The organism is Bacillus sp. ISL-41, assembly GCF_018613235.1.
In the GTDB taxonomy this organism is placed as follows: domain Bacteria; phylum Bacillota; class Bacilli; order Bacillales; family Cytobacillaceae; genus Mesobacillus.
On the sequence record NZ_JAGGQP010000012.1, the window covers coordinates 1 to 57,671 of the forward strand.

Here is a 57,671-nt window from a genome sequence, read left to right on the forward strand (position 1 = left end):
CCGACGCTTTAGTGTGTTAAATTACTTTATATTGTTTTTGTACGTATTCCATCGCCTGCCATAACGCTACATGCGAGGTTGTTACTGCCTGTGCTCCGGCACTCAGCGCACAATTCACTTCTTCTTTTGTGGTCACAAGACCTCCTGCGAGGATGGGTATGTCGATGTCATTGGATAGCTTTTTAATAAAGCCCGGAATGATTCCTGGCAGGATTTCCAGATAATCTGCGTTTGTTTTATGGGCGATATCATAGCTTTTCTCCAAAGCTTGAGAATCTAGCAAAAAGACTCGCTGAATGGTCAGAAGGCCTCGCCTTTTTGCTTTGGCAATTACGCTTGGTCTCGTCGAGATGATTCCATACGGCTTGATGTCCTGACAAATGTACTCTATTGAATATTCGTCGTTCTTGAGGCCCTGGATTAGGTCTGTATGGATTAAAACCTTCTTGCCATATTCCTTTGCAAGCTGTGAAATAGGCTTCAAATGAAGCAGGTCTGTATCAAGGTACACTCCACACTCGTAGCTGCTTTTCAAAAACAAATCATATTGGCGTTTATTCTTGGAAACTGGAATCAAACTTTGTCCATTAAAGCACATAATTCCACCCTTTATAAGTTTTTGATAAGCCAATCCATCGCTTCCTGTTCATCTCTGCCGTCCACGGTCACGCGAACCGTTTCCCCTTGTTTAATGACTGATGTCATCAAACTGATGATGCTTTTGGGATTTAGCCTTTTCCCTCCAGCTTGGAACTCCACATTGCTGGCGAACTCGTTGAGCCTTTTTACAAGCAATGCAGCAGGACGTGCATGAAGTCCCTTTTCAATTGAAATCGTAATATCTCTTTCTATCATAAAACTCTCCTCAGGCGATACGGCAGCGCTTTTACATTTTAAGTGCGCAACTCTTCCTACAAAATTGATTTTTCAAAGAGCTTTTTGACACTGCCTATCGCATCACTTTTTGAAGGCTCTTAGCTTCTTCGGCCGAAGCGATGACCTCATCTAGACTGCTGCCTATTCCTGACTGGATGACAGCGGCATACGCACCCTCGACCAGCGGCGCATCCGCAATTTTAATCTTTTTGACTTCATCTCCCATCATTTCCAGAGCCATTTCGGCATTGATCAACGCACTGCCTAAATCAAAAAGAATGGCAACACCCTTCTCAGAGTATACCGATTCAATAGCTTTCTTGATTTTGAATACATCCGTTCCAATTTCATTTACACTTGTTCCACCTGCTGTGGCAATCGGGACATTTTGCTGTATTTGATCCAGCAATTCCTCCAGTCCTTTGACAAGCTCATGACTATGGGAAATCAACACAATTCCAACGTTCTTCATGACCGGGCTCCTTGGCAGACTTTTGACAGTTCAATGAATAAGAAGGCGGATGAGGCTGCTCCAGGATCAATATGGCCGACAGAACGGGGACCCAAATAGGAGGCACGGCCTTTTTTAGCTTCGATTTGCTTCGTGCCTTCCATATTTTCCCGTGTTAACTGGATGAACCGGTCCCAATCTACATTTATTTCCTTTTGTAAAAATTCAACTGCAGGAATCCAGACATCCAGCATCGTTTTATCTCCTAAACTTGCTTTCCCTCTTAGCTTCAATCCCTCGAGAGACTCAGCTAAAGCTGCGGCAAGCTCTTCTGTGGAAGCGGAGGTTTTTTCTTTTAATGGTCCTGCTGCTTTTAAAAAAGCTGTCCCATAAAGCGGCCCGGAAGCTCCACCTATCTTTGACAGCAATACCATGCCCGCATCTTTGAAAAGAGAACCCAGGTCAGCATATTGGGCTGTTTCCAGCTTCTGACTCAGTTCTTTGAAGCCCCTGGCCATGTTTATGCCATGGTCACCATCGCCGATTGCCTGGTCAAGCTCGGTCAGATACATTTTTTGTTGCTGGTAGACTTCATTCAAATTCATCAGCCATAACTTTGCTTCTAGCACTCTGAATGACATAGCGTACTCTCCTTCTCGTTATTTCTTGAATGCAATGGTATCAGCTGCGGCATCAAGCAGTTCTGCCAGCTGCTGATCAAGACGCAGAAGTGTGATCGAACAGCCTGCCATCTCAAGCGATGTCATATATTCTCCGACAAATGTTTCACGGACTGAGATATTCATTTCATTCAATACAGCTGAGACTCGATTATTGACAATATAGAGTTCCATCAACGGGGTAGCTCCAAGTCCATTAATCATCACAGCCACTTCATCGTCTTCGTCAATCCCCAGCTGATTGACCACTTTATTTAAAAGAATATCCGTTACTTCATCAGCCGTTTTGATTTCGCCCCGTTCAATCCCTGGTTCCCCGTGGATGCCTGTTCCAATTTCTATTTCATTTTCAGCAAGCGTAAAACCCGGTTTCCCCGCAGCTGGGACCGTGCAAGGAGTCAATGCCATGCCTATCGAGCTCAAGTTGGTTATGACCTTGTTTGCAACCGCTGCCACTTCTTCCAATGAAGCACCCGTTTCCGCCAATGCTCCAGCAATTTTGTGGACGAAAATGGTCCCTGCTATGCCGCGCTTGCCGACTGTATATGTAGAATTTTCTACTGCGGCATCGTCATTGACGATCACTTTTTCAACTGAAATCCCTTCCGCCTCTGCAAGTTCAGCAGCCATTTCAAAATTCATCACATCTCCGGTATAATTCTTGATGACCAGCAGGACTCCTTTGCTACCATCGACTGCCTTGATCGCTTCAAAAACCTGATCAGGAGTTGGCGATGTGAAAACTTCCCCGGCCACCGCCCCGTCAAGCATTCCCTTGCCGACATATCCTCCATGGGCTGGCTCGTGGCCACTGCCGCCACCGCTGATGATGCCGACTTTTCCCTGGACGGGAGCGTCTGCCCTTACGACGACATTTGTTCCAGGAACCCGCTTTACTTTCTTTGGATTGGCAGCCACGAATCCGGCAACCATCTCCGAAACTACATTTTCAGGATGATTAATCAATTTTTTCATGCAAAACCCTCCTTTTTTTCAGCAGTATTTTTACAGCTCAGAAATCCTGCCCTCCACCTGTTTTTTCATACTGCCATAGCTTCGTGTTATTAAGTTGCAAGAAACATGCCAAAGCAGCTTACTGGTTTTGTCAGGAAAGACGGGCCTGATTTGGATACTTTCTATCAAGTATGTTGATAATTTTTCCCAAGCAAATGGTCAAGGTTATATTTTCTCAGTTTACTGGCAGCTGTCTTATGGGTGATTCCCAGCGCTTTTGCCAGCTGGTTGTAGCTTGGATAAAAACGGACTGCGTGTTCAAAGATTTGCTTCTCGTATGCTTCCAATGTCAACACTTCCTGATTGAAATCCAGTGCCATCGTTTTCCGGCTCTGATTCAATATGTATTCAGGCAAGTCCCGGCAGTAAAGTGTGTCATCAGTTGTCAGTGCAGCAGTTCGTTCAATAATATTCTGGAGCTCCCTGATGTTCCCCGGCCAGTGATAGCTTCCGAGCGCCTCCAGAAACCCTTTTTCATACAGCTTGATACTTTTTCCCATCTGACTGTTAAAATGGTTGCGAAAGTGATCAGCCAGGAGCGGAATATCTCCTTTTCGGTTCCTTAAAGGCGGCAGATGGACCGGGATTACATTCAAACGATAATAAAGGTCCTCTCTGAACTTCTTTTCATCCATCAATTTGGACAAGTCTTCATTTGTTGCCGCAATAATTCGCACATCCAGCTTAATGGTTTTATTTCCGCCCACTCTCTCAAATTCACGCTCCTGCAGAACCCTGAGCAGCTTTGCTTGTAAATCCATGTCAAGCGTCCCGATTTCATCAAGGAAGATCGTTCCTAAGTCAGCCAGTTCAAATTTTCCCTGGCGTGTTTTATCCGCACCTGTAAAAGAACCTTTCTCATGCCCGAATAATTCGCTCTCAATCAGATTCCGCGGAATGACTGCACAATTCACTCTTATGAATGGTTTGTTTTTTCGATTGCTGGATTCATGGATGGCACGCGCCACAAGCTCCTTTCCTGTTCCGCTTTCACCGGTGATCACTACAGTAGAAATCGTCCTGGAGACCTTGTTGGCAATGGTAAGACTTTCCATAAGCGCTCCACTTCGCCCGATAATACAAGAAAAAGATTCATCAAGCTGAAGGTGCTTGTAAAGCTCACCCTCAAGATATTTCGTACGTTCTTCCATTACCTCAAGCTTTTTCATTAACGACCTGACTTCATCAAATGGGCTTAAAGAAACGACGGCACCACGAAACTTGCTATCTATCAATATCGAATTTACTTTTACAATATAAGAGTCATTTTGAATCATTTTAATATCATTATAAAAAGCCGTTTTTCCAGCTGTCAGCTTTGACCACACTTTTTGGCCAATAAGCTTTTCAACGAACCTCTCCTTACACAAACCTTCCAAAAGCCTGTCCATCTGTTCATTCATATACATACAGCTGCCATCCCGGTCAGTAAGTGCTATGTAATCTGTGACAGAATCCAACACAAGATTTAGCTGTTCTTGAAGCTCCCGTTCTCTCCTCAGTTCCGAATTTATTTTTTCAAAATCAGAAATGTCCTGAAAAATAGCAACTGCACCAATGATTCTTCCATCGAGAAATATAGGGGCCCGGTTTGCGAGAATCGTATATTTTTTGAGTATTTGCTTTTCAGCAAATACTGTCTTCCCGGTTTGCAGGATTTCATGGAGCTTGTAGTGGGGAACGATTTCATCGGCTCTTCTATTCAACAGCTCAAAAGCTGGTATTCCTAAAAGCCTGACTGCCGCTTCATTTACGAAGGTAATCATATTTTTGCTGTTAACGACGATCATACCGTTAGGCATATTAGAGACAGCTTCCTGCATGATCACGGAGTTTTCCATCAGGAGCCTGTCCGTTTCAAGCTCCTTCCTGTCCTGCTGTACAGGTTCAGCAAAGAAGCTGGTAATTTCGTTTTTCAAATCAATGGGTAGATCGTCTTCAAACAGGAGTTTGATTTGCTCACCCTGATTCACTTTAAGGGAAACGAGCGAAAGCAGGTTGGTAACCCCGACGCGGCGGCCCTTATATTCAACAAAGAAGTTTTTCAGCGCAGAACCGTCCTTGAGCGCTCCTTGCAGCATGGCAATCAATGACGCCGCACTTCTGACATGCAATCCATTTTTTTGGTTCATTTGAATGACTAGTTCATACATACGACTGCCTCCTATTGCACCTATGAAAAAACCTCCTATTTAAGGAGGTTTTCATATAGAAGTTATATGCAATTTTACCACAAAATTTCCAACTTCTCACAAATTAACAAATCTGTCATCCTCTTTTAATCTATCTACTTAAACAACAGGAGTAGTGGCCATATTGATTTCCTTATCAAGCTCTGCTTCATATCTTTCTTTTTCAGCATCGGCCCAGTTAAATTGTTCGGCCATATAGCCGCTGACAGCTGCTCTCGTTTCATGTACGGAGGTGATATCAAACAGCAAGTCGCCAGTCCTCCTGAAATAGAAATCAACCGGCGTTGCAATGAGCTCGTGCTCGATGCCATAAACCATTTTAGCAAAGGTGACTAACGGGATGCTGAACTTCTCAGCTTCTGCTTTTTTCTGGCTGACAAGATCGAAGATGATAGCGGAATTTGATCCATAGAACGCAGCAATATGCTTCGCTTCCTCTTTGGAGAAGCCGGCCTTTACTCCCTGCTGTGCAGCTGCTTCGACAAACTGCGTGAACTTCTCTGAACCACCGAAGTCCCCTCCGGATATCGGCAAATGCATCGTCTGGCTTGGCTTCAGTTTCCGACCTTCCTCTGATTCAAACTTCCCGGCCACAAGGTCAACAATCGTTTCCGCCATCTTGCGATAACCCGTCAATTTGCCTCCGGCAATCGTAATTAAACCTGAATCAGATTCCCAAATTTCATCTTTACGGGAAATCTCGGAAGGTCCCTTGCCTTCTTCATGGATCAGCGGACGAATACCAGCCCAGCTTGACTCGACATCTTCAGGCTTCGCTTTCACCTCTGGGAACATGTAATTAATCGCATTGATCAAATAATCCATATCTGCCTGAGTCATTTTTGGGTCCGCTTTGTCCTCATCATAAAACGTATCTGTCGTCCCTACATACGCCTTGCCGTTGCGGGGAATCGCGAACACCATTCTTTTATCTGGTGTATCGAAATAGACTGCCTGCTTGAGCGGGAATCGGGACTGGTCGATCACGATGTGAACGCCTTTTGATAGAATCAGGCTCTTACCTTTCTTGGAGCCGTCTTTTTCACGGATGTTATCCACCCACGGACCAGTTGCATTGATGATTTTCTTCGCATAGACCTCGTATTTTTTCCCAGATAGTTGATCATTGACGATGACGCCCACAATCCTGCCATTTTCATAGAGAAGATTCTCGACCTTGGAATAGTTCAGAGCTGTTGCGCCTTTTTCAACCGCTGCCTTCATGACCTCGATTGTCAGGCGCGCATCATCGGTGCGGTACTCGACGTAATATCCGCCGCCCTTTAAACCTTCCTTTTTAATAAGCGGCTCTCTCCGCAATGTTTCATCCTTGGAAAACATCGTTCTCCGTTCGCTCTTTTTTACCCCTGCTAAAAAGTCATAGACGCGCAGGCCGATGGAAGTCGTGAAGCTGCCGAATGTTCCGCCTTTGTGGAACGGGAGCAGCATCCACTCAGGAGTCGTTACATGCGGCCCGTTTTCATATACAATCGCTCTTTCCTTACCGACTTCAGCTACTACCTTTACATCCAGTTGCTTTAAATAGCGCAAACCGCCATGCACAAGCTTGGTTGAACGGCTGGATGTACCGGCCGCAAAATCCTGCATTTCAAGAACGGCGGTACTTAATCCTCTGGTCGCAGCGTCCAAAGCAATTCCGGCGCCTGTAATACCGCCGCCAATCACAAGTAAATCAAATTTATTTCTTTTTAAATTGGAGATAATATCATTGCGTTTTGTATTCGTGAACATGGTGTTTTCCTCCCTTAGAACAGGAAAAGAGACCACGAAAAACATTACCTAATGGACGGTAATGCTTCGCGGTCTCTCCAGATCTCCTGCCGTTTTATTAACTTGTTATTATTGTATCAGATTCCTCTATGATATGATAATGTCTTATTTTTGAATTTTTTATTTAAAAGCCATAGCTGCCTTTACAGCTTTTTTCCAGCCGCCGTAAAGCTGGTCGCGGTCTTCATCGGACATCTTTGGTTCAAATGAACGGTCGATTGCCCACTGCGATGCGATCTCCTCCTGGCTTTCCCAGTAACCAACTGCAAGACCCGCAAGGTACGCTGCTCCCAAAGCAGTTGTTTCGTTGACAACCGGTCTTTCGACAGGGACATTCAGCACGTCACTCTGGAAGTTCATCAGGAAGTTGTTCATGACTGCACCGCCGTCAACGCGGAGAGTCTTCAGCTCGATTCCTGAATCGGCTTCCATAGCTGATAGAACATCCTTCGTCTGGTATGCAAGGGACTCAAGGGTTGCACGGACAAAATGCTCTTTGCTAGTTCCGCGTGTCAGACCGAATACCGCACCTCTGACGTCGCTGTCCCAATAAGGAGTTCCCAAACCGACGAACGCTGGAACAACATAGACACCATCAGTAGATTCAACTTTAGCTGCATAATCTTCGCTGTCTTTTGCATTCTTGAGCATCCTCATGCCGTCACGGAGCCATTGGACCGCAGACCCGGCAACGAAAATGCTTCCTTCAAGGGCATACTCAACCTTGCCGTTCAAGCCCCAGGCAAGTGTTGTCAAGAGACCATGCTCTGACTTAACCGCTTTTTCACCAGTGTTCATCAACATGAAGCAGCCTGTTCCATAAGTATTCTTCGCCATGCCTTCCTCAAAGCAAGCTTGCCCGAATAATGCTGCCTGCTGGTCACCTGCGGCACCTGCAATCGGAACTTCCTTGCCGAAGAAGTGGTAATCCACTGTGTTTGCATAGACCTCAGAAGAAGGTTTAACCTCAGGAAGCATAGATGCTGGTACTCCAAGAATATCAAGAAGCTCCTCATCCCACTTCAAGTCATATATATTGAACATAAGCGTGCGCGAAGCATTGCTATAATCCGTAACATGGGCACGCCCACCGGAAAGCTTCCAAATCAGCCATGTATCAATTGTACCGAACATAAGCTTTCCTTCGTCAGCTTTTTGTCTCGCGCCCTCAACATTGTCAAGGATCCACTTCACTTTTGTACCTGAAAAATAAGCATCAATGAGCAAACCAGTTTTATCGCGGAAAAGGTCATTGTAGCCTTTTTCCTTCAGTTCATCGCAAATACCGCTTGTTTGGCGTGATTGCCAGACAATTGCATTATAAACTGGAACACCCGTTTCTTTATCCCATACAACTGTCGTTTCACGCTGGTTCGTAATTCCTATTCCCGCTATTTGGTCCGGCTTAACATTTGATTCTGATAAAACACCTGCGATGACAGCCAATACAGAGCCCCAGATTTCATTCGCATCGTGCTCTACCCAGCCTGGCTTCGGAAAATGCTGAGTGAATTCCTTTTGCGATACGTGGACAACCTTTCCTGCCTTATCGAAAAGAATGGCCCTTGAACTTGTTGTACCCTGGTCTAAAGATAAAATGTACTTTTCCATTAAATTATTCCTCCCCTATTATATTTAACCGTTTTCATTTTTATCGATATATTATACGCCTACTTTAGATGGATCTATCTGCCCTGCTTGTTTTTTTCCTACTGTATAAGCTAATGCAAGAATTATTGCTACTATACCAACTACAACCCAAAAAGTCTCTGTGACTGCTCCCGTGAAAAGAGCTTTGTAAGCGACTGCTCCAAGTGATCCTCCTAACAGAGGTCCAACGACCGGAATCCATGAATAGCCCCAGTTTGATCCGCCTTTGCCCGGAATCGGCAGGACGAAGTGGGCAATTCTCGGCCCAAGATCACGTGCCGGGTTGATGGCATAACCTGTTGTACCGCCCAGTGACATACCAATTACAACAATCAATAATCCAACTGCAATCGGGTTTAATCCCTCTGTAAACTGATTTGCTCCGATAAACAATAATCCTAAAACAAGAATAAAAGTGCCAAAAACTTCACTGAATAAGTTAGAAAATGTGTTTGGAATTGCAGGTCCTGTTGAGAAAACGCCCAATTTTGTGCCCGGATCATCTGTTGCCTTCCAGTGAGGAAGATAATGCAAGAATACTAGTGTTGCTCCAATAAATGCACCAATCATCTGCGCCAGCATATAGCCTGGTACATCTGCCCATGGGAATGAGCCATCAATCGCAAGTGCCAGAGTAACCGCAGGGTTCAAGTGCGCCCCGCTTATTGAACCAACCGCAAAAACTCCCATTGTAACCGCAAGTCCCCACGCAATTGTAATGACAATCCAACCGGCATCCTTAGCATAAGAATTCTTTAGCGAAGAGCCAGCTCCAATCCCGGCACCGAAGACAATCAAAATCATCGTGCCAATTACTTCTCCCATAAATGCTGACATAAACAATTCCCCTTTCGTGTATATCATTAAGATGTATATACAACTAAGAAAGTGCAAAAAAAAGGAGATCCACACAGCATACCTAAAAAAGCATAGGTATTTCAGTGTGAATCTCCCAATCTCCGTCACATTCTTAACTTGTATCTAAAGTATACTTACGATTGAAAACGCTGTCAACAGGTTAATTTTATTATTTTGATTTTTACATTTTCAATAGGAGATTTGTGAATCATTGAGCAAAGTGTTTCCAGCATTCTTTCTTCGAAGTCGTGACAGCTTCGGCTCCAGCATCCAGAGCTTTTTCCACATCCTGAATACTTCTGATGAAACCCCCAGCTAACAGGGGAATCTTAACCCTTTCCTTCACCTCTCCTATTATCTGGGGTACAATGCCCGGGAGGACTTCAATAAAATCAGGCTTCGTTTTTTCAAGAAGTTTATAGCTTTTTTCAAGCGCATGGGAATCCAGTAGAAAAATCCTCTGAATCGCCAGGACATCTTTCTGCTTCGCTTTTAAAATCACATTGGACTTGGTCGAGATCAGCCCATATGGTTTATATTCCTGACAGATAAACTCCGCGGAATAATCATCGCTTTTAATTCCATGGATCATATCCATATGGTAAAGCATCTTCTTCCCATGTGCTTCCGCCATCGTACTAACATGCTTCAGCTGAGCAATATGCATTTCAAGAAAGACGCCAACTTCATATGGGCTTTCCAGGAACCGCTCAAAATCCTTCATGTTCGTGCATGCCGGGAGAATTTTTTGATTCATACATTTCATCCTTTTAAAATCGTTTATTTTCCATGATAAAGAGAAGAGTGAGCAGGGGGTGAGCAGGGGGACGGTTCTCCTGCTCACTTTTTTTGTGTCCGGGCGGTTAAATGTGAGCACAAGAACCGTCCCTCTGACAACATTTACTCCTCATCCTTTGTCCCAATACTAACCAGCAGGTTTGTGAAAAATGCTGCTCGTTCTGGGATTTGGCTGATGATGATGTGTTCGTTTCTTGCATGGATTCCGTCACCAATGATACCAAGGCCATCCAGGGTTGGGATTCCCATGTTGGCTGTGAGGTTTCCGTCACTTCCTCCTCCAACAGAAGCTTCTTTTAATTTGAAGCCTTCTTCTTTTGCTGCTTCTTTGGCGGTCTGGAATAGATCTTTTGTATCTTGGTTTCGTTCCATCGGCGGGCGAGAAATGCCCCCTCGAACGTCGATACTTGTTCCCTCTGTGAATGGTGTCAGTCCACAAATTACTTCATCAATGTTTTCTTGTTCTTCACTGGTTATCGCACGGACATCGATGCCAATCTCTGCATGATCAGCCACGACATTGAGCTTGCCTCCGCCTTTAACAAATCCAACATTGACTGTGGTTCCGGCCTCGTAATCTGTCAATGACTCTAAATAATCAATGACCTTGGCAGCCTCTTGAATAGCACTTGCTCCTTCATGATGGTTGTTGCCAGCGTGGGCAGCCTTGCCTGTAATATCAATATGATAACGCGCTGACCCTTTTCTAGCTGTTTTTAAGGCACCCGTCCGAACAACGGGTGGTTCCGTAACCAATGCATAATCACAATCCTTCGCTATCTCTTCAATAACATAGCGTGATGTCGGACTGCTCACCTCTTCATCACTGGTAAAAAGGAAAACAATTTTCTTTGAGAACGGGATGTTCAGTTCCTTAATGGCTCTTATTGCCCAAAGCGCTTGCACAAGGCCTCCCTTCATATCCAGGATGCCAGGCCCATATGCACAATCGCCTTCGATTTTAAACTCTAATTCTCCAGGCTCCCATACTGTATCAAAGTGGGAAAGGATTAAGATGGTTTCATCTCCTTCCCCGAATTCAAATTTCAAATGATTCCCGTACTTCTCTTCTTCCAACACTTCTGCCCGTTCGCCAAAGTAGCGATATAAAAGCTCCTGTATCCTCTCTCCACACTCGTCCACGAGTTTTTTATTTAAGGATGGAGAATCACTTTCGACCAGAAACTTGATATCATCTAAAATCTCCTGCAAATGGTCCTCCATAAACTGCCTTATGGAATCCATTAATATCACGCTGCTTTCTTAAATTTATTTGATAAATCCGCGTATTCGATTTTACTATTATAACATTTACATAGTGTGCAGGGGGACGGTTCTCGTGCTCACTTTTTTGGTGCCAGTGCACTGAAAGGTGAGCACAAGAACCGTCCCTGTGCTAACATTCTACCCCTCCCAAAAGTCCCAAAAGCCTTTTCTTTTGCATCGGACAGGAAATGTTTGTTAACATGACTAATGTACTGAATTATCAAATAATTGGAGGGGTTGGATGAAAAAAATAAAGATATTTGGCTTTTTAATGATGGCAGTGATGCTGGTTTTGGCTGCATGCGGATCGAATGATGCAGCAAACGGCAGCGGGGATGAAGACGGGAGCAAAACGTACACTGTTGGTACGGATACTACTTATCCTCCGTTTGAATTTGAAGAAAAGGGTGAGTATAAAGGAATTGATATCGATATCATCAATGCCATTGCGGAGGAAGAGGGCTTTGAAATTGAATTGAAGCCGATGGACTTCGGAGGCATCATCCCAGCGATTCTTGCTGATCAGCTGGACGTAGCCATTGCCGGCATGAGCATCACGGATGACCGAAAAGAAAAAGTTGACTTTTCAGATCCATACTTTGATGCGGGGTTAACACTTGTTGTTTCAGAAGATAACAACGACATTACCAGCGTTGATGACTTGAAAGGTAAAGTTGTCGCCGTTAAGAATGGTACAACAGGTGCTGACCATGCCGAGAAAATCAAAGATGAGGCTGGCATTAAAGAAGTTCGCCAATTCAATGACAGCCCATCCATGTTCCAGGAAGTGGCAAATGGGAACGCAGATGTATTGATTGAAGACTACCCGGTTATCGCCTATGCCATCAAAACAAGCGGCCTTGACCTAAAGACCGTTGGGGACCGCCTGAATGGCGACCAGTATGGCATCGCTGTAAAAAAAGGCGAGAACCAGGAACTGCTTGAAAAAATCAACAGCGGCCTTCAAAAAATCAGGGACAACGGCAAGTACGAGGAAATCTTGAACACTTATCTTGAAGAGTAAAATTTTTTTCAGCGCGCTCCCAGTAAGCGCGCTGTCTTTTTCTAATAAAGAAAGGAGCTAGAAAATGGAAATATTCCAGGAAGCCCTTCCCGTCTTATGGGCCGGGATAAAACTGACAGCCTATATAACACTTATCGGCTTGCTGTTTGGATTCATCATCGGTTTAATTACAGCACTTTTCCGCCTTTCTCCGATTCCGCCTTTACGGTGGATCGCCATTTGGTTCATTAACTTTGTACGCGGAACGCCTTTCCTCGTTCAATTATTCTTTATATATTTCGGTTTGAATTCACTTCCCTTCATTTCGCTGCAACCTGTTACCGCAGGGATCGTTGGGATTGCCATCAATGCAGGCGCCTATATAGCTGAAATTGTCCGAGCCGGCATCCAGTCCATCGACAAAGGACAAACGGAAGCTGCACGGACTCTGGGACTGACCAGTGCGCAGACGATGCGTTATATCATCCTGCCGCAGGCATTAAGAAGGATGCTGCCGACATTTGTGAACCAGGCGATCATCAGCCTGAAGGACACCTCGCTTCTGTCTGTCATCGGAATCGCGGAACTGACACAAAGAGGGCAAGTCGTCGTATCAGCAACCTATGAACCTTTCAAAATATGGGGAATGGTCGCTCTCATGTACTTCATCCTGATTTACTTGTTGACCAAACTCGGCGACTTTATAGAGAGGAGGTATGAACTGCGATGAGTGTGATCCAGGTCAATAACCTTAAAAAATCCTTTGGGGAACTTGAAGTTTTAAAAGATATCAGTACAGAGGTGAAAGAGCAGGAAGTGGTCTGTGTCGTAGGTCCTTCCGGCTCTGGAAAAAGCACCTTCCTGCGTTGCTTGAATAGACTCGAGGAAATCACAGATGGCCATGTCATCGTGAATGGAAATGACATCACCGACCCGAAAATCAACATCAATAAAATCCGCCAGGAAGTAGGGATGGTGTTCCAGCACTTCAATCTCTTTCCTCATAAAACCGTGCTGCAAAACATTACGCTGGCACCGATCAAAGCCAAGGGTGTCGACAAAGAGGCTGCCAAACAGACAGCCCTTGAACTTCTCAGGAAAGTAGGCCTTGAGGAAAAAGCAGATAGCTATCCCGGAGAATTATCCGGAGGACAAAAGCAGCGTGTCGCCATTGCCAGGGCACTTGCCATGGAACCAAAGGTCATGCTGTTCGATGAACCAACCTCTGCCCTCGACCCCGAGATGATCGGAGAAGTCCTCGAGGTTATGAAAGACCTCGCCCGAGAAGGCATGACAATGGTCGTCGTGACACATGAAATGGGATTCGCCCGTGAAGTCGGCGACCGCGTCATCTTCATGGACGGCGGGTATATCGTTGAAGAGGATGTACCAGGCGAGTTGTTTGGGAATCCTAAACATGAACGTACGAAGGCTTTTCTGGGGAAGGTGTTGTAAAGGGGATGGTGAAGCAATCACAGGGACGGTTCTTGTGCTCACTCTCCACCGTCGTGAGCAAGCACAGGGACGGTTCCACTGCTTTTTTTTGCCTTGCCGGCAGGCAAAGGATGAAAAACCAGGGATGGTACCTACATATATTCCCACCAATATTAAAAAACTCGATTGCATTAGTCTGCAATCGGGTTTTTTAATAAGAAGTTTGAGCAGGAGAAACGTCCCCTTTCCTGATTTAATTATTTTTTATAAAAAAGAATCCCCACCATCGGGGATTCATCCTAATAACGCCATTAATATACCAAGAGACACAAAACCCAATACAACCATTCCGATAATTAATCCAACAATAATGGCTGCCATCTGCCAATCTGACACTAACCATGTAAACAATCCGATAATCGCCACGATTCCAAAGAAACCGACTGGAAAGACCATTGACAGAGTAGCCAATACAGGGAACACAAAAAACATCCCTACAGCTAAACCGCCCATCGCTTCCCCAAAATCTGTACGAGGTATCCTTTTCCTTACGATAGGTCTATAATGAGGCACCCTTCTTTTCCTTGATGATGATTTCTTTCTTCGAGGACTATCCCCCAACATTCCCGTATCACTTGTATAATAGTTTTCATCTTCCCAACCCATCTATCTTCACCCATCCTGTATGTATTAACTAACCTATGGTACATTCAGAACCATAGAATGGATAGTAACAATTCCTTCCATACGAACCAATTTGGATCCCCGGACAAATAAAATAATCACCACCAAGCTTATATCTTATATCCCCCAATTCCCTTAATGATATAAGTAACTTAACCATTGTTGAACTATTTCAACTCCCAAAAGCGACGCGCATCACCGTCTCAGTACCTCTGTGTTTCTGTCCATAGGGAGCCCGATAGATTTTGAATTGCTGAATGTTTGAACGCATTATCTAAAATTCATCTCTACTGAAGAATTCCTCACTAAAAAGCCCGACCGCTTTCTAAAGCAATCGGGCTCTCCTCTGATATTTTTTGAGCAGGAGAACCGTCCCTCTGCTTACCTCTGCTTGAGAAATGTGAGCAGAAGAACCGTCCCTCTGCTTGTTTTTTCTCCTCTTATAAATTCCGGTTATTAAAGTAATTTTCTAAATACTCAAGGTCTGTTTCATAGGCATTAATTGATTTGCTAAAATCACCATTTATGCCGTCTCTTCTATTTGAATTATCTAAGAGCCATTGAATATGTGAGACTATTTTTGAGATTGGGATATTCCTCATTGCTTTATGAATGGCGATCCATCTTTCTAGATCCGACTTGTCTGAGACTTCATAGCCATACTTTCTTAAATCACTTACCTCTTTCCAGTTTTCTGCAAATCCAGTTTTTTTATTATTTTTTTCGTCTCCTCCGTAATTTGATGCCTCAATTGGCTGCAAGTACATTCCTTCTTTTTTCAGCTGATAATATTCATTAAGTATCTTAAGTTTCGACTGGAACTTTACATGACCTGAAATATCTACTAAAAATCCCCATGTGAAAAGTTCCTCTTCCGTAATCCAATTAAATAACAAATCCCAATGTCCATGTAAATAGTCAAAAGCTTTATCTAACAGTTTTTTATCAATTATCCTTACAAAGTATAATAACTTTAATATCCAATCATCGTTTCTAGTAACTAAACTAGCCTTTATTAGTTCGTCCATATAAAGAGTGAATACCTCTTTATAAATAGGAAAAAGGTGCTCTTTCTTACTTGATAAGAACTCGAACAATAGCCGAAGATGTAGTTCTTCAATTTTATTCTTACTTAGCAGTTGTTTTACGAGTTTTTTAAACGCCGCTTCTACATCTATTGGTTTTAGTTCTCTATCATTAATAGATAAAAAGTTTTTATGCACATATAAATAAGCCAAATCTACTCTATCAACTTTTATCAAGAAAGTTACAAGATCTATTAATTCCTTATAACTATTAAACATAGAATTATTTAAGTCCATGAAAACACTATAGTCATCTTCAGAGCCTTTAGGTATCAAGATCTTTAAAAAGAACTCTAAATCCGTTTTTAAAATGGAGCCTTTCACTCTCTTTTTCAATTTATTATTAAGTTGTTTTAAATGTAAATTCTCTTGTTTTAGGTGTATTTGTTCTTCTGTTGTAAAAGTCATCTAAACCCCGACCTTATGTCTTGTATTTTTATTGTAACTATTTATGGTATCGGTTTTATTTTCCATTAGTTTAAATCTAAAAGAACGAAAACTTCATTATATGACAGGCCCAAAAAAATCTTTACCAGTACAGTTAGACCCAATATAATACAGGTAAAATAAGGAGGGAAGATTATGGAATCACAAAATAATCATGTGTGGGAAGACCTCGTTTCCAAGATTTCGCCTGGTGATAAAATTGACACATTGAAAGGGAAAGCCTTTGCAAAAGTAATGGAGATTAAAAATGATAGAATTCTCCTATTGCTTGAAAAGGGTGAAATCAGAGAAATGAGGAAGGGCCACGTATTGTCAGCCGTTCAAACCATCATTACAAATGGCAGAGTACGACAAAAAGATGTTCCAGGAAATTGTGAGCGTTTTATTCTGGGTGCTCTAAATTTTCTTCCTGAATTTCAACACGTTCAAGAATACGTTGCTTCCGAGGGGAAAAAAGTGCATTTTATCAAGTTAAAATAACACAGTGAATGTCAAGCACAGGGACGGTTCTAGTGCTCACTTCCAACCACTACGACAGCAAAAAAATGAGCAGGAGAACCGTCCCCCTGCTCACAAGAATTATTTAGGTTCTTCCTCAGCGTGATATGCTTCTTCTGATTCAGTCAAGATTGTTGTTGCATTGATTGTTGTATTTTCCATTGAAACTGCAATTTTTGAGCTATCGCTTGTCAACGTTTCAACAGTAGCACTCATTTCTTCCAGGCTGGCACTTGATTGTTCCAAGATAGATGCCAGTTCTGCGGTCGATCTTTGTACATTTGCACTATTGCTTACTACTTCTTCCGATAACTTTTCTGTTCTTTCTAAATCAGTGTAGATTCTCTCAAAACTGCTGGATAGTTTCTCAAAAAAAGCAACGATTTCTTCTGATGAATTGATTATTGCACCAATTTTATCTTCACTCGTCCCCATTTTCGATAGGGTGGTTTCATTGTCCTTACTTACCTCAGATAAATTAACGGTAATATTTTGAGCCGTGCTGTTAGTGATTTCTGCAAGTTTTCTTATTTCATCAGCAACAACTGAAAAACCCCGGCCTGCTTCCCCTGCTCTAGCAGCTTCAATTGAAGCGTTCAGTGCCAATAGATTGGTTTGCTCAGAAATTTGCTTAATGGCATCTGAAAAAGAGCTTGTCTCTTTGATTTTATTGCTCAAATTAATAAACATAAGATTTAGATCGAATATAAAAGCTTGTATGTCTTTAACGTCTTTGTTGAACATTAACACCTTCTTCTCACCAGAAGAGGTAATCTCATTTGTTTGCAGAGCATCTTTTGATAGACTCTTCATCATCTCTTGTAATTTGAGCATTACTTCAAATGAGACTTCTGCATTTTCAGAGATAGAATTAATTTGCTCACTTTGCTGCTGACTTCCAACAGACACCTCATTAATGACTTGCTTTATCTCGCTTTGTGCGATGATATTGCTTTGAATATGCTTATTTGTGTCTGATACTTCCTTCAGTATGTTTCTCATGTTGGACTGTATAAAATCCTTTTGCCTTTTTTGTTCTAAGGCATTTTCTTCAGAATCAAGAATTAGATTATTTATAGTTGTAGTTTGCTTTTGGTTAAGGTGAACAATCACAAATAGAAGGATTCCGGATAAAACATACACTAAAAAAACGGTCGGGGCATTTGCCTGTATTGTTTCGATTTCCTTCGTTCCTAATATGTAAGTTAAAGTTAGTGGAATAAACCCTAATACATACCCCATAATAAATACTTTTTTGTTTAATTGAACAACGGAGAAGATTGCCATAAAGAATGTAATAATGACAATGGACCACCCTCCACCAGTCAGATAGCCTCCAACAGTAGTAAAAAACAATGCCATTGTAATACCAATATAAGGGAACAACCAATACTTCTTAAAGACTCTTTGAAAAAGAAACAAAGCCAATGTAAATAGCAGCAGCTCAGAGCCATATATTAAACTCTGGGTTGCGTCTTTAGATACTAAAGATTTTATTAATCCCGCCAAAAGAGATAAAGAAAATACATAAAACATTATAAAGTTCTTCTTTTTAGATTCCTCAATTTGCATTTGTTTAAGTTTATCCATACTGAATTCCTACCTTACCTCAATTATTTTCGACTATTGCACTTTTATATCGACGAAAGATATAAAATGATAATATTAAAGGTGGTGGAAAATGTGTCCAAATGATATTCAGAAATATAAATAAAGGCAAAGATAGATGTCTACAGTCTCCAGGTAATAATCAGAATAAATGAACGGGCATTCTGTTGAGAAAGGAAGTTAAAGTTTGAAAAATAATTCAATCAAGTTAATACTAATGATTGCTATGGCTTTAATTTTCTTGGGGTACGTTGTTTTTATTTTTACCAACCCGGAAGACACCCGTTTTCTCCCCGTTCTTGCACTAGTGAGTTTGTTTGGGGTTGTCCTTTCAATAATACTCACATACAAAGTCAAAAATTGGTCATCCTTCATTTTTAATGCTTTGCCGATGTATATACTAGCACTATCCAGTTTTGGCTACTCTATCTTGGGTTCGGATAATTACTTTAAAGTTGCCTTCTTCTTTCTAATAATTTTATATCTGATTCGGCTTGTGAAAATAGGATGGAAAGATAATACTATTTAAAACTATTAAATTTCTCAATGTCATAGGAGTAGGGCTCTATGACTGAGGGGAAAATATATCAGTAAAAGCCCCACTCATTAATGGGAGTGAGGCTTTTGCTATCTGACTAGGTATAACTTTCGATACTTTTTGTTTTCCTTAACGATTTCACCGAACTTTCCCTCTTTAACCTCTAACTTATCCAAATTATAACAATAAAAATGCGTAAAGTGATCAAATAGCTTATTCACTTGTACCATATCATCTTTCCCCTCTTTTAATAGAACATGGATATGGTTGGACATCAAACACCAAGTAATACACCTGTAACCCGATCTTTTTATATATTCTTTAAATCTCAAGGAACCTCCTGGGGTCCTCATCATCTCATCGTGCCCTCTTCCCCCTATAGAGAAAACCGTCTTTTCCCCTTTTTTGTTGAATGAACTTTTTTACATTATCCAACAGTTTACTATATACCAGTATCCGTTGCTTATTATCTCTCTTAGATTTATTCTCCCTCATAGTACACTCAAAGTGCTGCCAGCTTATTAAAAGTTAAAGGCACGGTGAGCAGCTAAAGGAGCTCATCGTGCCTTTTTTCGTACAAAATTTCAATTTGTCCCTTACAAGAACCGTCCCCCCTCTTATGGATTGGCTATATATCTCCTCATTCCGTCCTTGTAAACCCTTGCCACCCCATTTACAGAGTATCCCGCTTCATCATAATGTGCTCGAAAAACAATTTCCCCTATTTTGTTTATATATCCGGCCTAGCTACCATTTTAATTTAGCCATTTATTATGGATAGCACATGTTTTTACAACAGAATTTATTGTGTTACTACGAGACCATTTAGATCTGAACCATTAATAGTGATAGGTAAACTTGCAATTGGGTTTTGTGGTTTACCGATGTTGATGGTATATTGCCCATCAACAAGACCATTTATAGCAAAATTTCCTTCCCTATCCGTATTAAAGTTATAGCCGAAAATCCCGCCATTTCCATAGCTAAAGGAAATAGACTCACTTGCTAGTGGATTTCCATTTTTATCAACGGCTTTACCTCTTACAGAATGTGTAGACACTGAAAGGTTAATATCAACATTCTCATCTTTACCATTCACCACAATCTCTGTTGGTGTTGATACATTAAATCCTGGTACATGATAACTAATTTGATAAATACCATTTGGCACTTGGAAATTAAATGTCTTAAAGTCACGAGGAGATTCAGAGTAATAGACTCCAGTATTTTTATCGACTAATACCAAACCCGCATAAAATTCTTTTCCATTTAGATCAATCATTTTGCCCTTTATGTTGTAAAGTTGAACATTCGATATAAGGTTGATTCCAGTTTGATTTTGACTATTAACCGAGATTGTTTTTTCAAGTAGAGGATTCTGTACGGATCCAACTTTTAATGTATATTGGCCATTTGCTAAATTCATAAGACTGAATTCACCTTGCCAGCCCGATTCAAATTGCGTTTGTTGCCCTAATTGATTAATGACATATATTTTTGCTAATCGAATTGGTTCATTATTTGTAAATTTGATTGTTCCTTCGATTGAATAAGAGCCTTGTGATGGGTTGGGCTGCGTTCCTTGTAAGAGTCTGTTTATATCATTTCGTATAGTTGATACATCATTTTGCAAGGTGCTTAGTAAGTTGCTATTCTCGCTTGCCTGGTTGGCAAGTAACCCTAACTGCTCTTCGTGATAGGATAGCTCCTTTTGAGTATTGCCTAAAAAATTTGTAAGTGACTCAATCTTATTTTCTTGCTCGTGAATCTGTGTTTCTTGACTTTTAATGGTCATTTCCAATTGTTCGATTGAACTTGATAGATTCTTATTTGTTTCTTCCAATTCTGACAGTCTTTCCTCGATTTTTGATATTAATGCAGGTATTCCGTTATTTCCACCTTCTGCTTTTGCATAAGGGAATGTATAAATGGTTGATAATGCTAGAAAAAACACCACAAGTACGATAACTAGTTTTTTGTTCATTTTTACTCTCCTCTTAACTCAGTTTTCATTTTTTGTATTTCTTTTGAACCTTTTTTACAATATGTTCAGTTCTAGTAACTTATAGTTCTTGACTTATCACTCCTTAAGCACTAACCAAATCTACCTAGTATTGTAATAGTTGTTCTAAAGATTCGGTGTAGAAGTTTGTCGAAATTTTCAGTTTTTTTATAAATTTTTCCAATATTTTTGTTCATTTCTTTGCTAAATGATATAGTTTTTTATGACAGGTGTAAGATGTCCTGTAAAATGTAAAAAATCCATCAATTCAACGATTCTCCTGCCTGTATTCCCACCAATACAAAAAGCTAGACTGCTGTTACGGCAATCGAGCCTTTTATATTTGGTTTTTCAAGCAGGAGAACCGTCCCCCTGCTTACGCCCCCTAACTTCCATTTTATCTTATAAATGAAATACCTAAATCAAACAGAGGTTTTTTTGTTATAAAACCAGAACCCTATATAAAAATTGGTAATTAGCTGATATAAGGCATTAATACATTTACAAATGTTACAATGTGTCTTGGGATTGTAACTATCTCGAAAAACATACAATAGATAAAATGGGGAGAAAACGAAGATGATGAAGAAAATTGCAACTTTAGTTTTAGCAACATGTTTTATTGTGTCAAGTGCATCGGCCGATATGGTTGCCCAAGATATTAAACAGACTGACTCTTTTTACAATGATGTTCAGTATGTGTTGAGTTACAATATTATGAAAAACAAATTTGTACAGCCTGAGTACAATAGGTATGAGTTCAGACCATACGAATCAGTTCAAAGGTTTGAACTTGCAGGCAGCTTTTTAAAGTTTAGAAACATGATGTATTGGAATGAACTGAAGCCACTTCAAGACCAAGACAAAATTCTTGAGGAAAAGGTTGAACAAGTCAGCAATCAACAAGAAGAAATACAAGCTCTTCAAGTTGAAAATAAAGAATTGAAAACCCAATTGGCTGACCTTAATGCTCGTCTTCAAACTCTTGAAGAAAATGCAAAACAATGGAATCTAAATAAACCTGTAACACCTTCTGAGTAAATATAGAGTGAGTGATCGAGCTTAGTGCTCGGTCTTTTTTTATATAAAATGAGACTTTTATTCATATAAAAAAGAATCCTCAATTTAAATAAAATTATGGTATCAGCTGCATATGGTGAATATAAAGCCAAGAAAGATTTGGTACGCAGGGGGACGGTTCTCCTGCATGTTTTTCTGTATTCAAAAAGCTCGATTGCTAATAATGCAATCGAGCTTTTTATTTGGAATTTTGCGCAGGAGCACCGTCCCTGTGATTACTTTATATAATGAGATGCGATGTAGCCGATTTCACCTGTTGAGACTTTCATTACTGGGTACCAGACGTAGTGGTTAGTTATAGCTGGTCTGCTATCCTGTACTGGTTTGCCGATTATTTTTAGCTCATCGTTTGAAGTAACGGGAATCCTGTCTCCTAACGTTGCAGGAACTAGGCGCAGCCCTGACCCTTCATAGTGGACGATGTCTCCTATCGCGTAAAGTTGATTCGATGGAGTCAGCAGGGATTCTTCGAGTTCATATGATGTTTTGATGAACTTGATTTGAGTACTTGAGTTTGGATCATATTCAAAGTCTGCTGATGTCATATCCAAGTTGTCGATATTGGGCAGTACTTCGTCAGCATTTCCGCTTTCCAATTTGTCATAAACCAATTCTTGATATGCCCCTGCGTTCCGCTCACCCGTTGCCTGTACTACCGGGCTGTTTGCCGGGACAATTCCGTTATAGGCCATGATCGCGAAGTACCAGCTTTCCAGGTCGGTTGGGTCATGGTCATTTATTTTTGGCAGGTCGTTACGTTGGTAGAAGTTGTTCAACAGGAATTTTACGCCTGTTTCAATATTGTACTTGATGTCATACTTCAATCTGTCGACATCATAGCCTGCTGTGTTGGTGATTTGCATGATGCCGATTCCTTCACGGCCATCCTTCTCTGTTCTAACTAAGGGTTTGCCATCTATAAACTGGGTCCAGGCACTTTCTTTTTCAGCGACTGCTTTTACAATTTCAGGCGGGATTTTGTTGCCATTTTCCATTACCACTTCGGTAATTAAGCAATTGATTGTCTGGCGGTCAGGATTGACCGTTGATGTTGAATCATAGTCGCAGGCACTGTCATAGTTCACTGTGACTTCTTTCAAGACCTTGTTGCCGGCAGCATCTACAGCTGTGACGACGATTTTATTTTCTCCTTCGGAAAGGTTCAAGACATAGCCGCTAACGCCACTTTCTTTTACAGCTGTGCCGTTATGCTTGACTGATACTGTAGCGCCTTCGGTTGCTTCAACTTTTACAATAATAATAGGCTCAGTGGCCATTCCGTTTTCTGGGATGCCGCCGATGGTTACGGTAGGGAGCATTGGTTCCTGCTCGAACTTTTGGATAGCTTTGTAGAGCAGGATAGCAAACTCTCCGCGTGTTATATTCAGTTTAGTGCCAAATTGGGTATTCGTTTTTCCATCGGCCACACCAGATTCATAGAGTGCGTCAATGTAATTTCCGAAAGTTTTGCCGGCGTCAGTAAAAGGAGCATCCTTTGTAGCGTCAGGAATATTATAGGCATTCACCAGGATCTTAGCCATTTGCCCCCTTGTCAATTGGTCATTAACACCATACTCGGTGCTACTAATCCCACTTATGATCTTTTTTTCATAAAGAGCATTTACTGCGCCTTTATACTGACCACTAGTATCAGTAAAGCCAGCATCAGGTGCATTTTGGGTATCCAATCCAAGAGCCCGTGCGATGATGATTGCCGTCTCCCCCCTGGTGATATTCTGGGTTGTTCCAAAGAATGTTTCTGATTTTCCATTCACAATATGATTAGCTGAAAGATATTCAATAGGAACCGTATAATGGCTGCCAACATCAGTAAAACGCATTTCTTCCGCAAATGCACCCGGAGCCGCAACCCCCACCATAATAACAGCCGCTGTTCCCGCAGCCACAAGCTTCTTTCTCATAGACTTATAGATAGCCATAAAAAAATTCCCCCTTCGATGATTTCCACAAGTATGTATTGTAACGTGACGCACCAAAAACCAGACATTTACACTCCAACTATAAGTCTACTAGATTTTCCTGGAAAATGGAAGAATTAGAAAGTGAGCAAAAAGAAGCAGAGGGACGGTTCTATTGATTGATTTTATGGGTCAATAGCAACAAACAGGTACAAAGGGTGGTTCTGCTGATTGATTTTAAACCATGAGTAACAAGTAGAAGGAAATTATGTTGTTAGTAGATAGTTATGAAAATCCTAAGGGTAGACTGTTTGGGATGGTTGGTGGCGAAAAATAAGCAGGAGAACCGTCCCTGTGCTAACATTTTCTAAAAAACGAGCATAAGAACCGTCCCCCTGCTTACATTATCTATATTTCAAGGTGTATTCGTAGGTTTTGCCGGATTGTATTTGGATTGTGTGTTTTATTGTTATTCCTTCGGATTCTTTTAGTCTGCCGAGGTAGCCGAATTGCACTCCAAGTTGGAATTGTCCGTATGGTGTTATTTCTGTTGGTACTCCCTTGGATTGCATATATTCTTCTGAGTAGTTTTCTTTTTCGGTTGTGCCTTCATATAATTGGACGCTTTTTACGGTAATGGTCTCATCACTCAGGTTATAGAAAGAGGTACTAAGGCTAGTAATCAGTCCATTATACGAAGTGCTTCCAATGGAAAATTGGAGTGCTGGACGGTCGCTGACTGTGAATTTAAAGACGTCCGTTTTTCCATTTTCCAAGGTTGCGGTGATGTTTGCTGTCCCCTCAGTGATGGAAGTGACAAGACCATTTTCGTCAACAGTTGCTACTGCCTCATTATCAGAGCTCCATTCCACATTGAAATCTTCTGCTTCTACAGGAGTGATTGTAGCTGTTAGCTGATATGTCTTATTGGTTTTAATTGTGGCTTGAGCAGCATCGAGTCGGATGGTTGCTGCATCGAAAACTAGCTCTTCAAGCTTTAGTTCTGCTGCCTCAAGCTTGCTTAGCCCTTCAATTTTCATTTCAGCATATAGCTTTAATGCTTCATTCACCTTCGCTCTTACTTCGTAAACAGCTTGCTTGTCTTCTAGTGTAATTGTTTCAGGCAAGGCTGAAATCGCGGCTTCAACGTCTGCCTTTGCATTGACGATTTCTATCTTTTTTACCGCTTCGTTGATTGCAGATTTTGCCGTTTCCAAACGTGTTGTCAGCAATTCGATATTACCATCGTTTTCTGGCAGGGCAGCAATCGCGGTTTCAGCATCAGCAGCCAGTTCGTTCGCTGCGTCTACCTTTTCTTGCGTTGAAAGGTCTTTTGTTGATTCTTCTAAAGCAGTGACAGCTTTTTCAGCTTCTTTTACCAGATCCACATAGGTAACGACTTTTTCTATGACAGTCTTGTTTCCAGAAGCTTCAACCACTGTGATGACAATGGCATTCTCCCCTTCTGCAAGGGTTAAGGTGGCTGCATCGCTCACTGCCTCACCGTTTAAAGAAACCTCTACTAGAGAACCTGGTTCAGTTTCAAACTCAAGTGGGAGAATAGCGCTATTTACCACATCAGGAATACCTGAAAGAGATAGTGCAGGCGCAACGGTGTCCAAAGTGACTGTTTTTGTAACATCTGTCTCTACCCCGAAAGATGAAGCGGAAACCGTGATTATATTCCTACCTTCCTCTAAAACGATATCATAAGTGCCTTCTTCGGTGGCCGTCACTTCCTGGTAATTGAGAAGCACCTTCACGTCCGATCCTTCAGATGCTTCTACTGTAAGCGTTTGAGTGGCCGTGTTTGTAATCATGCCGTCATTGACTCCGGCAACTGTGATTTCAGGTTTTACCACATCACCGAACTTATTCATGGTTTTGTATAAAAGAACCGCAAATTCCCCACGGGTAATTTCATTGTTCGTGCCGAACAGATCAGCGCTTTTGCCGCCTGTGATGCCTGCCGCATATAAAGCGTCAACATATTCACCGAAGACTCCAACCGCATCTTTAAAAGGAGACTTTTGGTCCGCTGCAGGAATATCGTAGGCTTCCACGAGGATTTTCGCCATTGCCCCGCGGGTCAATGTTCCGTTCGGATTGAATTCAGTTTCACTGATTCCATTGATGATACCATCAGCAAAAAGAGCATTAACTGCTGGTGCATAACGTCCTACATCAGTAAAACCATTGTCTATTGCTTTTTCCGTGTCGGCATTCAGCGCCCTGGAGATGATGACTGCTGTATCTCCACGCTTGATGTTGTTGTTTGTTCCATAGGTAGTTGTAGATGTGCCATTTACTATTCCATTTGTGTAAAGGTACCCAACCCCATTCGTGTAGTGGCCGCTTACGTCAGTAAACGGAAGCTCAGCCGCCGTTGCCGCTGGAGCAGCCGCCGTAACCACAATAGCAGCCGCCGTACTGGCAGCTAAAAAGTTACGCAATGCATTCTGATGTCTCTTCATGATGACTCCCCCTGTTATGTATGTAATAAGTCCCGCTTTTCTCCTGCCAACGTAGATTACAAGACTATTACAAGTCTAACAAACTATTGACACAAACCTTCATGCCAATTTCTTCATTTAGTGAGCAGAGGCACGGTTCTAGTGATTGATTTATGTGTTAGGGTATTAAAAGACACCATCCAATTTAGCGGATGGTGTCTTTCTGGTTTATGAATTCAACTTTACAGTTCTTCTGCTTGAGTGTTGGTTATTGACAAAAGTGAGCAGTAGAACCGTCCCCGTGCTTGTTCCCGTGCTAACTTTTTAGCTTGCTTTTTCGACTGTGTTTTCGAATGGGGATTCTATTTGGTTGCCGTATGTGTCAAAGAATTTAATGGCTGATGTATCTACGCGTTTTCCTGTGCTCCATTGGAGTACGTTTTCTGCGCCGTAGATTTCTGCTACTTTTCCATTCTCTATTAAGACTTCTTTAATTGTTTCGCCGCTTAAGTTGTAGATGGAGCCTTTTTGGGCTGGGCTGATTACGACTTTTGTGTGTGCAAGCCCTTCTCCATTGATGGTAGCAGTGTTTTTTAGCCAGATTCCATTGGTCAGTGTTGTTGTGATGTCCACAGTGACCAGACTATTCGGAGGTCCGACTACATATTTTTTCGCGTTAATTCCAACTAGATTGAATACCTTGTCATATGGCAGCTGAATCGGTTCTTTCAATTCAGTCTGAATCAATAATGGATCGTGGTCACTTGCGCGTCCATGCTCTTCCATGAACCCAGAGTTGATATGAACCATGTCAACTGTAGTCGATCTTTCCATATTCTTTGTTACAAGGATATGGTCAAGTACCTGGGCATTACCCTGGTAAGAGTATGAATACCTCTCGTCAGCTGGTACTTTTTCAACCATATTGACTAATTCATCACCTTTTAAAGCCTGTAATGGATTAGAGAATTCGAAATCGTTAAAATCGCCTAATAGGATGACGTTCGCATGTGGGTCTTTTGCTTTTACATCCTCAACGAATCCATTAATTACTTTCGCAATTTCCATACGCTGCACTTCACTCTTCAATACAGGCGGTTGGTTCTTTCCGAATAATGGCTGGTCTCCGCCTTTTGAGTTGAAGTGGTTTGCGACAACAATGACACTCTTGCCCTGGAATTCAAATTGAGCTGCAAGTGATTTGCGGCTGTCTTCAAAAGCAGGGTTAGTTGGGTCGATACGTCCTGGATTTAATGTCAGCTTGCCATCTTCAAAGCCTACTGCATCGTCTGCATCTCCTTTTGGCGCATCCATTAATTGAACACGTTCTGGATTGTAAAGGAAGCCGACACGGATGTTACCGCCTGGCTGTCCGCCATCTGTCTTATCCTCTGGTGCGATTTCAGTATACGCATAAGTCGGGCCGCCAAGAGCTGCGATTGTGTTTATTAATAATTTAGCACTTTCAGTACCATCTGTTGTGCCGCTGTCAGTTGGTCCGTCATTGTCCTGGACCTCGGTCAGGCCAATGATATCTGGCTGTTTAAGGTTTGTAACGATTGCTTGAGCAAGCTTTGTAACTTTTTCAGGATCTACCTTTGTTGAGAAGTTCTCAACATTGTAAGATGCAACTGTCAATTTTTCATCTGCCGGTACGATTGAAGTAATTTCGCGTTCGTTTGAGCCTTCTACTAATTCAGGAAGTTTTTTCGTTAAAACTTTGTAGTTGCTATAGCCGTAGCTCAGAACTCCTGTAATGGAACCATTGAACTGGTCACCCATTTTAGCAACGAAATCATCATCCCCCATGTCAATCGTAATTCTTTCAGGGTTGAAGTCACCTTCAGAGATCCGCATTCCGCCTGCTGAAGTGTTTGTTTCCATTGTTCCCGGGATGACAACAACTTCGCCATACTTTTGTGGTGCAACTACTTTCGCATCGTCAACCTGGACAAGCATGCCTTCCAAGCTTTCGTAAAAGTCGATTGCGTCTTCTTGCGGCTCAAATTTAGTTAAGCCGTCATTGTCAATAACCTCAGTTGGAGCTGTGCGGTCTTTTCCGATAATTACTGGAGCTGGAAGAGTTTCACCGCTGCCAACCTTTTCAACTTTTGATGCGTCAATTTCCGTAGAAGGAAGATCTACCTGGTAACGATCATCATATCCTTCAATGAAATACTCTTTGATTTGACCAGAGACTTTTACGACATCTCCAGGTACTAATCCATGCCCCTTCTGATAAAGAAGGATGCCATCGGATGTTGCGTCGTTTCCATCGCCCTCTAGGTCTTGGATATAGACGTCGTTTTTACCTAGAACGTAAGTTACCACACCTTCTACATTGTTTACATTTAACCCTTGGTATTTAGAGAAGTGGCCTTTTCCTTGAATATCATAGATACGGACAACCTCTTTTTGAATGATGTAGTCATACGTATAAACCTTTGTGCTTATTAATCCTTCTTTTACAGCGAAAGCTTTGATCGTCGTATCTTCATTGATTTCGAGTGGCTCACTGTATACTGAGCTGCTTGCTGTCGGCTCACTGCCATCAGTTGTGTAGTAAATTGTTACGTCATCTGTATCAGAAGTTAATGTTACTGATTCTCCAGCATTGATAAAGCCTTCACCTGGAGTTGCAACAACTGGTCGGACATAGCTAGGGTCAAGAACGATATCAGCTTCCATCCTAGGAATCAGCTGGTGAACATCACGATAAGCGCTAAGAACGCCTGTGATTGAGTCGTAGCTAGTATCAACTTCTAACCATTCTTGAGTTCCTGGACGAAGCTGGTAAGAGTCGCCGTTTGCATCAACAGCTGTATAGTTTCCGCTTGCGAAGCTCTCAACTTTTGATTTTCCTACTTTAACCAGCATTGCTTCATACTGTTCAGTAAGCTGCGCTGCAGTCAATTCTTTAGCAGCTGGAATTTCTTTTTGGCCGAGGACTTTGACATTCTCTGCGCTTACTTCTAATTCCAAAAGCGAATTGTAGTCAGCTACTTCACCGAATGCTTCCACTTCATCACCAGGCTGTACACTGACTGAACCGTATAGTACGATACCGGCATTTTCATCCTGGATATAGATGTTCTTGCCGAGTACTGCTGTTACAACACCCGATGTAAGCGCGAAATCACCAGGGTTCATTTCTCTTACTTCGGAAATAGTTTTAAGGCTTAAAAGAGAGTAAGTGAATTCTGCAACGTCGCTGTTTTCCAAACCATCTGCCACAGCCATTGCCTTGATTGTAGTATCCGCTGTGATTGCGATTGGAGCTGAATATACTGTTGATCCAGTTGTTGGCTCAGATCCATCAACTGTGTAGTAAATTGTTGCGTCTTCTGTAGATGTTGTTAATTCCACTTTTGTACCCGCTTTTACAGCAGACGATTGTACAGAAGCAGTTACAGGTGTAACTTTAGTAGGCTCTTCGGCTGGTGCACCTTCCATTGTGTGGGTGCCTAGATTATCGAAAGTGTCAATTGGATGACTGCCCCATTCTAGTGCAGGGTCGAAAACGTCCTCAGTATTTACATCACCAGAAGTAATTGTACTCTTACGTACTAAAGACTGATCCATTGTTTTTACAGTATCGCCCCAAGCTGTTACTGGGTCTTCACCTACTTTACCAAATGAATCAATAACTGTACCATTATGCTTTAAAATCAATGCATCGTTTCCATTAAAGCTAGTAATGGAATGTACTAAATTCCCCTTCTCTTTTAATGCTGATACTGCACTTGAGTTAACAATAACAAATGTTTCACCAGCTTTTAGTGTTGATGAGAAATTTGTTAATTTTGCAAAGTCAAGAGTAGTGCCTGCCACAGTCTTACCATTAAAATATAATTCTAATGAGTATTCCTTTAAATCTACGTCACTTCCAGATCCATTATAAAGTTCAAGTGCTTTATTATTGCTTGACCCTTCCACATACTCAGAAATGATCAGGTCTACAGCAAACTCAGCCGCTTTTACCTGTTGAGAAACAAAAGGCAAGAACAGATTAACAACTAAAGCTAGCGTTAATAAAATACTTAATGACTTCCTGTTTGATCGGTTAATCATTAAATTAGTCTCCTTTTTTTGAAAAAGTAGTTTAGGTAATTCGGATTATTACGGCTTTTTTAGATAGGCCTAAAGTAATAACAGCCCTTAAACGCACGAATGGCACTTTCTAATAAATTAGAAAGCGCCCTTCAATTTAGTTACTTTATACTAGTTTTGTTGAACGTCTACAATTCTTCCTTCCACAGTTGGTTCGATTGTTTCGAACTGTTGCAGATAGTCGATGAACATTTGGTAATCAACGTTTCCTGGTTCGCTTAAACGGCCGTCTTTGTAAACGTCATTGAATACAGTATAGTTGTCTCCGCCTTTTGCGGTAAATGTGTTAGTTGCTGTGTAGTAATACTTATTTTCGTCTAATTCTGTGAATGTTCCATCCGTATTCTGGACTTCTACTTTCACAACTCTTTCACCAGCTGGTTTGCTACTGTCGTACGAGAACTTCATGCCAGAAACATGTAAAAATGCGCCATTCGCTTCTGGAGCAATACTTACACTATGTTCTAAGGCGGTTAAAAGCTCTGAGCCTTTGAGTTTCATGATTCCCAGAGTGTTGCTGAAAGGCATAGTTGTACGAACTTCACCCAATGTGATGTCGCCAGCATCTATTGATTCACGGATTCCGCCTCCGTTAGTTAGAGCGATCACAGTTTCTGGGTTGATTTTCTTTGCAGTATATAACATGCCATCAGTAATCAGGTTACCCAGGTTGGATTCTTGGGTACGAACGATTTCACGTTTACCTTCAAGAGCAACTGCAGCTGTTACACCAATTGACTCCGCAGACAGTTTATCCACTTCTGCTTTAAAAGGTTTGATGATCTCAAGTGCTCCTTCATCTTCAGCTTTTTCTTTTGTAGAAATTAACTCACCTGCATATGCAGTTACTGTTCCATAGTAATCAAACTCTACATCTAAAACTCCAAGGTTATCACTATTGCTTCCAGTTTGGACGATAAGAGTAGGTTCCTCTTTTTCAATTAACATAGGTTCTGAAAGTGGAGTGTGTGTGTGACCGCCAACAATAACGTCGATACCATCTACCATTTCAGCCAAAGTTAGATCGTTATCGTACTCAACGTTATCGTCATACCCTAGATGTGTAAGAGCGATAATCTTATTAATGCCTTCAGCTTCAAAAGCAGCAACCATTCTTTCTGCTTCTTCAATATAATTGCTGAATTCAACTTTTCCCGGACTTGAAATCCCCGTAGTTTCTTCTGTGGTCAGTCCGAAGATACCAACCTTTTGTCCATCAACTTCTTTAATAATTCCATCGAAGATTTTTCCGTCGATTTCTTCACCAATTGTGCTGCCCATTTCTAAGCCATTGAATAACTCATCTTTTGAAAAATCAGTGTTTGCACTTACAAATGGGAACTCAGCATTTTTAACAAACTCAGAAAGTGACTTATGCCCTTCTGCACTAGCACCTAAATCGAATTCGTGGTTACCGAACGTCATAGCGTCGTATCCAATATAATTCATTAGTGCGAGGTCTGCTTCTCCCTCAAATTTATTGAAATATAGTGTACCTGAGAATACATCACCCGCATCTAGTAAAAGTGCATCCGGATTTACTTCCCGCACTTCCTTAATTGCTGTAATTTTCTTAGCCATTTTTTCAACTTGTGCGTGTGTATCATTCGTATGCATCAAAGTCAGCCCAAGGTCACCGTTCTCGATCGCCATTGCAGCCTTGAATAAGAAAATCGCATAGTCTCCGCGTTTAGCAGAAGCGTTTACACCAAAGCTTGTAGAAGAGACGCCTTGTGTGACATCGTTTGCCGCTAGAGCCTGAACGGAATCAACATATCTTCCGCTTACATCAGCAAATGCTGTGTCTGTTTTGCCTACTAATCCAAATCCTCTTTCAATCCAGATTGCCAATTCACCACGAGTGATTGTGCTGTTGGAGTCGAACAGCTTAGATGTTTTACCATCAGTAATACCAAATTCTTTGAGAGCGTTTACAGCACCCTTCGCACGATCTGGTACATCGATGAAACCAGCATCCGGAGCGCCAACTGTATCCAAACCTAGGACATTAGCTAAAAATACCGCTGCATCTACACGTTTGATAGATTCACTGGTACCAAAATATGTACTTGACTTCCCTTTAACACCATTAGCCAATACAAAATCTACTGCATCCTGGTAACGTTCAGGTACGTCAGTATAATCTTTCGCGTCTGCCAGTACACCTGGAACAGCGGCTGTAGTCACCAATGCCGCTGCTGCAGCCGTAGCAAAAAACTTTCGGTAAGACTTCGACATCTTTGCCATTAAATTTCCCCATTTCTTTGAGAATTTTGGAATCTATCAACCCAAGAAAAAAAGAAAGCTTGATAGGATAAATGAATTAATAGACACCTATAACCATTGTACCAAAAAAACGATACTAATTGACAAATTAATTGAAATTTTACAAGATTTTATTGTTTTAAAAATAAACACACTTAATAAAAAAGTAATAGGAAAATAGAATTAGTAATGGTAATATTTATATAAAGTTGAAAATTTTATATTTTTCGGCAAACCCATCCGAAAGGTGGGGACGCAAAGCTACGAGTCTAATGTTTTTTAAACGATGGCAGTCGGGTTGCAAATGGAGTGTTTAACTCTCTTATTTTGCTGCGCCCATACGGTCGTAGCTTTTTTATTTTTCAGGAGGGAGGATTGCTTGGATTCACGTCATGTTTTATAAAAATAGAAAAGAGGACGATTCTAATGAACAAAAAGATTATTTTGTCTGTACTTATCTTATTCTTAATTGGCGGTACCGCTGCTTATGCGGGTCAAGTTATTAAAACGTATAAAACAGTAAGAGGCACTACGGCAACTATTGAGGCTGAAGAGGTTCATAAGGGAAGAATTGGGTTGACAGTTAACGGTGCAAAGGTCAATAAGCCGACTTGGTACGCAGGCGCCACAACATATGTGCCTTTGAGAGATGTAGCAGAAATGCTTGGAGCAACAGTGAATTACAACTCAAACACTCAATCAGCAGATATCGTTGCAAAAGCTGGCGGTTCTTCTCAAAAAGATCTTGAAACATTAAAGGTTTATTCAGACCTAAGCTACTCACTGATGGGTACAGAGGCGATAACTGACCTGTTTTTCGCGTATCAAACGATATTCCCATTAGCAATTGGGGAAATTGAAGCTAACTCGACTAGAGAAGAACTTGATTATATAATCGAACAATTTGATACCATGATTGAAGTTTACAATGGACAAGTTGATGTCTCCAATGCTTCTTTAGATAGTGCGCAAGCTTTGGGTGTATTAAAACAAGAGGACGTTGACCTTTTCGTCGATGCTATGGAACAGTTGAGTTTGGCTTTGGATGAACTCGAATTAGCCATCATTGAGATAGACAAATATTACTATGGGGAAGTTACAGACTACGAACAAGCCTTTGTCCATTTAAACAATTCACTAGATTACCAAAAAGCAGCAGATGACCTAATCTTCGAAGGATTAACAAACTATCACACACTGACTCAAAACTACAACAGCGCAACCATTTCCGCCGCAGGAAAAAATCACGCACAAGCACCATCTTTCCACAAGAGAGAAAAGTATAACTCTGTTAGATAAAGATGCAAAGTGTAGCAGAGGGACGGTTCTTGTGCTCACTTTTTCTCTATGAGTGCGGAAAGATATAAAAAGGCAGGGCCGATTGCATTAGCAATCGGCCCTGCCTTTAGTTATTTTTACACTGAAAATCAATCAGTAGAACCGTCCCTCTGCTTGCTTTTCAAAAACAAGCAGGAGAACCGTCCCTGTGCTTACCTGTGCTTATCTGCTTACTTCAAACGGTCGTCGATTGCTCTTCCGAGGAAGACGGCCATTTGGAGACGTGTTACTTTTGAGCCTGGTTTATATGTGTTGTCTGCGTAGCCGCCTGTGATTTGGTTGGCTGCTAGGGTGTTGATGTAGCCTGCTCCCCAGTATCCGACTGGGATGTCTTTGAACGTTTCTTGGGTGCTGCCTTTTAAGTCGTAGGCTTCAACCAGGATTTTCGCCATTTCGGCACGTGTCAGGTGTTTGTTCGGCATGAACTCACCGTTTGCGTTGCCGGTCATGATTCCTTCGTCAACCAATGTAGCGACTGCCGCGAAGCCAGAGCTTCCTGCTGGAACATCCTTCAGGTTTGGATCTGGGCGGTTAGCTGTATCCAATCCTAGAGCTTTCACAAGCATTGTAGCAGCCTGGTATCTTGTGATACTGTCATTGCTTCCGAAGTTGCCGTTCTCATATCCATTGATGATGCCTCTCAGGCTTAGGCTGTCTACTGCATCCTTTGCCCAGTGTCCGGATGGAACGTCCTTGAAAGCTTTTGCTTTCTTATCAGTTTTGAAGATTGAGATATTCTTAACGACAGTGTTACCAGCAAGGTCAACAAGCTTCAATTCGAAGTTGTTTTCACCGTTTTTAAGTGTCAGCTCTTCAGTCAATTTCTTTGCAGTTGTTTCCATTACGAATGGCTCGCGGAATTCGTTGCGGAATACCTCGCTGCCATCGATGTAGAAACGTAGCTCACTGAAGTTATCCTTCAGTTCTACATCAAGATTAACTGTCTTCTGGTTCGTATAGAAAGGTCCTTTCACATCAAGAACTGGTTTAGTAGAGTCTACTAACACTTTTCTCAAGAATGAAATTTCATTTCCTTTTGTGTCGATTCCAGTAAACCTGATGCTTTGTACTCCATCAGATTTGAATTCGACAGTTGTATCGAATGTGTAGTACTTGTTAGCTGCATCCCAAGTTAAAGCTGTCTTTTCGCCATTGATATAAAGCTCTTTAACAGCTGAATCTTCATTTACGTATCCTTGTACAGGAACTACTCTTGATGCAGTTGCGCTTAATGCTTCAGGAGTGATTGCGTTAATGAATGGGATAGTATTGTCTTCACCAACTGTGTCGGACCCTGTGTTTCCAGCCCAGTCAGTTGCTACAACTTTAACAAACTTAACATCTTCTACATTTTCCACAGTGAAAGAACGAGTCTTAGAAGAAAGCGGTGCTTCTTCTAGTACGCTTGCTCCGTTTACAAGAACATCGTAGTAAGAAACGCCAGCGCCTTCATCTGTTGCCTTCCATGTAACTTTTCCTGTTGCTTCATCAAATGAAGCTTCTACTACAGGTGATTTTGTATCGATCAATACTGGGATTTTCTTGGACTGCCATTCTGCATTCGGATAGTCGATTACAGATGCAATCTCGTAGTAGTACAGTCCATCAGGTACTACTTCGCCTTTCACTTTGCCATCCCATGTAGCATTGACGAACTCTGTGTATAATTTTTCAGCAGCGCCGTCATAATGCTTTCTTTGTTCATTTTCAGTGCGAAGCGTTACGATTGAGTTTTCGTTCTCGTCAAGAACAGAGAACTTCACTTTCTTCGCGTTTCTTAGGAAAGAAACCGCTGGTAGAACAACATCCTGAACTCCATCTTTGTTAGGAGAGAATGCGACTTTATCGCCAAATGCTTCCTCATCTACAGGGTTAGTGCCCAAGAAACGGAACTCTTCGCCTTCTGGAGTGACAAGTCCAGTGCCCATGTAGAATGAATCTTCTTCATAAATTGTGCTGTCAACGATTGGAGCCTTGTCCCACTCACCGTTGAAACCAACGTATGGTACTGTCAGTTCAGGGTTTGTATCATTTACATCAGTAAAAGTAACAAAACCTTCTACAAAGTATCCGTTTTCAAAGACTTCTTCTAATGGTACGTTTTGCATCCATTCAACTGTATCTGTAAGGTCTACAGTCACTTCAACTTCTACTGTTTCATTTGCTGGTACAGTTACTTCAAGGCCAGCATCGCCTTCCGCACCGTTAGCAGAAGTGATTTCGATTGGGAATTCACCCATGTATGGTGCTTCTTCACCGATTGTTCCCGCTTTAAAAATACCGCCAGTCTCAACCAGGTTGTAGCCTTCTTCAACAAGGTCGGTTTGGACAGTTCCGGAAGCCTTGTAAACGGCATCCTTGTCACCAAAGTTTGTCAGCAATAGCTTGAATGATGCTTTATTGTCGATTTCCTTCAGTGCTACTTTACCAATTCCGGATTGAGCTTCTGTTACAACAACAGGTGTACCCATTGCTGCATGAAGGTCCATCAATCCTGCGCCCTGACGTCGTGGTGAATAAGGGAGTGCTGTTTGCATGTATGCATTGTATAAACCAGTATCGAATTGTGGTCTTGATGTGTTCATCAAGATGTTTTTCGCCATGTTGACACGCGCTGCACCAGAAAGGTTGAATTGCTCGTCCACTCTCTGTAAAACAAGTGCCGATCCGCCCGCAACGTGAGGGGCAGCCATGGAAGTACCGCTCATTAAGCCATACTCGTCATTTTGCAATGTTGAAAGGATATTTCCGCCTGGTGCCGTGATTTCTGGTTTGAAATCAAGGTTAGGAGTCACACCCCATGATGTGAACGCTGATAGTTTCGTATTTTCAGGGTTTAAAGACTTAACTTTTTCACCTTTGAAGGCGATTTCTACTTTGCCAGTCTTAAGTGATTCTGCCAGCTCATCTCCGAATTCTTTTAATGTAAAAATATACGGAATCTTGATGGCTGGGTCATTGGCCATGTTCACGTAACCAGAAGCATTGTTGTAGATGATAACACCTGCTGCACCAGCAGCTTGTGCGTTCAGAGCCTTCGTGACGAAAGCAATTTCCCCACGCTGGATTAAAGCGATTTTTCCAGTTAAATCTTTGCCAGCGAAGTCATCTGCAGATCCTGAATCGCCAGGCTTTCTGCCAAGACCGGCATCAACCAGTTCATAGTTTTTGTCGCCAAGACTAGTAGGAGCAACATTTCCAGAAGAAACAAAAGACATTACTTCTGTATCCAGGCCTTCACGGAAAACGCTGAAGCCTTCAAGGTCCAGGTATAGATTTTCAAAAGATGCAACTTGTAATGATTCGTTTGACAAACCTGGTGAACCAACCAATCCGATATCCGGATTCTGAGCGAATGGAAGGTCGAAGCCATCGCCAAACAATGCAGAGTTACCTGCAGAGATTGCCATCATTACGCCGTTATCAACCGCGTTTTTAATTGCTTGTTGTTCAGGATCTTCTGGTAAAACAAAGCTTGCAGTGGAACCAAGACTCATATTGATAACATCGGCTCCAAGGATAATTGCTTCGTCAATAGCTTTGATATAGATATCGCTATATGTAGAAGGCATTTGCGGGTCATTGCCGAAAACCTTCATCCCAAGAATCTGGGCTTCAGGCGCAACACCCTTAAGACCACCGTTTTCTTCATCGCCATTTGCACCGACAGTTCCGGAAACGTGCATTCCGTGCATGCTTGCATCTGGACCCAAGTCAAGGATCTGGTCATTTTCGTCTGCATAGTTGTATGCATAAGGAACTTTTTCAGTAAAATACTTACCAACCAAGCCCTTTTCTTCTTTTAGTTTCGCAACTAATTCCTCGGATATTTCGGGCACAGTTTCTTCGCTCAATACCATGTCCTTGTGGGAAGGATCGATACCAGTATCGATGACAGCAACTGTCATGCCTTCACCCTTATATCCATACTCCTGCCAAGTCTGCTGAGCTTTTACAAGCTCTTTACTGTAAAGCATTTCCGGCTTTTCATCCGGACGCTTATATTCATGTGCAATGTAAACATCTTTTACATTGGAAATTCTTTCGATTGTTTTAATAGATTTATAGGCAACCTCGCCGCTGAATCCATTAAAAATCGTTGTAAAACTCTGTTCCTGCTTCATTTTAATAGAAGCGTTTTTGATCTTTTGCTTAACATTTTCTTGAGCATTTAGAGCATTAACTCGCAGCTCCTTTTTCTTTGCTTCAGACAGCTCGCTGTAGCTCTTTCCAGAACTTTGAGCAATCGAAACAACAGGATTATCCTTCAATTCAACGATAACCCTAACCTGATCATTATCATTGTACTTCTGATCAGCTTTATCTTTTGCAAATGTTTTAGTCAGTGACCGTTCAACAGCCGGCTTCTCTGACCCCGGCACAGCCTTTTTGCCAACAGCCGCACTTGCGCCTAATACTAGATTAGAGAACACAAGCAAAAAGACCATTGTCAGCATAAAAGATCTCTTCAACATCCTCATACGCCGCCAAAACCCCCTAAATTAATAAAATTTGACAATAAAAGAAAATAATTAAATTATTTTCAAATATTACCTCTATTTATTCTAGTCCTAATTTTCAGTCTAGTCAATTCATCCTAGACAAAAAGTGAGCAGGGGGACGGTTCTTGTGCTCACTTTTGTAGGGTGGATGTTAGCAGGGGGACGGTTCTACTGATTGATTTTTGAAAAAACAATCAGTAGAACCGTCCCCCTGCTTGCAATCTCAAAACCAGGCTTTTTTGATTAAACTGGGAGACACACCTAGAATCCTGGATGCCTGGCGCTGCGAGAGTCCTTCTATTAATTTTATTTTCTGGAGGGTATCATTTCTCTCGGACTTTGGCAAACTCTTAATTTGCGGGATCATCATATTGCCCAAAAGTAGATTCATTTCCTCCCTTGCCTGCTCATCGGTTAGCCTTCTTCTTTTCCATCCCTCGTCCATGCATTCATCCTGACTGCTTTGCTCGTTGAATTCCTTGAACTTTTCCCGCGCGACTGTAGGGTCCTCCGATATCATTTGAAGCACCTTTTTACTATTAAGTAAGTCATCAGGGTAATTCTTCTGACCGCAATAAGCCGGATAACTGCTCCACGCCCAGCTATCAATCCGCTCTACGATTCCTGCCTTTACCGGATTCTGGTGTATGTACCTGATGACAGTCATGAAATAACGCCTATTCTCTACATTCTCACTTCTAAAACGGTCCTGGAATAAATGTCCTGAGGTTTGATACTTGAGGTTATAATACGCAGCATAGCTAACGGTGATCCGTTTCATGGTTACCGAAAGTCCTTCTTCCCCTTCCTTAACGAGGAGGTGAAGGTGATTGTTCATCAGGCACCATGCATAGACACTCATACCTGATTCATCTTTGTACTTTTTCAGGATATCCAGGAACTTCTTATTGTCACGATCATCATGGAAAATTTCCTGCTTATTGGCTCCTCTCAGCATGACGTGATAGATACCGTTTCTACTTTTAATACGGGGTTTACGGGGCATAATGGGGGTCACTGCCTTTCTGATTTGAGGTAGATAGGTTTCTTAAAGGGAAAAAAGATAGTTTAGAAGAAATGCTGGATGAATAGATTGGTGAATGGTTTACTAGGGGACGACGCAAGAAGAAAAAACTAATGGCACAAAACAAGGTTGAAATGGATTATACTATACTAAGTATATCACTTTCTATAATATTTCAGCATATTATTTCAAGCACTAGAACCGTCCCCCTGCTTCGTTATTATGCTGGAATACCGATAGTAGGTGTGTTGGTGTTGGTCTGGACATTTGCAAGCAGAGGGACGGTTCTCCTGATTGTTTTTCCCTCGTAAAACGAGCACAAGAACCGTCCCTCTGCTCACATTTGCTTACATAATTAATTAAAAGGGGTTTGTTATGCGTATTTTTTTGTCTTTGGTTTTATTGTTTTCTATTTTTCAGCCGTTGAATACCGAGGCTGCTGTCTGGGATGATGGTGTGTATTCGTATGAGGATGTTTCTAATGAGATTAAGAGATTGAAAGGTACTCATCCTGATCTGGTGGATTATCATTCGTTGGGGAGAACTACTTATCAAAGAGAGGTCTGGGCGGTAAAGCTCGGTAAGGGGAAGCGAACGGTTTTCCTTAATGGTTCTCACCATGCCAGGGAGTGGATCACGACTCAATTAATTATGAAGATGATTGAGGAGTATGCTAACGCGTATCAAAAGAACTTGCTTGTCGGTAAATACAATGCTCGTGATATTTTAGATGAATACACGATCTGGTTTGTTCCTATGGTTAACCCGGATGGCGTTACGCTGCAGCAACGGGGGCTTGCTGCTTTTCCAAAAGAGGTCCATTCTAAGTTAATTGCTATGAATGAAGGAAGCAGAGATTTCACCCGTTGGAAAGCGAACGCTAATGGTGTTGATCTGAACAGACAGTACCCTGCCAACTGGGAAAATCCAAGTGAAACCAGTAAACCTTCCTGGGCTGGTTATAAGGGGCAAAAGCCTTTTCAAGAAAAAGAAGTACAATACATAAGAGATTTCACCAATAAAATCAAACCTGATATTGCCACTGCCTATCATACATCGGGAGAAATGATTTATTGGTATTTTTACAATAAGGAAAAATTGAGAGATTATAAGCTTGTAAAAGAGCTGAGCAATATCACCGGATACCGGATCATCGGCACGGATGTAAAGCCGAGCGGCAGAGGTTATACAGATTGGTTTATTAAAGAGTTCAATAAACCAGGCTTCACACCAGAATTAAGTCCATATGTCGGGAATCGGCATGTGCCTCAAAGCAACTTCCCGAAAATCTGGGATAGAAATAAAACAGTCGGCTTATGGATGGCAGCCAAAGCAGGAGAAATTTTTCCTGAGAAATCAATTTATCTAAGCGCTAAAATGAAACTCGACAAATCTTACACTCTCTATAAAAGTCCATCTTTCGACTCCATCACGTCGAATAAAATAGCTTCAGAGATTGTGAGTGCAAAGAGGAAACAAGGAAATTGGTATCTAATCGGGACTTCATTCGGAGATCGCTGGATTTATGTTTCGAATAATGAAGGTATGTTATATGGACAGAACTTCTGGGATGTGCCTGTTTCTTATTGGGCACGCGAGTCGATCGACTATACATATGAAAATAATTACATGGTAGGAAATGGTCCTTATTTTTTCCCTAATAACTCGGTTACAAGGGCGGAAGCTGCCGCGGTCATCTCAAGGGTTTACTCTCTGGCAGCGCCTCCGGAATCCGTTAAAAGCTTTACGGATGTCCAGCAATCGTATTGGGCATACAGTTACATTGAAGCTGTAAATGCCAAGGGTATTATGAATGGGACAAGCAAAGGCGTATTCAGCCCACTTGATCCTGTGACGAGAGAGCAAATGGCAGCAATGATAGCAAGATTATTTGGCGAGGAAATACCGGATGTTACCGAAGCTCCATTCCTTGATGTCAGTCTCACTGCATGGTCAGCCGATTCCATCGCTTTTGTAAAAGAACGCGGCATTTTCATGGGAGATGGCCAAGGTCTTTTCCATCCACAGAACAAGTTATCACGTGCTGAGTTTGCTGCTTTAATAACGCGACTTAAAACAAAATATAATCTACAGCCAAACGATAACGCAGAGGAAACTCCTGTAGAAGAAGAACCAGGAGAAACTGAAACACCTACAGAGGATGCAGAGGAAGTTATCGACCAACAAGAGCAAGTACCGGTGGAGGAAACACCTTCTGAGAATGTTGAGGTAGATCCAGGACAACAGGAACAAACTCCAGTGAACGAGACCGTGGTAGAAGAAACACCATCTGAGGATATAGAAGAAGTCCCTGCACAAACAGAACAAACTCCAGTGGACCAAACTGTGGGTGAAGAAACACTTTCTGAGGACAAAGAAGAAGTCCCTGCACAAGAAGAAACACCAGTAGATGGACAAGAAAAACCTTAACACAGGGACGGTTCTTCTGCTCACTTTTTATAATATCTTGCTAAAAATCCGAGCCATAACAGATAAGGAGGAGAACACCGAAACGTGTTTCTCCTCCTCTTTATTAAAGCCCATTCTCTGAACTTCTAATATTCATGCAAATAATAAAATTCAACCTGATGATTATTCTGCAGAAGAGTTTTTATCAATACACCCGAACGGTATCCTGATATCCTGGCGTTCCCTTGTATTATGGTTGGAGCTGTGATATCGGTTGAAACGTTTATTTTCGACAGCATAATTGAAAAGTTTCCGCCGATCATGTTTCCTAGCTCTCCTGTAAATGACTCAAGCATAGCTCCCTCCAACCTCATGCCATACATCATTTCACTAATCCCTTGAAAAGTGTCCTCCACACCACTAAGAACTAACTTCCCTTTTATGTCTCCAGTAAGGCCTATTATTACTCCCATATGAATTTCAACAGCTAACTCGTTTTTTTCTCTTATCTCAGTATTAGTAACACTCGGTAAAACAGCTCTCACAGCCTCCTCCAGCCTCTGAGCATGTTCAAGCAAATGCAAAGTCCTTACATCAATAGTCACACCACAGTACCCCTTTGTTGTAAAAATATAATCATGACTTTAGTACTGTTTATATCGTGCGAATCAAAGAAAACTTTAGTTAAAAAGTTGCAGAGGGACGGTTCTTGTGATTGTTTTCTACCAGAGAAATAAAACATAGAAAAAGAGGTTGAAACCAAAATTCCTTTATGGCTGCAACCTCTTAATTTTGAAGCAGTAGAACCGTCCCTCTGCTCACTTTTATTCCAAAATCAACACTTCTTTAACGTGGCCTGTTGGTTTTAGGTTTGTGTCATAGATTACGAGCATGATGTGGAATTCCCCTGTGTTGCCTTGTTCTCGAAAGTTGGTAAATGCTACTGGGGATGCTCCATGGCTTTCAGTGATTTTAAAAATTCTATCTCCTTTTGCTAAAATGGCATCATTGTAGGTAAAGTCTGAAAAACTGCCGTGAACAGAGTAGTATGCGCCTAAAGCTTGGAATTTTTCCGGTACTTGAGCATGGATAAAGTTATAACCACTATCACTTTTGGAAACCTTAATAAAACCTTCATCATCAATTTGTGAGGATGGTGTCTGTGCTATCATTTTTGGATGAAGCGTGACTATGTTTTCCTGATAAGCAACTGGCTTTTTATTTTTGTCATAAAAAATAACCGTTACGTATCTTTTTAAATCTGTCAATTCATCGCCTTCAACATTATAACCAATTGATGCGTTGTTCCCTATTTTCTCTATACGGCCAGGATTCTTTATAAACTTCTCTATGGCAATAGGTTCATAGGAATAATCCCACGAAAAGTACTCCATACCCGGCTCAACAGAATCCCGAAGAAGAGCAAACTGGAAATCAGATTTAGCTCTCACGACTATATGCGCTACATTTGTCCCCCAGTTAAATTGCCTTTCCGTATCGATCTCTACTAAATCGACTTTACGAAGATTTAAGGCCGCGCCTGCTTTAAATCTGTCATCCAGAGTTCGTGCCAGCATTACTGAGAAGTCTACTCTCGTAATTACCTTGTTTGGTCTAAAGGTTTTATCACCGAAGCCAGTGGTAATATTATTTGCCGCTAACAATTGTATGTCATCATAAGCGAAATGGCTTTTTTCTACGTCCTTGAACTCCCCGTCATATGTACCAGTCAACTCATATGCTTTGCTTAAAATTGATGCCATCTCACCGCGAGTCAGCGGCTTTGAGGGCTGCAAGTGTTTATCCTTAACTACCTCAGCTAAAATTCCTTCCCCCATCAGCACTTTTACTGCCAGAAAATAAGGACTTTTCTCAGGCACATCCTTTAACCCCGGATTCGGATACTTTGAAGAATCAGCCTTAAAAGCACGGGAAATCATGATAACAGCTTGTCCGCGGGTAATGTTTTCACCTGGGCGGAAGGTACCATCATTAAAACCGCCGATCACACCTTGTTCGACCAAAAATGTTATCTCATCTAGGGCCCAATACGAATCAGAAACATCCTTAAATTTAGACTTTGCAAAACCAACACCAGACAAAAGCACGCTACCCAATAAAACAAATAAAACCATTAAACTAACACTCTTTCTAATGAGCTTTGGCATACTAATCCCTCCCAAATATACATGGTACAATTTTACTATACCAAGATTGAGAAAAACAGCTGTATCTTATAAAATTTCCCAATTTATCAAGCAGAGGGACGGTTCTTGTGATTGTTTTCCACCGCAGAAATACAACATAGAAAAAGAGGTTGCAGCCATATCTCCTCCATGGTTGCAACCTCTTTATTATCCGTATTATTTGGAGCAGTAGAACCGTCCCTCTGCTCACATCTTATCTTGGCAGGTTGAATGTGGCGGTTTTTCCTTTGAAGGCTTCGTTGCCGTCTTTCCCAATGAATGGGCCGAATTCTAGTGTGAATTTCTTGTACAGGTCGAATTCGTCTTTTCTGAATAGGAAGACGTGCAGTTTTTCTCCTTGCTGGCCTGCTGCTATTTCAAGTGGCTGGCTTGGCTCGGCAATGCCCTGGCTGAAGTAACGTGCACGGTTATCGTCAATATTCAAGATTGTGCCAAGGTTGGTAATGCTGACTGCCTCGCTTGATTGGTTATCAATGTTCACTTTCACTGTCAGTGCAGTAATGCCGTTTTGACCGAAGTCAGTGAACATCTCTTTGTTCGTTTCTGTTGGGATGATTTCCGTGTACTGCACACCGTCAAGCGTCACCTTTACATCGCCAATTTGCTGTGTTTCATTGATTCCGCTTTTCTCGAAAATCATTTTCTTGTCAGCCCAGTTATCAGAAGTCAGGCGATCCTGGTAGAATTCCTGCTGGGAGGCAACCTGCTGGGATTGCTCGTCGCTGTAGACGAAATCAAAGGACTGGGAGTTTTGCAGATAGCTATTTTCAAAGCTATCATTATCAGCGATACCGCCCTCAATGATGTATTTCGGCTTAACGGTCTTCATTCTCTCAAACTCTTCATTCGTCAAAGCAAAAGTCACCATTCCAGATACCTTTTCCTTTGGCTCGTATAAGGTAAAATCATCTTGATTCTTCTTGATCATATTAATCTTCTGTTCTTCTGGAATCAAGCTACTCCCGTCTGACTGGATGAAATCAAAATCATTCGTCAACTGCAGACGGTGGTAGTTTGAATACCACATTTTTTTGTCCGTTGCGTTATCAATTGTGACTTTAGCGGTAATGACATATCCTTCAGTTTGATCGTCAAACCACACTTTCATGCTATCATTTATGTCAGTCACCTTGGCAATTTCATATCCATCGACCGAGACTTTAAAACCATTCATATCATGAGTATATTTAGCATCATTGTTTGTGAAGATAACCTCTACATTTCCCTCTGTTTCCTCAGCGATCGCCGGGTTTAGTTCGCCACTGGCACTAGCTGACGACTCAGCCTCTGAATCTTCTTTTTCCTCTTTATCCTCTTTTGCTTCTTCCTTGTCTTCCGTTTTCGGTTTCGTTTCAGCCTCTGCCTTTGAAGCTTTTTCTTCATTACTACAAGCACTCAGGATAAGCATAAGTGAAACGATAATCCATAAGAACTTCTTCTGCATTCTTTTCACAACCTTTTCTATTGTTAAGGCTTTTATACAGCCAATGACTTTTCCATTATATAGAAAAGGATGAGCAACTACCTAATGATTTACATTAATTTTCCAAAAATGAGATAAAGGACCTATTTTCCTGATTCTGATTCCCAAAATGTTGCAGAGGGACGGTTCTAGTGATTGTTTTTTGCCGATTTGCACAAAAAAGTCTGGAGCTCCTTTTAACACATGCAAAAGAGGTTGAAACTTAGCCGTTTCAACATCTTTACATATTTTCAAGCAGGAGAACCGTCCCTCTGCTCACCTCTGCTTACTATTTTCAAGCAGGAGAACCGTCCCTCTACTCAACTTTGTGTTATGACTATAGGACTGCCTTTTTTGAAAAATAATTACAATTTACACATATTTTAGGTAAAATTATCTATATTGTTATTAATATGGAATTATACCACTGGAGGTTATTATGGCAGTTAGAAAGGTTCAAAGCTTTGAAGATCAAGTTAAGTTTGATAATATATGGATTCCTTCCTGGTTGGAACAAGGGTATGAAATAGAATCCTATATTATAAAGGACTTAGAGAGATTTATTTTTTATAACAGCAAGGGGGATTATGGGAGTTTAGAATTAATACCGTATTCAACCCGAACAGATTGGCCCATCAATTCGAACTTTCCTTTTCACGAATTTATTGAATTAGATAACAGTAAAGTGTATGAGATAGAGAAGTTATCCATAAAGATTGATTCGAGAGGGTCAATGAAATCGTTATTAGAAATTGTTTATTTCATAACTACTTATTCATTTAAAAATAATTTGGATTATTGTATCTCGTTATTAAACCCAGACGTATATGATGCGCTAGTATGGAGATTCAAAGTTCCTGTAAAACGGTTATTAAAACACGGTTACGAAGACCTGCCATATTATCCTTCTGTTATTGATGTTAATGCAGCAAAGAAATCAATTTTGGGTCAAAAAGTTTTAAAGCAGCTAAACTCAAGCAATCTAGTTAAACAGGTATAGTGGGAGTAAATTGCTGCCATGGAATTCCTGATTACATATAAATGGTTAATCCTAATATCATTTGAAGCTTTCGCCTGGCTTGCAACTTTTTACATGTTCTATGCAAGATATTGGCTACAATCACATACTCAATTTTTATTATCCCTAACCTTAGCTGGACTCACCGGTTATGTACCGCATATAACCCTTGGAATACTGGATTATATAAACTCCGGTAAGATAAGCTTCTTCATCATTTCTATCATCACCATACTCATAATAGGAGCAACATTAGGCAAAAAATACATAAAACAAATCGATCAATCAATCCAACAATGGGCAATACAAAAAAAGAAAAAAGTTGCAGAGGGACGGTTCTAGTGATTGTTTCTGGATCCATGTTTCAAACAGAAAAGAGGTTGAACCAGGATAATCACTGGCTCAACCTCTTTTATTTTTATATAATAAACTTTTTCAAGCAGAAGAACCGTCCCTCTGCCAATTATTTACGCCAAAAACCATACCTTTGAAACCACTTAAAACTACAATACCGAAGATAATGAGCCACGTTGTATCACTTCGGCCCGCTGCCTCTCAAATGGCCTTGGTATCAGACATAAATTTACTAACTACTCTTTTTAAACCAATTAACCCATTGACCTTAGAACCACTTCCATTGCCGCCAGATTACATCCCCAATGTATTCTTGTTCGACTGTATGTTTTAGCGTCCAGCGAAAATTATCAGCATTTTCAAAATCGCCAGTGACGCATCCAGAAGTAAACTGGTGACAATTATCCATAATTAAATTGTAATCACGGCTGTTCCCAAGCATCTGATTCGCCCGATCGCCAGCATAATTAAAACCAATCGCATGACCCGTATCAGCATCACATGGAAACCAGATTTCTGGATTAAAGGTTGTAATATGGTTCGTAAAACCTTTTAGACCAACCCTTCGTATTTTGCCCTTTCCCTCAAGGTGAATAATTTGATTCCCTCCCACATATATTCCGGAGTGATCCATTGTGCCAAATCCTAGTTCACAATATACCACCGCGCCATATGCAGGCGAGCTAGCAAACTTATGTCCATCTTTACTTTTCGAAAGATGTTTCTCAATGACTTGAGGAGGAATACCCGTTGTATATTTAAAAGAATCTGCACTTATATTCTTCGTTGCTTTCGACACATTTTCTGACACTTCTTCAAATAGACCCTTTATTCCTCCGCTATTTCCTAACCCTCCATTAGCAAGCCTATTCCAAAAACCCATGCATAAGCCCCCTTCATTCTCTTTTAATCTAGTTCTTTAGTAGTACTCATTTATAGATTCTACAAACTCTAAGAATTCCCTTCATACTAGGCAACGGTAAGCATGGGGGACGGTTCTACTGCTCACTTTTTTGGTGTCCGGCCGGTGAAGAGTTAGCACAAGAACCGTCCCTCTGCCCACTTTATTCTTTCATTTCAAAGAAGTATGTGGTGTATTGGATGGTTGCTGGTTGTCCGTCTAATCTTTGGAGTCCGGTGATGGTTATTTTGTATGTGCTGTTTTCATAGGTGTCTACTTCGCCTGGGCGGAAGATGATTGCCGTGCTGTATCCGAAGTTTTGGTTTTCTACGTTAAAATAATTGTCTTCTTCTGTGACTGTGTTGTGGGACATGTCCAGGTTCCATTCTTTTTCGTCATTTAACCTGATTAAATGCACTTTTACATCGCTTGGATTTGGTGTTTTAAAATGATATCGATTGAGTTGGACGGACCAGGCGTCTGTTTTATGTAAGAATTGATATGGAAAATATCCTTTGGCTGGCCAGCTTGTATAATCCCACTCATTGAGCCCTTCTACTCTACTTTTATCGAAAACTTGCATTGCAGAGAATATGCCGGACTCGGAAGCAGCCATACCGAAGCCGACTTTCCCCATGTACTGGCTAAGGATCCATCTTCTGTGACCCACACGATCGATGTTCGACATATCGGAATCGCTCATGTATCCTGCAACGGTGAATGCAAGGGGACTAGATATTTCCATGTTCCTTTTTTTAAAAAACCACATTGGCGATCCTTCATAGAATTGAAATAAGTTACTACTAGACGTAGATTGATAGCCTTTATGGAAAAAGTTCTCGTCCATATTCATAGGTTTTTCGGGATGATGTGATAAAAATCCATTTGCAGCTGTAACTACTGCCCCATATTGGGAGAGTTCATTCAGGGATGAATCCTCTACGACCGTAGGGAGGCCAGATAAATAACGGACAAAATTGGTCATCTTGACACCATCGTTGATGAAATCATCATTTAATTTTCCAGGTGAAAAAGGAGACTTCACGATCGGATTTATTTCATATGGATGACCTTCATATGTAGGTTTATACTGTTGCCATTTTTGATTAATCTCATCCTGGTCATGAAAATAATCGTTGATTTCAACAGCAGGTTTCGGCAAGGATTGCGGCAATCTAAAGCGTTCGTCTAGAGTCCTGGCCAGAAACGCAGCAAATTGGACCCTGTTTAATGGTTGTTCGGGTGAAAATGTATTTTCAGTCGTCCCAGCTGTTACCCCATTTGCGACAAGTTTCTGGATGTACCGGTACGCCCATTGGTCTTGCTCTACATCGGAATAATCAATTGCCGTTGTACCGGTGAGATCAAAAGTCCTGACCAGAATTGATGCCATCTCGTCCCTGGTTACAGGGGCATTAGGATAAAAATAACCCTCCGGACGGACGATATCATAGAACACACCCTCATCCAGCAAAGTCGTGATTATCGAATAATATTTGCTTCCCGCCTTAATATCTTGCAATCTTGGATCAGGTCGTTCCTTGACTGGAAAATCCATGGCTCGATCAATCATTATTGCCACCTGGATTCTGGTCAAAGAATCTGCTGGCCTGAATGTCCCATCATGATAGCCAGCTATAATCTCTTCTGATATTAGAAAATCAATTTCCCCTTTCGCCCAGTAATCGGAAGGAAGGTCTTTAAACCATTGACTTGCTTCCCCTTTCACCCCAAACGAAAAAAACAGCAAAATAATAGATAGATAGATAAATCAAGATTCTTCTCATACACCCACACCCTTATGTGTTTTTCATGTTACGGTCTAACAAACTATCATTATGTAAATTATACCAATAAAGTATTTCTTTGTACCTATGAATTTCTCGAAATAAGCAAGGGTAAGCAAGGGGACGGTTCTCCTGCTCATTTTTTTGGTGTCCGATCAGTCAGAAGTAAGCACAAGAACCGTCCCTCTGCTTCCTCACAATGTTCGCTCGCTTGTATGGCTCTAACTTTCCCAATGAATACTTTTGCACAAATGTTCTATAAATGTTTATAAAAGGGAATAGGCAGAATATAAGAGCCGAATGCTCTATTGGGAAACGAGTACATAGAATAAAAGGTTTAATGCTTATATTGGAGATTAACAGAAAGAATGTAACCATGAGAGGGGGCTAACTAAAAAGTGGAAAAAGCTAAAGAATCTAAAAAATACGGGGAATTTCTAAAACATCATAGGTTAACCAGTGGGTATGCAACCCAGAAAGTTTTAGCAGAAAAAGCAGGACTCTCCACAGCAACTATCTCCAAAATTGAATCTAACTATCAATGTCCTGAACCAAGAACCATCCAGCTTCTTTCAGAACACTTACATTCAACTAATTTCGAAGAATTAATGAAAGCCTTCGATTATCCTTCTACATTAAGTGATAGTGGTTTAAGAGTTGATTACCCGTTATTCAGAAGAATCGATACATATATCAGTTATCGGGATCAGATAAGACAATTAGAGAATAATATTTGTATCTATCAAGAATTAATTTCCCAACAACCCGATTGCATATTTAAAGAAAGCCTAATGAAAAATCTAAATCAAACAATTAGTGACCTTGAAATTTACAAACAAAAGATTTCAGGTATTGAAAAAGAGTTAAGAAATGCAGGCGTTCAATTTACTCCTCCAAGATGATTGGAAATCAGGAAAAAGCAGGGGGACGGTTCTCCTGCTCACATTTTTGGTGTCCGGCCAGAGAGGAGTTAGCACAAGAACCGTCCCTGTGCTCAACTAGCAATCCAGCGCCTTTATCATTTGAGATAAATAATAGTTTTTGCACTTGGTTTTGTGCTTTTATGTATGATTCTATGATCTCTTCATCTGGGGTGCTTCTTAAGCCAAATTGTCTAATCTCATCTGATTTTGCCCCCTCAATTATCTTTAATGTTCCTTGCCGCTGGTATTCTTCAATTATATCGAATGATAGTTGAGCTCTTTTCCTGGTTATTGGGTCTGAATTCCTTTTTAAAACCGTCTAATTCCTGAAAAACTATTTTGCTAAGATTAATTGTGCTGTTTTTGTTATTTAACAAAGATACACCATATTTGTTTTATTAGCAGAGGTAGCAGAGGGACGGTTCTAGTGATTGTTTCTTGTCGAGCCGAGACAGAGACTCCTTTCAACACATTCAAAAGAGGCTGAAACAAAGTATTTAAACCTGTTTCAACCTCTTTTGTATATTTCAAGCAGTGGAACCGTCCCTCTGCTCACATTATTTCCTGAACAAGTGTATCAATATCTTGAACATTAGATATCCCTCCTTCAAAAACATTTGCCCAAAGATCAATCTTCTTTTCATCATCAAAATGGATGATGTAATTACCGTTAAAAGACTCTCGATACGGAGAATTTGAATCTTGGGATATGGAATAGGAAATCTCAACCCCTGTTATATCTGTGCTCCAGAAATACTCTTCGTTTTTAAAACTCCAAAATGTATCAAAGGTAATTTTCTCTTCAGTAATCACAATGGCATTGGTGATTCCTAAATATAAAAATGGCAAGGAAATCAGTATAGGAAGTATTGCTAATTCTAGTACCAATCTCGAATTCACCTTAAATTCCTGAAAGGATTTTTTCTTAATTCCTTTTTTGATAAAAAAATAGAACCCCCATGTAATGAGTCCATAAACGAGAGCACAAAAGAAAAAAACATAATAGGCACTAATAGGAATGAAGAAAAATATTGCATCTTCAGTATGGTATATCAGCTTGGTAATAAAATAGAAAAGAAAAAACCACACGGCTGAAAAAAGACCAAATGATAGAAAGAACATCCACCATTTTTTCTTTTCGGACTTATCTTTTTCCACTATATCTCCCCTCATTCTTTAAAAACTTTAAACTCTGTCATGCCTTTATACTTTGAATAACATATTTTTTAATAAAAAATGTCGGCACCTTTTATTTCTTTATCACAATTGAACATTTCGGTTCTCATAAAAAATTTAATCACCTCGAATCCATTGAAGTCCTATAATTTTATACGATTAACTTACATAAAAGTTCCTGTAAAATGCCCTTTAGTGGGGTAGCCTAATGGAGTTTTACGGCATCAACAAAAAAATCCTGTTTAAAAATACAGGATTTTAATCAAACTTTATTACAAATTATTAATCATTTTTATAAAGTATCAAATTTTATTTTAAAACTACAACTGTGTCTTTTTTAGTTATCTTATTAAATATTATATTTTAGATCTAACCTGACCTTGAATTGCTGGTAAGCATAGATAAATAGATCAAGTGCCCAACTAATTTAGTATCCGGTCCATAATAGGTGCCTGAGAAAAAGAAAGAGCTTTATTTTTTGGAAGCTATTCTTTCTTTGCTGTTGTACCTACCTTAATGAATAGCGTAAATCGCAATACGAAATCTGCTCATACTAGCCCCCTTATCAGTATGAGAAAAGCATATCTTTTATGAGATATACGCGAAGGGGAGGAAAAATTATATTATACGAATAGTTAAAGGAGAATTATGTAAGTAGATATGCAACAAGCAAAAAAACCTCTGAACGATAATACGCCAGAGATTTATTTTCTTACTACTACCAGTAATAAAGTATCATTAAGAATGAGTATACAGTGCGAACCATTAACACGACACCATTAGCACCAACAAAGACCATAGCAGGTATTCTTCCGTACTTATAAATTTTGTCTAAAGCACTTTCACTTAAAACCTTGATAGAAGACAACCATCCTGCAATCATCGCACCAAAAACCATTAGCAAAATGGGAACCATCAGGATTGAGACACCAAAAATGAAGAACTTCCATACATAGTTGTAGTCCATCACCCCAAATATCAAATCCCAAGTTGAAAAGAAAAAGATTCCTTTAATCATCATCAGTATGATATTCTGCGGTTCAGCTACGCCCAACTGCATCATTAACCAGTAAAAAGAACTTTCAACTAATGCGATGGCACCAAAAATTAGAGCTACTACAAAGAGGTCTTTTATTGCCTTTCCCATTCCTCTATTATCACCGAAGAAGAAGGCGATTATCATTAAGAATACTAAAAATGCCATATTGTTCGTCCTACATTTTCTTGCGTTTCCATCGGACTAATCAAAATGCTGCCCAGAATAGCGATACTTGTAATAATGGAAATAAATCTTTTCATAATTATCCCCTCTAACTTTCTTCCTAAAAACTATTTTAGTTTGCAAGTTTCTATTTCTTCAATTCGGCATAAGACGTGATAGGGAAAATCCCTTCGATAGGATCATTCGCCGTTTCATACGGAACCCTATTGCTAGTCAGAGGTTGATAATGCTGCACATCAACATCCCGCTTATACCATTTATTCAATACTACTCCCTTTGGCAGTTTTACACCTGATGTAAAACGGATATATTCTGTCCCTCTTACTCTTGGTAGATTATAACCACTTTCATGTAGTGCATTATGCATCATTGAAACATCTGTCACAAAAAAACTCTCGGAGATAATCTGGTTGTTTTTAGTGTCCTGGACCAACTTGTTGACTAATTGAGCGGATTCATCAACCGAATAAAACACTCCATTGTACTCATAACCGCGGAAATAGTAACGAACTTCTTTTTTCCATGCATCCCCGATTGTTTTGTAGTTACGGTTGTTGTAGGTTGCCATAAACCCCTTTGCAACATTGAGATAATATTTAGTATACGACTGAGTTTTATCTACATAGGGCGAACCAATATGCATCATCCAGTCATGACTCTCTGCTAAAGTAGGGAACAATTCATGCTTAACCGGATAGTTGCTTAATCGTTTTAAATCTGCATCTTTATCTACCCATTTTTCTAATTCTTCTCTAGTGTATTCATGAATCGGCTTTGCACCTTTGTATTGATTTACAAGTTGAGACGTATCAAAGTTCTTCCCTTTCGCATTAAGAAAACGACTTAACATAACGGCTGCCTCAGCTCTGGTGGCACGCCCAGAAGGATCATATGAACCGTCTGCACGACCGCGAACAATACCAGAACTATCCACTAAGGCAATTAACGGCATGTCGCGTTTAATCAACTTGTGTTTATCCGTGAATGAAACTTTTATGTAGTCCAGGTTTTTAAGTCCAGTTAATGCAGAATTCCAGCTTTCGTTTTCACTGGCTAAACCTCTTGCAATCATCTTGGACATTTCCAGACGGGTGATCACTTCATTCGGGTTATATCCTGATGGATAGTCCGTCGGAATAATCACTCCCTTATCTTCTAACCCGTTCACAAACGGAGCAGCCCAATGGCCCTTCATGTTAGAGAAAGCTAGATTGTTAGATTGCACTTCCATCACACCAGCCAGGATTTTGCTGAACTGAGCTCTAGTAACCGTTTCCTGTGGCCTAAACGTTCCATCAGCATAACCACCAATTGCCCCTGTGCTTACTAGACTCTCGATTTCATGTTGAGCCCAATGGCCTTTGAGATCTGAAAATGAAACGACTGTATTTGCAGCTGCCACTGTTGAATTTCCAATTGCATAGGCTGGTGTCATCCCGCTTACCGATAAAAGCAACGCAAAAATGAGTAACGCTCTTTTCAAGTTATTCACTCCCCTTATGAATTTTTTATTTTCCAATAGGACTTATGGCTTATATTCTAGCATATGATTAATACCCTACATACCTCTAATTTCATATATGACCAATTTTACCCATAGAGGGAGCAGGAGAGAAATTCTCGTGATTTTTTGTAGATTAAGGATGAAGCCCTTTTTTACACATGCTAAAAAGGTTGAAACACAGGTTTTTCCCTGTTTCAACCTCTTTACACATTATTCAAGCACAAGAACCGTCCCTCTGCTCTACCAATTAAAAATCGCTACAAAAATCATACCCATGAAACCACCTAAAACTGCAATACCAAAGGCGCCAAGCCACGTTGTACCTCCTGTGGCTGATAACTTTTCAAGAGCGTTATTATCAGATCCAACTTTGCTTACCTCTCTTTTAACCTTGTTAAAGTAAAGCCTGTTACCAAGAAACCCCATTAGCACAAACACGCCTACATCTAATACAGTAAACTCATTGACAACCCCTAGAAGTGAAGAAACTGTCAATAATACCAAAAGATAAATGATAGCTTCCTTGTACATCTTTCGATAACCCAGCCATGCACCACTAAATAGAGCCGCGGCCCAGTTCCAGGAGAACTTCTTTCCAGGTTGAGCCGACAAGTCTACACTGCCACCAGTATAGCCCCACTTCTTGAAATAAACGTCTGCTTTCTTACCTATAAAAGCCCTTACTTTCTCTGACTCTGTAATTTGATTTTCTAATTCCATATAAACCACCCCTAAAGGCAAAATAACTTAAGACAAATTATACCAAAAAAATCAAGCACGGGGACGGTTCTCCTGCTCACTTTTTTGGTGTCTGGCCAGTGAGAAACAAGCACAAGAACCGTCCCTCTGCTCACCTTTGCTATATCCCATTAATATCCACTATCTGTTTTTTCTGAATGGATATATAATTCTTCTGTAATGTATATGAATTGTAGGAGGAAGAAGTACTTGAAGCGTGTTTTATCTTTTATTTTGGCTTTTACTTTGACGTTGGGACTGGTGCCATTTGCAGCTTTTGCGGCGGTTGATCCACAGGATCAAGAGTTCCAAAATTTCATCCAGGAAATCGGTATGTCTGAGGAGGAGTTCATTGCCTATATGAGTGACTGGCATGATTACTCTTTGGAAGAGTTTGAAACTCTTGAAGAGTTGACAGACTACCTGGGAGCTTTACTTGATGAAGAAAATCTCCAGGAATTGCTTGCTGATTTTGACATGACTGAGGAAGAATTCAACCAGTTGCTTGAGGAAAATGGAGCAACATTGGAACAATTCGTTTTTTACGATGATTTATATTTCAGTGTATCAGAATGGCTGTATACTGAAGAATTGACTCCTATTACTGACGAAAACCTGCAAACGCTTCTTGAAGATTATGAATTTGTATCGATTGAAGAATTGGAAGCTTTCCTGAATTCCTATGATGATTCAATCGAAAACTATGAATATATCGAAGACCTTGAATTTGCAGTAGCAGAACACTACTTCATGGAATCCAAGGATGATTTGATCAACACTTTGGATTCTTTTGGTCTATCGCTGGCCGAAGCTAATAACCTTGGCAATCATGTGATTGCGATCATGGAAAATCCTGACCTCGATCCTGAACAATTTTTCACAGGGTTGGAGGAATACGGTGCAAGATTAATGGATTTCCCTGAGTTTGACAGTGCAACTGATCTTTCAGCTGAAGACATTGCCGAATTTATAGAAATTTGGGATGGCATGCTTACTCTATTGGATTTGAACGTAGAATACTACTTAATTAAGGATGGCGTTGAGTCTTCTGTTTCATTTGCTTCCCTGATGCAAATGGATTCTACTAATGGAGCGGACTTAATGATAAAAATCCTTTCTACTAATGGTGACCTTTTAGCTGATATGGTTATCACAAAGGAAATGTTCGGTTCTGAATTCATTGAAGAAACCGGAGAAAATCTGGCAGATACAACTGAGGCAGCTGAAGGAGTCAAAAATGCTGCGGAAGAAATGAAAAAAGCTGAAGAGAAATCCCCTGCGGCCAAAGCACCTGCTAAAACTGTCAAGGGCGGCAAACTTCCAAACACCGCTTCAGATTACCCGCAAAATACAATGGCTGGATTAGCTATGATTCTTTTAGGAGCTATTGTATTCAGGAAAGTGAAAGCTAAACGTGTTTAAATATATGAAAGAGAGAAGAACCGGAAAGCTGGTTCTTCTTTCCTTATCCGTTGTCATAATCACATTCGGTTTCTGGTTCAGCGGAACAAACGCTTATAAATTTATGAAGGGCTATTGGCTTTTTAAAACTAGCGAACCCCAAACAGAGGTCGTCCTTGCCAATAAGACTGCTCAGACGGCAGATAGAAAAACGCAAGAGAATTCTGCCAGCCTCTATTCCGTAAGGCCTGAAAAAGGAGAAATGATCGGTAACCTGACCATTCCTAAACTCAACGCCAATTTGCCAATCTATCATGGCACAGATGAAGATGAGCTCGAAAAGGGAGTAGGGCACTTCGCCGGCAGCGTGCTTCCAGGCGAGAAGGACAACTCTGTTCTATCCGGTCACCGTGATACTGTTTTTCGCCAGCTTGGCAAAGTTGGCAAGGGGGATTTGCTCGTTGTCTCAACAGAAGCAGGAGAATTTACGTACAAGGTCAGAAAAGTCCGCATTGTTGATGCGGATGACAGGACAGTAATCGTCCCAAAACCTCGCGCCACCCTGACCGTTACCACCTGTTATCCATTTGATTTCATTGGTGATGCTCCAGAGCGGTATATCCTAGTTGCGGATTTAATTGAATAAGCATAATGAGCAGAGGGACGGTTCTCCTGCTCGTTTTTTGCGTGTTAGCGCAATGAGAAGTGAGCACTAGAACCGTCCCTCTGATTGATTAATTTAATTATTATTAAGGTCTTTATACCTTAAGGAATCTAACTTAGAATTTGGAGTTGCAAAAGAGAAAATTAAACTATATCCATCCAAGTCATAATACATAATCCATGAACCATCCATTTCACTATATTCTTCACTGGAGGGACGACCGATTATTTGTTTGATTTGAGCAGGAGTTTTATCTATTTTACTACCAGCCATATCAATGGTTCCGATTGGAGAGCTAGAACGCTCATCTCCACCAAAGTAGATACAAGAGTTATATTG

General features: G+C 40.9%; 45 protein-coding genes, 3 pseudogenes and 1 riboswitch (1 of these 49 running past the window's edge). Of the genes and pseudogenes, 13 read left to right on the forward strand and 35 right to left on the reverse strand.

Annotated elements, in window-relative coordinates:
- Positions 1–16 precede the first annotated feature (16 nt).
- The 11 genes from J7I80_RS05520 to J7I80_RS05570 all read right to left on the reverse strand — a co-directional run bounded on the left by J7I80_RS05520 (position 17) and on the right by J7I80_RS05570 (position 11,522).
- A complete protein-coding gene (locus J7I80_RS05520; RefSeq protein ID WP_251027625.1) occupies positions 17–598 on the reverse strand; it encodes a glycerol-3-phosphate responsive antiterminator in 582 nt (193 codons plus the stop codon).
- A gap of 11 nt (positions 599–609) precedes the next feature.
- On the reverse strand, positions 610–855 hold the full coding sequence (locus tag J7I80_RS05525; protein ID WP_214736407.1) for an HPr family phosphocarrier protein: 246 nt from the start codon (positions 853–855) through the stop codon (positions 610–612).
- Between the two features lie 94 nt (positions 856–949).
- The gene (gene dhaM / locus J7I80_RS05530) at positions 950–1,348 is read right to left on the reverse strand and encodes a dihydroxyacetone kinase phosphoryl donor subunit DhaM (RefSeq protein WP_214736409.1); all 399 of its coding nucleotides are present in this window, start codon (positions 1,346–1,348) and stop codon (positions 950–952) included.
- A complete protein-coding gene (gene dhaL / locus J7I80_RS05535) occupies positions 1,345–1,968 on the reverse strand; it encodes a dihydroxyacetone kinase subunit DhaL (RefSeq protein ID WP_214736411.1) in 624 nt (207 codons plus the stop codon). The genes dhaM and dhaL overlap by 4 nt, the downstream gene beginning before the upstream one ends.
- A gap of 18 nt (positions 1,969–1,986) precedes the next feature.
- The gene (gene dhaK / locus J7I80_RS05540) at positions 1,987–2,982 is read right to left on the reverse strand and encodes a dihydroxyacetone kinase subunit DhaK (protein WP_214736413.1); all 996 of its coding nucleotides are present in this window, start codon (positions 2,980–2,982) and stop codon (positions 1,987–1,989) included.
- 164 nt (positions 2,983–3,146) lie between these two features.
- Positions 3,147–5,174 carry a sigma 54-interacting transcriptional regulator gene (locus J7I80_RS05545; protein WP_214736416.1) on the reverse strand — a complete coding sequence of 676 codons (2,028 nt, stop codon included), beginning with the start codon at positions 5,172–5,174 and terminating at the stop codon, positions 3,147–3,149.
- A gap of 138 nt (positions 5,175–5,312) precedes the next feature.
- A complete protein-coding gene (locus J7I80_RS05550) occupies positions 5,313–6,965 on the reverse strand; it encodes a glycerol-3-phosphate dehydrogenase/oxidase (RefSeq protein ID WP_214736417.1) in 1,653 nt (550 codons plus the stop codon).
- Between the two features lie 159 nt (positions 6,966–7,124).
- On the reverse strand, positions 7,125–8,615 hold the full coding sequence (glpK, locus tag J7I80_RS05555) for a glycerol kinase GlpK (protein ID WP_214736419.1): 1,491 nt from the start codon (positions 8,613–8,615) through the stop codon (positions 7,125–7,127).
- A 51-nt stretch (positions 8,616–8,666) separates the two neighbouring features.
- Positions 8,667–9,491 (reverse strand): MIP/aquaporin family protein, encoded by an 825-nt coding sequence (locus J7I80_RS05560; RefSeq protein ID WP_214736422.1) that lies wholly within the window; start codon positions 9,489–9,491, stop codon positions 8,667–8,669.
- A gap of 229 nt (positions 9,492–9,720) precedes the next feature.
- Positions 9,721–10,269, reverse strand: a complete 549-nt coding sequence (locus tag J7I80_RS05565; RefSeq protein WP_285289117.1) for a glycerol-3-phosphate responsive antiterminator — start codon at positions 10,267–10,269, stop codon at positions 9,721–9,723.
- A gap of 143 nt (positions 10,270–10,412) precedes the next feature.
- A complete protein-coding gene (locus J7I80_RS05570) occupies positions 10,413–11,522 on the reverse strand; it encodes a M20 family metallopeptidase (protein ID WP_353050086.1) in 1,110 nt (369 codons plus the stop codon).
- A 295-nt stretch (positions 11,523–11,817) separates the two neighbouring features.
- Here J7I80_RS05570 and J7I80_RS05575 point away from each other — a divergent pair, with 295 nt between their 5' ends.
- From J7I80_RS05575 to J7I80_RS05585, 3 genes are all read left to right on the forward strand, one after another.
- Positions 11,818–12,600 carry a transporter substrate-binding domain-containing protein gene (locus tag J7I80_RS05575; RefSeq protein WP_214736428.1) on the forward strand — a complete coding sequence of 261 codons (783 nt, stop codon included), beginning with the start codon at positions 11,818–11,820 and terminating at the stop codon, positions 12,598–12,600.
- Between the two features lie 64 nt (positions 12,601–12,664).
- Positions 12,665–13,309 carry an amino acid ABC transporter permease gene (locus J7I80_RS05580; protein WP_214736430.1) on the forward strand — a complete coding sequence of 215 codons (645 nt, stop codon included), beginning with the start codon at positions 12,665–12,667 and terminating at the stop codon, positions 13,307–13,309.
- Positions 13,306–14,034, forward strand: a complete 729-nt coding sequence (locus J7I80_RS05585) for an amino acid ABC transporter ATP-binding protein (protein WP_251027620.1) — start codon at positions 13,306–13,308, stop codon at positions 14,032–14,034. Before J7I80_RS05580 ends, J7I80_RS05585 begins: the two co-directional genes overlap by 4 nt.
- 273 nt (positions 14,035–14,307) lie before the next feature.
- Here the strand turns inward: J7I80_RS05585 and J7I80_RS05590 are convergent, their stop codons facing one another.
- Complete coding sequence (locus tag J7I80_RS05590; protein ID WP_214736432.1) at positions 14,308–14,679, reverse strand: hypothetical protein; 372 nt, start codon at positions 14,677–14,679, stop codon at positions 14,308–14,310.
- Positions 14,680–15,137: 458 nt separating this feature from the next.
- Positions 15,138–16,190 carry a hypothetical protein gene (locus tag J7I80_RS05595; RefSeq protein WP_214736434.1) on the reverse strand — a complete coding sequence of 351 codons (1,053 nt, stop codon included), beginning with the start codon at positions 16,188–16,190 and terminating at the stop codon, positions 15,138–15,140.
- Between the two features lie 174 nt (positions 16,191–16,364).
- Between J7I80_RS05595 and J7I80_RS05600 the strand changes: the two genes are divergently transcribed.
- Positions 16,365–16,709, forward strand: coding sequence for a hypothetical protein (locus J7I80_RS05600; RefSeq protein ID WP_214736436.1), 345 nt, complete (start codon positions 16,365–16,367; stop codon positions 16,707–16,709).
- 99 nt (positions 16,710–16,808) lie between these two features.
- Here J7I80_RS05600 and J7I80_RS05605 read toward each other — a convergent pair whose 3' ends face one another.
- The gene (locus J7I80_RS05605) at positions 16,809–18,317 is read right to left on the reverse strand and encodes a methyl-accepting chemotaxis protein (RefSeq protein WP_214736438.1); all 1,509 of its coding nucleotides are present in this window, start codon (positions 18,315–18,317) and stop codon (positions 16,809–16,811) included.
- 205 nt (positions 18,318–18,522) lie between these two features.
- On the opposite strand from J7I80_RS05605, the gene J7I80_RS05610 reads away from it, so the two are divergent.
- The gene (locus J7I80_RS05610) at positions 18,523–18,864 is read left to right on the forward strand and encodes a hypothetical protein (protein WP_214736440.1); all 342 of its coding nucleotides are present in this window, start codon (positions 18,523–18,525) and stop codon (positions 18,862–18,864) included.
- A 626-nt stretch (positions 18,865–19,490) separates the two neighbouring features.
- Here the strand turns inward: J7I80_RS05610 and J7I80_RS23615 are convergent.
- Together J7I80_RS23615 and J7I80_RS05620 are read right to left on the reverse strand one after the other, a co-directional pair.
- The gene (locus J7I80_RS23615; protein WP_214736581.1) at positions 19,491–19,607 is read right to left on the reverse strand and encodes a WG repeat-containing protein; all 117 of its coding nucleotides are present in this window, start codon (positions 19,605–19,607) and stop codon (positions 19,491–19,493) included.
- Positions 19,608–19,675: 68 nt separating this feature from the next.
- A complete protein-coding gene (locus tag J7I80_RS05620) occupies positions 19,676–20,857 on the reverse strand; it encodes a carboxypeptidase-like regulatory domain-containing protein (protein WP_214736442.1) in 1,182 nt (393 codons plus the stop codon).
- Between the two features lie 597 nt (positions 20,858–21,454).
- Here J7I80_RS05620 and J7I80_RS05625 point away from each other — a divergent pair.
- Positions 21,455–21,916: a hypothetical protein gene (locus J7I80_RS05625; protein ID WP_214736444.1), complete on the forward strand. Its 462-nt coding sequence runs from the start codon at positions 21,455–21,457 to the stop codon at positions 21,914–21,916.
- A gap of 254 nt (positions 21,917–22,170) precedes the next feature.
- On the opposite strand, the gene J7I80_RS05630 is transcribed toward J7I80_RS05625, so the two are convergent.
- The 4 genes from J7I80_RS05630 to J7I80_RS05645 form a co-directional block, all read right to left on the reverse strand.
- Positions 22,171–23,895, reverse strand: a complete 1,725-nt coding sequence (locus tag J7I80_RS05630; protein ID WP_214736446.1) for an S-layer homology domain-containing protein — start codon at positions 23,893–23,895, stop codon at positions 22,171–22,173.
- A 383-nt stretch (positions 23,896–24,278) separates the two neighbouring features.
- The gene (locus J7I80_RS05635) at positions 24,279–26,348 is read right to left on the reverse strand and encodes an S-layer homology domain-containing protein (RefSeq protein ID WP_214736448.1); all 2,070 of its coding nucleotides are present in this window, start codon (positions 26,346–26,348) and stop codon (positions 24,279–24,281) included.
- 303 nt (positions 26,349–26,651) lie between these two features.
- A complete protein-coding gene (locus tag J7I80_RS05640; protein WP_214736450.1) occupies positions 26,652–30,398 on the reverse strand; it encodes a chitobiase/beta-hexosaminidase C-terminal domain-containing protein in 3,747 nt (1,248 codons plus the stop codon).
- Positions 30,399–30,548: 150 nt separating this feature from the next.
- Positions 30,549–32,684, reverse strand: coding sequence for a bifunctional metallophosphatase/5'-nucleotidase (locus tag J7I80_RS05645; protein ID WP_251027621.1), 2,136 nt, complete (start codon positions 32,682–32,684; stop codon positions 30,549–30,551).
- Between the two features lie 237 nt (positions 32,685–32,921).
- A riboswitch (cyclic di-GMP riboswitch) is annotated at positions 32,922–33,008 on the forward strand.
- A 120-nt stretch (positions 33,009–33,128) separates the two neighbouring features.
- On the opposite strand from J7I80_RS05645, the gene J7I80_RS05650 reads away from it, so the two are divergent.
- Positions 33,129–34,001, forward strand: coding sequence for a stalk domain-containing protein (locus J7I80_RS05650; RefSeq protein ID WP_214736452.1), 873 nt, complete (start codon positions 33,129–33,131; stop codon positions 33,999–34,001).
- A gap of 209 nt (positions 34,002–34,210) precedes the next feature.
- Here the strand turns inward: J7I80_RS05650 and J7I80_RS23715 are convergent, their stop codons facing one another.
- The 4 genes and pseudogenes from J7I80_RS23715 to J7I80_RS05660 form a co-directional block, all read right to left on the reverse strand.
- A complete protein-coding gene (locus J7I80_RS23715) occupies positions 34,211–34,462 on the reverse strand; it encodes an S-layer homology domain-containing protein (protein ID WP_483297685.1) in 252 nt (83 codons plus the stop codon).
- Positions 34,439–34,606: pseudogene (locus J7I80_RS23720) on the reverse strand (S-layer homology domain-containing protein); the annotation flags it as partial. The gene J7I80_RS23715 and the pseudogene J7I80_RS23720, both read right to left, overlap by 24 nt.
- A 15-nt stretch (positions 34,607–34,621) precedes the next feature.
- Positions 34,622–38,521 (reverse strand): annotated as a pseudogene (locus J7I80_RS23460) (S8 family serine peptidase); the annotation flags it as partial.
- Between the two features lie 244 nt (positions 38,522–38,765).
- Positions 38,766–39,548, reverse strand: a complete 783-nt coding sequence (locus tag J7I80_RS05660; RefSeq protein ID WP_214736456.1) for an REP-associated tyrosine transposase — start codon at positions 39,546–39,548, stop codon at positions 38,766–38,768.
- A 393-nt stretch (positions 39,549–39,941) separates the two neighbouring features.
- Between J7I80_RS05660 and J7I80_RS05665 the strand changes: the two genes are divergently transcribed.
- On the forward strand, positions 39,942–41,996 hold the full coding sequence (locus J7I80_RS05665) for a M14 family zinc carboxypeptidase (RefSeq protein ID WP_214736458.1): 2,055 nt from the start codon (positions 39,942–39,944) through the stop codon (positions 41,994–41,996).
- Between the two features lie 125 nt (positions 41,997–42,121).
- On the opposite strand, the gene J7I80_RS05670 is transcribed toward J7I80_RS05665, so the two are convergent.
- The 3 genes from J7I80_RS05670 to J7I80_RS05680 form a co-directional block, all read right to left on the reverse strand.
- Positions 42,122–42,580, reverse strand: coding sequence for a chemotaxis protein CheX (locus J7I80_RS05670; protein WP_214736460.1), 459 nt, complete (start codon positions 42,578–42,580; stop codon positions 42,122–42,124).
- Between the two features lie 219 nt (positions 42,581–42,799).
- Positions 42,800–44,143, reverse strand: a complete 1,344-nt coding sequence (locus J7I80_RS05675) for an S-layer homology domain-containing protein (protein WP_214736462.1) — start codon at positions 44,141–44,143, stop codon at positions 42,800–42,802.
- A 232-nt stretch (positions 44,144–44,375) separates the two neighbouring features.
- On the reverse strand, positions 44,376–45,626 hold the full coding sequence (locus J7I80_RS05680) for a DUF5068 domain-containing protein (RefSeq protein WP_251027622.1): 1,251 nt from the start codon (positions 45,624–45,626) through the stop codon (positions 44,376–44,378).
- A gap of 457 nt (positions 45,627–46,083) precedes the next feature.
- Between J7I80_RS05680 and J7I80_RS05685 the strand changes: the two genes are divergently transcribed.
- The gene (locus J7I80_RS05685; RefSeq protein WP_214736464.1) at positions 46,084–46,644 is read left to right on the forward strand and encodes a hypothetical protein; all 561 of its coding nucleotides are present in this window, start codon (positions 46,084–46,086) and stop codon (positions 46,642–46,644) included.
- An 18-nt stretch (positions 46,645–46,662) separates the two neighbouring features.
- Positions 46,663–47,004, forward strand: coding sequence for a hypothetical protein (locus J7I80_RS05690; protein ID WP_214736466.1), 342 nt, complete (start codon positions 46,663–46,665; stop codon positions 47,002–47,004).
- A gap of 280 nt (positions 47,005–47,284) precedes the next feature.
- Here J7I80_RS05690 and J7I80_RS05695 read toward each other — a convergent pair whose 3' ends face one another.
- The 3 genes and pseudogenes from J7I80_RS05695 to J7I80_RS23620 form a co-directional block, all read right to left on the reverse strand.
- The gene (locus J7I80_RS05695) at positions 47,285–47,899 is read right to left on the reverse strand and encodes a hypothetical protein (RefSeq protein WP_214736467.1); all 615 of its coding nucleotides are present in this window, start codon (positions 47,897–47,899) and stop codon (positions 47,285–47,287) included.
- A 181-nt stretch (positions 47,900–48,080) separates the two neighbouring features.
- Positions 48,081–49,490 carry an S-layer homology domain-containing protein gene (locus J7I80_RS05700; protein ID WP_251027623.1) on the reverse strand — a complete coding sequence of 470 codons (1,410 nt, stop codon included), beginning with the start codon at positions 49,488–49,490 and terminating at the stop codon, positions 48,081–48,083.
- A 15-nt stretch (positions 49,491–49,505) separates the two neighbouring features.
- Positions 49,506–49,646, reverse strand: a pseudogene (locus tag J7I80_RS23620) (S-layer homology domain-containing protein); the annotation flags it as partial.
- Between the two features lie 456 nt (positions 49,647–50,102).
- Between J7I80_RS23620 and J7I80_RS05705 the strand changes: the two are divergent.
- On the forward strand, positions 50,103–50,606 hold the full coding sequence (locus tag J7I80_RS05705; RefSeq protein WP_214736472.1) for a helix-turn-helix domain-containing protein: 504 nt from the start codon (positions 50,103–50,105) through the stop codon (positions 50,604–50,606).
- Between the two features lie 573 nt (positions 50,607–51,179).
- On the opposite strand, the gene J7I80_RS05710 is transcribed toward J7I80_RS05705, so the two are convergent.
- The 4 genes from J7I80_RS05710 to J7I80_RS05725 form a co-directional block, all read right to left on the reverse strand.
- Positions 51,180–51,785, reverse strand: coding sequence for a hypothetical protein (locus J7I80_RS05710; protein ID WP_214736474.1), 606 nt, complete (start codon positions 51,783–51,785; stop codon positions 51,180–51,182).
- Between the two features lie 736 nt (positions 51,786–52,521).
- A complete protein-coding gene (locus J7I80_RS05715; RefSeq protein WP_214736476.1) occupies positions 52,522–53,007 on the reverse strand; it encodes a hypothetical protein in 486 nt (161 codons plus the stop codon).
- Between the two features lie 145 nt (positions 53,008–53,152).
- Positions 53,153–54,508, reverse strand: coding sequence for an S-layer homology domain-containing protein (locus tag J7I80_RS05720; protein ID WP_214736479.1), 1,356 nt, complete (start codon positions 54,506–54,508; stop codon positions 53,153–53,155).
- Positions 54,509–54,769: 261 nt separating this feature from the next.
- Positions 54,770–55,249: a DUF2628 domain-containing protein gene (locus J7I80_RS05725; protein WP_214736482.1), complete on the reverse strand. Its 480-nt coding sequence runs from the start codon at positions 55,247–55,249 to the stop codon at positions 54,770–54,772.
- A 228-nt stretch (positions 55,250–55,477) separates the two neighbouring features.
- On the opposite strand from J7I80_RS05725, the gene J7I80_RS05730 reads away from it, so the two are divergent.
- Entirely contained in the window at positions 55,478–56,689 is a 1,212-nt protein-coding gene (locus J7I80_RS05730) for a processed acidic surface protein (protein WP_214736485.1), read from the forward strand.
- Positions 56,690–56,693: 4 nt separating this feature from the next.
- Positions 56,694–57,314 (forward strand): class D sortase, encoded by a 621-nt coding sequence (locus J7I80_RS05735; RefSeq protein ID WP_214736488.1) that lies wholly within the window; start codon positions 56,694–56,696, stop codon positions 57,312–57,314.
- Between the two features lie 93 nt (positions 57,315–57,407).
- Here the strand turns inward: J7I80_RS05735 and J7I80_RS05740 are convergent, their stop codons facing one another.
- Positions 57,408–57,671 carry the 3' end of an S-layer homology domain-containing protein gene (locus J7I80_RS05740; RefSeq protein WP_214736491.1) on the reverse strand. 1,071 nt of this gene lie beyond the right edge of the window, so the window shows 264 of its 1,335 coding nt (coding positions 1,072–1,335); the start codon falls outside the window, past its right edge; it ends in the stop codon at positions 57,408–57,410.

Coding starts and splice junctions, on each gene's coding strand:
- J7I80_RS05725 (WP_214736482.1), bottom strand. CDS start 55,249: ATGGAATTAGAAAATCAAATTACAGAGTCAGAGAAAGTAAGGGCTTTT.
- J7I80_RS05675 (WP_214736462.1), bottom strand. CDS start 44,143: ATGCCAAAGCTCATTAGAAAGAGTGTTAGTTTAATGGTTTTATTTGTT.
- J7I80_RS05660 (WP_214736456.1), bottom strand. CDS start 39,548: ATGCCCCGTAAACCCCGTATTAAAAGTAGAAACGGTATCTATCACGTC.
- J7I80_RS05665 (WP_214736458.1), top strand. CDS start 39,942: ATGCGTATTTTTTTGTCTTTGGTTTTATTGTTTTCTATTTTTCAGCCG.
- J7I80_RS05595 (WP_214736434.1), bottom strand. CDS start 16,190: ATGACTTTTACAACAGAAGAACAAATACACCTAAAACAAGAGAATTTA.
- J7I80_RS05575 (WP_214736428.1), top strand. CDS start 11,818: ATGAAAAAAATAAAGATATTTGGCTTTTTAATGATGGCAGTGATGCTG.
- J7I80_RS05585 (WP_251027620.1), top strand. CDS start 13,306: ATGAGTGTGATCCAGGTCAATAACCTTAAAAAATCCTTTGGGGAACTT.
- J7I80_RS05680 (WP_251027622.1), bottom strand. CDS start 45,626: ATGCAGAAGAAGTTCTTATGGATTATCGTTTCACTTATGCTTATCCTG.
- J7I80_RS05545 (WP_214736416.1), bottom strand. CDS start 5,174: ATGTATGAACTAGTCATTCAAATGAACCAAAAAAATGGATTGCATGTC.
- J7I80_RS05690 (WP_214736466.1), top strand. CDS start 46,663: ATGGAATTCCTGATTACATATAAATGGTTAATCCTAATATCATTTGAA.
- J7I80_RS05520 (WP_251027625.1), bottom strand. CDS start 598: ATGTGCTTTAATGGACAAAGTTTGATTCCAGTTTCCAAGAATAAACGC.
- J7I80_RS05560 (WP_214736422.1), bottom strand. CDS start 9,491: ATGTCAGCATTTATGGGAGAAGTAATTGGCACGATGATTTTGATTGTC.
- J7I80_RS05685 (WP_214736464.1), top strand. CDS start 46,084: ATGGCAGTTAGAAAGGTTCAAAGCTTTGAAGATCAAGTTAAGTTTGAT.
- J7I80_RS05715 (WP_214736476.1), bottom strand. CDS start 53,007: ATGGCATTTTTAGTATTCTTAATGATAATCGCCTTCTTCTTCGGTGAT.
- dhaK (WP_214736413.1), bottom strand. CDS start 2,982: ATGAAAAAATTGATTAATCATCCTGAAAATGTAGTTTCGGAGATGGTT.
- J7I80_RS05700 (WP_251027623.1), bottom strand. CDS start 49,490: ATGATTGATCGAGCCATGGATTTTCCAGTCAAGGAACGACCTGATCCA.
- J7I80_RS05650 (WP_214736452.1), top strand. CDS start 33,129: ATGAACAAAAAGATTATTTTGTCTGTACTTATCTTATTCTTAATTGGC.
- J7I80_RS05645 (WP_251027621.1), bottom strand. CDS start 32,684: ATGGCAAAGATGTCGAAGTCTTACCGAAAGTTTTTTGCTACGGCTGCA.
- J7I80_RS05550 (WP_214736417.1), bottom strand. CDS start 6,965: ATGTTCACGAATACAAAACGCAATGATATTATCTCCAATTTAAAAAGA.
- J7I80_RS05635 (WP_214736448.1), bottom strand. CDS start 26,348: ATGAAGAGACATCAGAATGCATTGCGTAACTTTTTAGCTGCCAGTACG.
- J7I80_RS05640 (WP_214736450.1), bottom strand. CDS start 30,398: ATGATTAACCGATCAAACAGGAAGTCATTAAGTATTTTATTAACGCTA.
- J7I80_RS05630 (WP_214736446.1), bottom strand. CDS start 23,895: ATGGCTATCTATAAGTCTATGAGAAAGAAGCTTGTGGCTGCGGGAACA.
- dhaL (WP_214736411.1), bottom strand. CDS start 1,968: ATGTCATTCAGAGTGCTAGAAGCAAAGTTATGGCTGATGAATTTGAAT.
- J7I80_RS05600 (WP_214736436.1), top strand. CDS start 16,365: ATGGAATCACAAAATAATCATGTGTGGGAAGACCTCGTTTCCAAGATT.
- J7I80_RS05625 (WP_214736444.1), top strand. CDS start 21,455: ATGATGAAGAAAATTGCAACTTTAGTTTTAGCAACATGTTTTATTGTG.
- J7I80_RS05620 (WP_214736442.1), bottom strand. CDS start 20,857: ATGAACAAAAAACTAGTTATCGTACTTGTGGTGTTTTTTCTAGCATTA.
- J7I80_RS05735 (WP_214736488.1), top strand. CDS start 56,694: ATGAAAGAGAGAAGAACCGGAAAGCTGGTTCTTCTTTCCTTATCCGTT.
- J7I80_RS05525 (WP_214736407.1), bottom strand. CDS start 855: ATGATAGAAAGAGATATTACGATTTCAATTGAAAAGGGACTTCATGCA.
- J7I80_RS23715 (WP_483297685.1), bottom strand. CDS start 34,462: ATGCCGAACAAACACCTGACACGTGCCGAAATGGCGAAAATCCTGGTT.
- J7I80_RS05590 (WP_214736432.1), bottom strand. CDS start 14,679: ATGGGTTGGGAAGATGAAAACTATTATACAAGTGATACGGGAATGTTG.
- J7I80_RS05695 (WP_214736467.1), bottom strand. CDS start 47,899: ATGGGTTTTTGGAATAGGCTTGCTAATGGAGGGTTAGGAAATAGCGGA.
- J7I80_RS05580 (WP_214736430.1), top strand. CDS start 12,665: ATGGAAATATTCCAGGAAGCCCTTCCCGTCTTATGGGCCGGGATAAAA.
- J7I80_RS05605 (WP_214736438.1), bottom strand. CDS start 18,317: ATGGATAAACTTAAACAAATGCAAATTGAGGAATCTAAAAAGAAGAAC.
- J7I80_RS05565 (WP_285289117.1), bottom strand. CDS start 10,269: ATGAATCAAAAAATTCTCCCGGCATGCACGAACATGAAGGATTTTGAG.
- dhaM (WP_214736409.1), bottom strand. CDS start 1,348: ATGAAGAACGTTGGAATTGTGTTGATTTCCCATAGTCATGAGCTTGTC.
- glpK (WP_214736419.1), bottom strand. CDS start 8,615: ATGGAAAAGTACATTTTATCTTTAGACCAGGGTACAACAAGTTCAAGG.